General features: G+C 59.8%; 57 protein-coding genes (2 of these 57 only partly in view). 33 read left to right on the top strand and 24 right to left on the bottom strand.

The window, feature by feature from the left end; all coding sequences use genetic code 11:
• The 16 genes from ACN0SO_RS04460 to ACN0SO_RS04385 form a co-directional block, all read left to right on the top strand.
• Positions 1–334, top strand: the final stretch of a protein-coding gene (locus tag ACN0SO_RS04460) for an ABC transporter substrate-binding protein (RefSeq protein WP_417674922.1). It extends 830 nt beyond the left edge of the window; 334 of the gene's 1,164 nt are visible here — the last part of the coding sequence; its start codon lies off the left edge, out of view; the stop codon is at positions 332–334.
• Positions 335–406: 72 nt separating this feature from the next.
• Positions 407–1,279, top strand: coding sequence for a branched-chain amino acid ABC transporter permease (locus ACN0SO_RS04455; protein ID WP_417674920.1), 873 nt, complete (start codon positions 407–409; stop codon positions 1,277–1,279).
• A 3-nt stretch (positions 1,280–1,282) separates the two neighbouring features.
• Positions 1,283–2,245, top strand: a complete 963-nt coding sequence (locus ACN0SO_RS04450; RefSeq protein ID WP_417674918.1) for a branched-chain amino acid ABC transporter permease — start codon at positions 1,283–1,285, stop codon at positions 2,243–2,245.
• Positions 2,238–2,984 (top strand): ABC transporter ATP-binding protein, encoded by a 747-nt coding sequence (locus ACN0SO_RS04445; protein WP_417674916.1) that lies wholly within the window; start codon positions 2,238–2,240, stop codon positions 2,982–2,984. Before ACN0SO_RS04450 ends, ACN0SO_RS04445 begins: the two co-directional genes overlap by 8 nt.
• Positions 2,977–3,678, top strand: a complete 702-nt coding sequence (locus tag ACN0SO_RS04440) for an ABC transporter ATP-binding protein (RefSeq protein ID WP_417674914.1) — start codon at positions 2,977–2,979, stop codon at positions 3,676–3,678. The genes ACN0SO_RS04445 and ACN0SO_RS04440 overlap by 8 nt, the downstream gene beginning before the upstream one ends.
• Positions 3,679–3,796: 118 nt before the next feature.
• Positions 3,797–4,264, top strand: coding sequence for a DUF4863 family protein (locus ACN0SO_RS04435; protein ID WP_417674912.1), 468 nt, complete (start codon positions 3,797–3,799; stop codon positions 4,262–4,264).
• Positions 4,265–4,351: 87 nt separating this feature from the next.
• On the top strand, positions 4,352–5,902 hold the full coding sequence (locus tag ACN0SO_RS04430; RefSeq protein WP_417674910.1) for a benzoate-CoA ligase family protein: 1,551 nt from the start codon (positions 4,352–4,354) through the stop codon (positions 5,900–5,902).
• Positions 5,895–6,722, top strand: a complete 828-nt coding sequence (locus ACN0SO_RS04425; RefSeq protein ID WP_417674908.1) for an alpha/beta fold hydrolase — start codon at positions 5,895–5,897, stop codon at positions 6,720–6,722. The genes ACN0SO_RS04430 and ACN0SO_RS04425 overlap by 8 nt, the downstream gene beginning before the upstream one ends.
• On the top strand, positions 6,719–8,275 hold the full coding sequence (locus ACN0SO_RS04420; RefSeq protein ID WP_417674906.1) for a 3,4-dehydroadipyl-CoA semialdehyde dehydrogenase: 1,557 nt from the start codon (positions 6,719–6,721) through the stop codon (positions 8,273–8,275). The genes ACN0SO_RS04425 and ACN0SO_RS04420 overlap by 4 nt, the downstream gene beginning before the upstream one ends.
• Before the next feature lie 27 nt (positions 8,276–8,302).
• Complete coding sequence (locus tag ACN0SO_RS04415) at positions 8,303–8,758, top strand: DUF309 domain-containing protein (protein WP_417674904.1); 456 nt, start codon at positions 8,303–8,305, stop codon at positions 8,756–8,758.
• Between the two features lie 145 nt (positions 8,759–8,903).
• Positions 8,904–10,568, top strand: a complete 1,665-nt coding sequence (boxC, locus tag ACN0SO_RS04410) for a 2,3-epoxybenzoyl-CoA dihydrolase (RefSeq protein WP_417674902.1) — start codon at positions 8,904–8,906, stop codon at positions 10,566–10,568.
• Between the two features lie 36 nt (positions 10,569–10,604).
• Positions 10,605–12,056 (top strand): benzoyl-CoA 2,3-epoxidase subunit BoxB, encoded by a 1,452-nt coding sequence (boxB, locus tag ACN0SO_RS04405; protein ID WP_417674900.1) that lies wholly within the window; start codon positions 10,605–10,607, stop codon positions 12,054–12,056.
• Positions 12,057–12,133: 77 nt separating this feature from the next.
• The gene (gene boxA, locus ACN0SO_RS04400) at positions 12,134–13,330 is read left to right on the top strand and encodes a benzoyl-CoA 2,3-epoxidase subunit BoxA (protein ID WP_417674898.1); all 1,197 of its coding nucleotides are present in this window, start codon (positions 12,134–12,136) and stop codon (positions 13,328–13,330) included.
• A complete protein-coding gene (locus ACN0SO_RS04395; protein WP_417674896.1) occupies positions 13,330–13,773 on the top strand; it encodes an acyl-CoA thioesterase in 444 nt (147 codons plus the stop codon). The genes boxA and ACN0SO_RS04395 overlap by 1 nt, the downstream gene beginning before the upstream one ends.
• A 108-nt stretch (positions 13,774–13,881) precedes the next feature.
• Entirely contained in the window at positions 13,882–14,796 is a 915-nt protein-coding gene (locus tag ACN0SO_RS04390; RefSeq protein WP_417674894.1) for a helix-turn-helix transcriptional regulator, read from the top strand.
• Between the two features lie 138 nt (positions 14,797–14,934).
• Complete coding sequence (locus tag ACN0SO_RS04385) at positions 14,935–16,995, top strand: 3-hydroxyacyl-CoA dehydrogenase NAD-binding domain-containing protein (protein WP_417674892.1); 2,061 nt, start codon at positions 14,935–14,937, stop codon at positions 16,993–16,995.
• Between the two features lie 70 nt (positions 16,996–17,065).
• Here ACN0SO_RS04385 and ACN0SO_RS04380 read toward each other — a convergent pair whose 3' ends face one another.
• Positions 17,066–18,199, bottom strand: a complete 1,134-nt coding sequence (locus tag ACN0SO_RS04380; RefSeq protein ID WP_417674890.1) for an isopenicillin N synthase family dioxygenase — start codon at positions 18,197–18,199, stop codon at positions 17,066–17,068.
• Between the two features lie 396 nt (positions 18,200–18,595).
• Here ACN0SO_RS04380 and ACN0SO_RS04375 point away from each other — a divergent pair, with 396 nt between their 5' ends.
• The 6 genes from ACN0SO_RS04375 (at position 18,596) to ACN0SO_RS04350 (ending at position 24,208) form a co-directional block, all read left to right on the top strand.
• Complete coding sequence (locus ACN0SO_RS04375; protein ID WP_417674888.1) at positions 18,596–19,708, top strand: ABC transporter substrate-binding protein; 1,113 nt, start codon at positions 18,596–18,598, stop codon at positions 19,706–19,708.
• Between the two features lie 88 nt (positions 19,709–19,796).
• Positions 19,797–20,933, top strand: coding sequence for an ABC transporter ATP-binding protein (locus ACN0SO_RS04370; protein WP_417674886.1), 1,137 nt, complete (start codon positions 19,797–19,799; stop codon positions 20,931–20,933).
• Positions 20,930–21,940 (top strand): ABC transporter permease, encoded by a 1,011-nt coding sequence (locus tag ACN0SO_RS04365; protein WP_417674884.1) that lies wholly within the window; start codon positions 20,930–20,932, stop codon positions 21,938–21,940. The genes ACN0SO_RS04370 and ACN0SO_RS04365 overlap by 4 nt, the downstream gene beginning before the upstream one ends.
• Positions 21,937–22,746, top strand: coding sequence for an ABC transporter permease (locus ACN0SO_RS04360; protein WP_417674882.1), 810 nt, complete (start codon positions 21,937–21,939; stop codon positions 22,744–22,746). The genes ACN0SO_RS04365 and ACN0SO_RS04360 overlap by 4 nt, the downstream gene beginning before the upstream one ends.
• Before the next feature lie 20 nt (positions 22,747–22,766).
• Positions 22,767–23,384: a cysteine hydrolase family protein gene (locus ACN0SO_RS04355; RefSeq protein ID WP_417674880.1), complete on the top strand. Its 618-nt coding sequence runs from the start codon at positions 22,767–22,769 to the stop codon at positions 23,382–23,384.
• Positions 23,381–24,208 (top strand): hypothetical protein, encoded by an 828-nt coding sequence (locus ACN0SO_RS04350; protein ID WP_417674878.1) that lies wholly within the window; start codon positions 23,381–23,383, stop codon positions 24,206–24,208. The genes ACN0SO_RS04355 and ACN0SO_RS04350 overlap by 4 nt, the downstream gene beginning before the upstream one ends.
• Here ACN0SO_RS04350 and ACN0SO_RS04345 read toward each other — a convergent pair.
• From ACN0SO_RS04345 to ACN0SO_RS04335, 3 genes are all read right to left on the bottom strand, one after another.
• The gene (locus ACN0SO_RS04345) at positions 24,205–24,999 is read right to left on the bottom strand and encodes an MBL fold metallo-hydrolase (protein ID WP_417674876.1); all 795 of its coding nucleotides are present in this window, start codon (positions 24,997–24,999) and stop codon (positions 24,205–24,207) included. The two genes, ACN0SO_RS04350 and ACN0SO_RS04345, sit on opposite strands and share 4 nt — an antisense overlap.
• Before the next feature lie 362 nt (positions 25,000–25,361).
• A complete protein-coding gene (locus tag ACN0SO_RS04340) occupies positions 25,362–26,807 on the bottom strand; it encodes an amidohydrolase family protein (protein WP_417674874.1) in 1,446 nt (481 codons plus the stop codon).
• A 37-nt stretch (positions 26,808–26,844) separates the two neighbouring features.
• Complete coding sequence (locus ACN0SO_RS04335; protein ID WP_417674872.1) at positions 26,845–27,741, bottom strand: polysaccharide deacetylase family protein; 897 nt, start codon at positions 27,739–27,741, stop codon at positions 26,845–26,847.
• A 309-nt stretch (positions 27,742–28,050) separates the two neighbouring features.
• Here ACN0SO_RS04335 and ACN0SO_RS04330 point away from each other — a divergent pair, with 309 nt between their 5' ends.
• Together ACN0SO_RS04330 and ACN0SO_RS04325 are read left to right on the top strand one after the other, a co-directional pair.
• Positions 28,051–29,160: a glycosyltransferase family 4 protein gene (locus tag ACN0SO_RS04330; RefSeq protein ID WP_417674870.1), complete on the top strand. Its 1,110-nt coding sequence runs from the start codon at positions 28,051–28,053 to the stop codon at positions 29,158–29,160.
• The gene (locus tag ACN0SO_RS04325; protein ID WP_417674868.1) at positions 29,157–30,104 is read left to right on the top strand and encodes a glycosyltransferase family 2 protein; all 948 of its coding nucleotides are present in this window, start codon (positions 29,157–29,159) and stop codon (positions 30,102–30,104) included. The genes ACN0SO_RS04330 and ACN0SO_RS04325 overlap by 4 nt, the downstream gene beginning before the upstream one ends.
• Here the strand turns inward: ACN0SO_RS04325 and ACN0SO_RS04320 are convergent.
• Positions 30,080–30,367: a hypothetical protein gene (locus ACN0SO_RS04320; protein WP_417674866.1), complete on the bottom strand. Its 288-nt coding sequence runs from the start codon at positions 30,365–30,367 to the stop codon at positions 30,080–30,082. The genes ACN0SO_RS04325 and ACN0SO_RS04320 overlap by 25 nt on opposite strands.
• On the opposite strand from ACN0SO_RS04320, the gene ACN0SO_RS04315 reads away from it, so the two are divergent.
• Positions 30,344–31,156, top strand: coding sequence for a glycosyltransferase (locus ACN0SO_RS04315; RefSeq protein ID WP_417674864.1), 813 nt, complete (start codon positions 30,344–30,346; stop codon positions 31,154–31,156). The genes ACN0SO_RS04320 and ACN0SO_RS04315 overlap by 24 nt on opposite strands.
• Positions 31,157–31,169: 13 nt before the next feature.
• Here the strand turns inward: ACN0SO_RS04315 and ACN0SO_RS04310 are convergent, their stop codons facing one another.
• From ACN0SO_RS04310 to ACN0SO_RS04300, 3 genes are all read right to left on the bottom strand, one after another.
• A complete protein-coding gene (locus ACN0SO_RS04310; protein WP_417674862.1) occupies positions 31,170–31,868 on the bottom strand; it encodes an FkbM family methyltransferase in 699 nt (232 codons plus the stop codon).
• 51 nt (positions 31,869–31,919) lie between these two features.
• Complete coding sequence (locus tag ACN0SO_RS04305) at positions 31,920–32,807, bottom strand: hypothetical protein (RefSeq protein ID WP_417674860.1); 888 nt, start codon at positions 32,805–32,807, stop codon at positions 31,920–31,922.
• A 96-nt stretch (positions 32,808–32,903) separates the two neighbouring features.
• Positions 32,904–33,647, bottom strand: a complete 744-nt coding sequence (locus ACN0SO_RS04300; protein WP_417674859.1) for a sulfotransferase family 2 domain-containing protein — start codon at positions 33,645–33,647, stop codon at positions 32,904–32,906.
• A gap of 290 nt (positions 33,648–33,937) precedes the next feature.
• Between ACN0SO_RS04300 and ACN0SO_RS04295 the strand changes: the two genes are divergently transcribed.
• Positions 33,938–35,182: an MFS transporter gene (locus ACN0SO_RS04295; RefSeq protein ID WP_417674857.1), complete on the top strand. Its 1,245-nt coding sequence runs from the start codon at positions 33,938–33,940 to the stop codon at positions 35,180–35,182.
• A gap of 6 nt (positions 35,183–35,188) precedes the next feature.
• Here ACN0SO_RS04295 and ACN0SO_RS04290 read toward each other — a convergent pair whose 3' ends face one another.
• The 5 genes from ACN0SO_RS04290 to ACN0SO_RS04270 all read right to left on the bottom strand — a co-directional run bounded on the left by ACN0SO_RS04290 (position 35,189) and on the right by ACN0SO_RS04270 (position 39,315).
• A complete protein-coding gene (locus ACN0SO_RS04290; protein WP_417674855.1) occupies positions 35,189–36,277 on the bottom strand; it encodes a TonB family protein in 1,089 nt (362 codons plus the stop codon).
• Positions 36,274–36,672, bottom strand: coding sequence for an ExbD/TolR family protein (locus tag ACN0SO_RS04285; RefSeq protein ID WP_417674853.1), 399 nt, complete (start codon positions 36,670–36,672; stop codon positions 36,274–36,276). The genes ACN0SO_RS04290 and ACN0SO_RS04285 overlap by 4 nt, the downstream gene beginning before the upstream one ends.
• A gap of 8 nt (positions 36,673–36,680) precedes the next feature.
• The gene (locus ACN0SO_RS04280; protein ID WP_417674851.1) at positions 36,681–37,061 is read right to left on the bottom strand and encodes an ExbD/TolR family protein; all 381 of its coding nucleotides are present in this window, start codon (positions 37,059–37,061) and stop codon (positions 36,681–36,683) included.
• Positions 37,051–37,653 carry a MotA/TolQ/ExbB proton channel family protein gene (locus ACN0SO_RS04275; RefSeq protein WP_417674849.1) on the bottom strand — a complete coding sequence of 201 codons (603 nt, stop codon included), beginning with the start codon at positions 37,651–37,653 and terminating at the stop codon, positions 37,051–37,053. The genes ACN0SO_RS04280 and ACN0SO_RS04275 overlap by 11 nt, the downstream gene beginning before the upstream one ends.
• A 438-nt stretch (positions 37,654–38,091) precedes the next feature.
• Positions 38,092–39,315, bottom strand: a complete 1,224-nt coding sequence (locus tag ACN0SO_RS04270; protein WP_417674847.1) for a LysR substrate-binding domain-containing protein — start codon at positions 39,313–39,315, stop codon at positions 38,092–38,094.
• 108 nt (positions 39,316–39,423) lie between these two features.
• Between ACN0SO_RS04270 and ACN0SO_RS04265 the strand changes: the two genes are divergently transcribed.
• Positions 39,424–40,797 (top strand): aminomethyl transferase family protein, encoded by a 1,374-nt coding sequence (locus ACN0SO_RS04265; RefSeq protein WP_417674845.1) that lies wholly within the window; start codon positions 39,424–39,426, stop codon positions 40,795–40,797.
• A gap of 72 nt (positions 40,798–40,869) precedes the next feature.
• Here ACN0SO_RS04265 and ACN0SO_RS04260 read toward each other — a convergent pair whose 3' ends face one another.
• The gene (locus ACN0SO_RS04260) at positions 40,870–41,499 is read right to left on the bottom strand and encodes a glutathione S-transferase family protein (protein WP_417674843.1); all 630 of its coding nucleotides are present in this window, start codon (positions 41,497–41,499) and stop codon (positions 40,870–40,872) included.
• Between the two features lie 401 nt (positions 41,500–41,900).
• Between ACN0SO_RS04260 and ACN0SO_RS04255 the strand changes: the two genes are divergently transcribed.
• The 6 genes from ACN0SO_RS04255 (at position 41,901) to ACN0SO_RS04230 (ending at position 47,765) form a co-directional block, all read left to right on the top strand.
• Positions 41,901–43,100 carry a substrate-binding domain-containing protein gene (locus ACN0SO_RS04255; RefSeq protein WP_417674841.1) on the top strand — a complete coding sequence of 400 codons (1,200 nt, stop codon included), beginning with the start codon at positions 41,901–41,903 and terminating at the stop codon, positions 43,098–43,100.
• 238 nt (positions 43,101–43,338) lie between these two features.
• On the top strand, positions 43,339–44,109 hold the full coding sequence (locus ACN0SO_RS04250) for an ABC transporter ATP-binding protein (RefSeq protein ID WP_417674839.1): 771 nt from the start codon (positions 43,339–43,341) through the stop codon (positions 44,107–44,109).
• A complete protein-coding gene (locus tag ACN0SO_RS04245) occupies positions 44,109–44,834 on the top strand; it encodes an ABC transporter ATP-binding protein (protein WP_417674837.1) in 726 nt (241 codons plus the stop codon). Before ACN0SO_RS04250 ends, ACN0SO_RS04245 begins: the two co-directional genes overlap by 1 nt.
• Complete coding sequence (locus tag ACN0SO_RS04240; protein WP_417674835.1) at positions 44,831–45,859, top strand: branched-chain amino acid ABC transporter permease; 1,029 nt, start codon at positions 44,831–44,833, stop codon at positions 45,857–45,859. The genes ACN0SO_RS04245 and ACN0SO_RS04240 overlap by 4 nt, the downstream gene beginning before the upstream one ends.
• An 11-nt stretch (positions 45,860–45,870) precedes the next feature.
• A complete protein-coding gene (locus ACN0SO_RS04235; protein ID WP_417674833.1) occupies positions 45,871–46,932 on the top strand; it encodes a branched-chain amino acid ABC transporter permease in 1,062 nt (353 codons plus the stop codon).
• Complete coding sequence (locus ACN0SO_RS04230) at positions 46,929–47,765, top strand: alpha/beta fold hydrolase (protein ID WP_417674831.1); 837 nt, start codon at positions 46,929–46,931, stop codon at positions 47,763–47,765. Before ACN0SO_RS04235 ends, ACN0SO_RS04230 begins: the two co-directional genes overlap by 4 nt.
• A gap of 3 nt (positions 47,766–47,768) precedes the next feature.
• Here the strand turns inward: ACN0SO_RS04230 and ACN0SO_RS04225 are convergent, their stop codons facing one another.
• From ACN0SO_RS04225 to ACN0SO_RS04180, 10 genes are all read right to left on the bottom strand, one after another.
• Positions 47,769–48,140 carry a phosphate acetyltransferase gene (locus tag ACN0SO_RS04225; protein ID WP_417674829.1) on the bottom strand — a complete coding sequence of 124 codons (372 nt, stop codon included), beginning with the start codon at positions 48,138–48,140 and terminating at the stop codon, positions 47,769–47,771.
• Entirely contained in the window at positions 48,137–48,520 is a 384-nt protein-coding gene (locus ACN0SO_RS04220) for a MaoC/PaaZ C-terminal domain-containing protein (protein ID WP_417674827.1), read from the bottom strand. The genes ACN0SO_RS04225 and ACN0SO_RS04220 overlap by 4 nt, the downstream gene beginning before the upstream one ends.
• A complete protein-coding gene (locus ACN0SO_RS04215; protein ID WP_417674825.1) occupies positions 48,517–50,049 on the bottom strand; it encodes an AMP-binding protein in 1,533 nt (510 codons plus the stop codon). The genes ACN0SO_RS04220 and ACN0SO_RS04215 overlap by 4 nt, the downstream gene beginning before the upstream one ends.
• 41 nt (positions 50,050–50,090) lie before the next feature.
• Positions 50,091–50,864, bottom strand: coding sequence for an enoyl-CoA hydratase/isomerase family protein (locus tag ACN0SO_RS04210; RefSeq protein WP_417674823.1), 774 nt, complete (start codon positions 50,862–50,864; stop codon positions 50,091–50,093).
• Between the two features lie 6 nt (positions 50,865–50,870).
• Positions 50,871–51,503 (bottom strand): TetR/AcrR family transcriptional regulator, encoded by a 633-nt coding sequence (locus ACN0SO_RS04205; protein WP_417674821.1) that lies wholly within the window; start codon positions 51,501–51,503, stop codon positions 50,871–50,873.
• Between the two features lie 162 nt (positions 51,504–51,665).
• Positions 51,666–52,472, bottom strand: coding sequence for a glutathione S-transferase family protein (locus tag ACN0SO_RS04200; RefSeq protein ID WP_417674819.1), 807 nt, complete (start codon positions 52,470–52,472; stop codon positions 51,666–51,668).
• Positions 52,473–52,599: 127 nt separating this feature from the next.
• A complete protein-coding gene (locus ACN0SO_RS04195) occupies positions 52,600–53,154 on the bottom strand; it encodes a YbhB/YbcL family Raf kinase inhibitor-like protein (RefSeq protein WP_417674817.1) in 555 nt (184 codons plus the stop codon).
• A 13-nt stretch (positions 53,155–53,167) separates the two neighbouring features.
• Positions 53,168–54,121 carry an alpha/beta hydrolase gene (locus ACN0SO_RS04190; protein ID WP_417674815.1) on the bottom strand — a complete coding sequence of 318 codons (954 nt, stop codon included), beginning with the start codon at positions 54,119–54,121 and terminating at the stop codon, positions 53,168–53,170.
• A 55-nt stretch (positions 54,122–54,176) separates the two neighbouring features.
• Positions 54,177–55,145 (bottom strand): amidohydrolase family protein, encoded by a 969-nt coding sequence (locus ACN0SO_RS04185; RefSeq protein WP_417674813.1) that lies wholly within the window; start codon positions 55,143–55,145, stop codon positions 54,177–54,179.
• Positions 55,146–55,157: 12 nt separating this feature from the next.
• A protein-coding gene (locus ACN0SO_RS04180; RefSeq protein ID WP_417674811.1) for a M24 family metallopeptidase crosses the window boundary here: on the bottom strand, positions 55,158–55,980 show its 3' portion. 371 nt of this gene lie beyond the right edge of the window; the window shows 823 of its 1,194 coding nt (coding positions 372–1,194); the start codon falls outside the window, past its right edge; its stop codon occupies positions 55,158–55,160.

Here is a 55,980-nt window from a genome sequence, read left to right as displayed (position 1 = left end):
CAACACGCCGGAAAACAAGGCCTTCGTTAAAGCCTTCAAGGCCAAGTTCGACCGTGCGCCGTCCGAATATGCCGTTCAGGGCTATGACGCCGGCCGCGTGCTTGTCGAAGCGGTCAATGCGGGGGCAACCGACCGGGAATCGATCACGGAACAACTGTCCAAGGTGTCCTATTCCGGTCCGCGCGGTCCGCTGACCATCGATCCGGCCACCAACAACGTCGTACAGAACATCTACGTCTATGAGACCGTCGCCGACGGCGATGGTCTGACGCAGAAGATGATCGGCACCATCGGTCTGGTTCGCGACCCGGCCAACGGCTGCACGCTGAAGTAAAATAAAAATACGCCCGGCGCGGGTCAGCCGCGCCGGGCTCTGGCAATAAGATATTCGGTGGGAGGGGCGACTATGGTCGCGGATGCCGACTTCTGGCTGACGCAGTTCCTCAATGGAATGCAGCTTTCCATGCTGCTGTTTCTGCTTTCGATCGGTCTGACGATCATTTTCGGTCTCATGCATTTCGTCAATCTCGCCCATGGCGCGCTTTATATGGTCGGCGCCTATGTGGGAGTCAGTGCGGCAGCCTCTCTTGGCAACTTCTGGCTTGCGCTGATCGCGGCACCTCTGGCCGTCACGCTTGTCGGGATCGTTCTTTATGTTGCCGTCATTCGCCGCATGCGCAGGGCAGGTCCGATGAACCAGGTTCTGGTGACCTTCGGCCTGATCTTCGTGCTGGTCGATCTGGTGCGCATCCGGTGGGGTGACATCGCCCTCGGCATGGAACAGCCTGCAATCCTGTCCGGTCCTGCCGAGATTTTCGGGGTCACTTACCCGGCTTACCGTCTGTTCATCATCGCAGTCGGCCTCGTCGTCCTGGTTGCGCTCAGCCTGGTGCTGTCGCGCACCCAGATCGGGGCCATGGTCCGTGCCGGCGTGGAGAACGATGCGATGGCTTCCTGCCTGGGGATCAATGTCGAACGGCTGTTCTTCGTGGTCTTCTGTGTCGGCTGTGCGCTGGCGGGGCTTGCGGGTGCGGTCGCGGCGCCGGTTTTCTCGGCAACGCCGTCCATGGCGACGGACATTCTCATTCCGACGCTGATCGTGGTGGTCATCGGCGGGCTTGGAAGCCTGGGTGGCGCCATCGTCGGATCGCTGATCATCGGCTTTATTCAGACCTTCGGCGCGGTGGTGCTGCCGGGATTTGCGTCCGTGCTCGTCTACGTGCTGCTCGCGATCGTCCTAATCGCCAAGCCGGCCGGCTTGTTGCCGGCCAGGAGCTAGCGCATGTTTTATCAGACGCCTCTCAAGTCGGTCACGGTGATCGTGATCCTTGCCGCGCTGGCTTTGTACGCGATCCTCGGTGGTTATTTCGCGGGTGAAATCGTCGTGGAAATCGCCGTTCTTGCGATCCTTGCCATCAGCCTGGACTTCGTTGCCGGCTACGGCGGTATGATTTCGCTCTGTCACGGAGCGGTCGCCGGGATCGGCGCCTACACCTTTGCGGGCCTTACGGCGCTTATGGGTTTAGACGGCTTTACCGCGACGATCGCCGCGCTTGCCGTTGCGATGGCATTCGGCCTTCTGGTCGGTGCCGTGACCGCCAATATCTCTGGTATCTTCTTCATCATGGCGACGCTCGCCTTTGGCCAGATGGCCTATGTGGTCGTCTTCGAGTGGAAAGCGCTTGGCGGTGACGACGGACTGTCGGGGGTCTCGCGCTACGACCTGTCCGCGATCGGTCTCAACATGAACGATTCCATTCAGTTTGCACTGTTCTGCCTGCTGCTGGTCCTGATTGCCTATGCGGCGGCCGCCTATGTTCTGCGGAGCAGCTTTGGTCGTACTTTGATCGGTATTCATTCCAACGAGGACAGGATGCGGGCCCTCGGTCTCAGTGTCTGGAAACACAAGGCGGTCGCATTTTCCTTTTCCTCGCTCCTGGCCGGTGCGGCTGGTGTTCTGGCGGCCCAGCATACGATGTTTGTCTCGCCGGAGCTGCTGGTTTGGACCGTGTCGGGTGAAGTTCTGATCATTGTCATTCTTGGTGGGTTGGGGACGCTTGCAGGTCCGATTGCGGGTGCAGCGCTGCTGGTATTCCTGAAGCATCAGGTGAGCGAATACACCGAGCATTGGCACCTGGTGATCGGGCTGTTCCTGATCGCGGCCGTCATGGCCGGAGGGCGCGGTGTCTACGGTCAGGTCGAGCATGTTCTTCGGCGGAAGTCCCGGAGGAACGCAAATGCTTGAGGTCCGCGATCTGAGCAAGAACTTCGGCGGCTTGCGCGTTTCGCGCAACATCCACATGCGTCTCGAAAAGGGGGAGCGGCGGGTGGTTCTCGGACCCAACGGCGCGGGAAAGACCACCTTGTTCAACCTTCTTGCCGGCACTCTGCAGCCGACGTCGGGCGAAATCCTGCTCGATGGCGCGCGCATCACCAACCTCAATGTTGAGCAGCGGGCCCGGCGTGGTCTGTCGCGCAGCTACCAGAAGAACAATCTGTTCGAAGGGCTGACCGTCGGCGAGAACCTTGCGCTTGCTGCTGCAACGGCGGAAGGGCGGACCTTTTCCTGTTTCTCCCGTGTCCATGAGAGCCAGGCCATTCGGGAGACGGTTGAGGAAGTCGCCGAAATGGTCGGCCTCAGCGACCGGCTCGAGCTCGGTGTCGCGCATGCCTCTTACGGCAATCGGCGGCAATTGGAGGTCGGGCTGGCACTCGCGACGAGGCCGAAGCTCCTTTTGATGGACGAGCCGACATCCGGCGTCGGCCCGGGCATGATCGATGCCTTTCACAAACTGATCGCCACGCTGCCGCGGGAACTTACGATCGTCATCATCGAGCATGATCTCGACCTCGGTTTCGATGTGGCCGACAAGATCACCGTCCTGAATTACGGCGAAGTGGTTTTCGAAGGAACGCCCGAAGAAACAAAGGGAAGCGACGTGGTCAGGGAAATCTATCTCGGCGATTGGCAGGGCGATGCTTGAGGTTCGCGATCTTCATGCCGGTTACGGCGAGACCCGTGTCATTCACGGCGTCGATCTGTCCGTCGACGAAGGCCGTTTTCATGCCGTTCTCGGGCGGAACGGCGTCGGCAAGACGACGACCCTGAAAACCATCGTCGGCCTGCTGCCGGCTTTCAGCGGCGAGGTCCTGTTTGACGGCGCGTCTGTTTCCCGGTGCAGGCCGTTCGATATCGCCCGTATGGGCATCGCCTATGTTCCCGAAACACGGGATGTATTCGGGTCCCTGTCGGTTCTGGAGAACCTGAAGCTCGCCGCCCGGCTTTCGGCCGGAACGGACTGCAAGTGGACGGTGGAACGAGTCTTCGATTTCTTTCCCAACCTGGCCAGCCGGCGCGACAATGGCGGCAATCAGCTGTCCGGCGGTGAGCAGCAGATGCTTGCCATCGGCCGCGCGCTGGTCATGAACCCGAAACTGCTCATCCTGGATGAACCGACCGAGGGGCTCGCACCCATCGTCGTCCGGCAGATCTTCGACAAGCTGAAGGAGTTGAAGGGGGAGGGCATGACCATGCTGCTGGTCGAGCAGAATTTCCACTTCGCCACCCGGCTTGCCGATACCGCCAGTGTTTTCGGGCGCGGACAGTGCGTGTGGACAGGAACGTGCGAAGCCCTGCGCGCGGATGATGACCTGCATCGGCAATGGCTTGGTGTGTGACGAAAGTCGTCTTTTAAAGTATGTAATATATTGCCTGTTTTGAGTGAAATGTGTATTATTATGCACAAATCGCTTGAGGCCGTTTGGAGCGTGTTTTGAGCGGATAAAGGAGGACCGAATGTCAAAGCAGCAGTTTCTGGAGACCGTATCAACGATTGCCGATCGCATTGGCGACAAACCGCTCGATGACGCACTGGCAGCCTATCTCAATTCCGAGTTTCCGGTCGGCGGAGAGACCTTCTCCGCGCTGAAATCGCTATGCGCGGAAGGCGAGGCGGAGGGTTGGCTGATGGCTCGCGAGGCTGGCGGCATCAAGTTCGGACGGGCGGTGAAGCCCGGCACGGAAGCCCGGAATTTCAGCGTGGACGTGGTGCGGATGAAGGACGTCAAGGGGCCGCATCATGTCCATACGACGGGTGAAATTGGTGCTGTGATGCCGATTTCCGGCGCGCCGAAGTTCGATGATTTCCCCGAGGGCTGGTACGTCTACGGACCGGGGTCCGATCACCATCCCACCGTCACGGGAGGCGACGCCTATGTCCTCTACCTGCTCCCGGACGGCGCAATCGAGTTTACCGGCCGCTAGGCGATTGAAGTTTGCCCGCGCCTCAATCGACGTGCGGGCACGATAGTGCATCAGCGCGCAGGAGGAGACGCGCGCGAGGGAGGACCCATGACGACCACGAACGAGAATGCCGCAGTCTATTTTGTGGACCGGCATGCCGACGAGGATTACAGCGACAAGCCGGCCTTCATCGAAAGCGAAACCGGTGTGAATATCAGCTATGCGGACCTGGCGCACGAGACCGGCCGGATGGCAGACCTCTATGAGCGCCACGGCATTCGCCGCGAAGAGCGCGTGGCAATGCTGGTCCTCGACTGTATCGCCTTTCCGGTCATTTTCTGGGGCAGCCTGAAGGCCGGCGTCGTCCCCGTGCCGCTGAACACCCTACTCGGGTCGGACGTTTACGAGACGATCCTGAAGGACAGCCGGGCGCGGGCGCTGTTCGTGTCTGCGCAGCTGTTGCCGGTCATCGAGCCGGTTCTGGCGAATTGTCCGAGTCTGGAACGAGTGTTTGTCATCGGCGGAGCGGAAGCCGGTGACCATCTGTCCTTTCGCGAGGAACTCGCAGCCAGTTCATTCCGGGAGCCGATCGACGTCTCGTCGGATGAATGCGCGTTCTGGCTCTATTCCTCCGGTTCGACCGGCCAGCCCAAGGGGGTACGCCACGTTCACGGCAATCTGAAATTCACTTCAGACACCTACGGTGCCCAGGTGCTTGGCATCGTGCATGACGACATCGTCTATTCTGTCGCCAAGCTGTTCTTCGCTTATGGTCTCGGCAATGCGATGACGTTTCCCATGTCCGTGGGCGCGACAACGGTGCTGCTCGATGCGCGACCGACGCCGGACTCGGTCTGCAAGGTTCTCGATACCTATCAGCCCACCGTGTTCTGCGGCGTTCCCACGCTTTACGCGGCGCTGCTGGCCCATATCGACAGCGGCCAGGGAAGCATTTCGGCGCCGTTGCGCCGGTGCATTTCCGCGGGCGAGGCGCTGCCGGAGAAGGTCGGGTCCCGTTGGCGCGAGCTGACGGGTTGTGACATTCTCGATGGCGTAGGCTCCACCGAAATGCTGCATATCTTCCTGTCCAATCGGCCGGGTGATGTCGTCTACGGAACGTCCGGCGTGGCCGTTCCGGGATATGACATCCGGGTCGTCGACGAAAACGGCGAGGACGTCGGTACCGGTGGGATCGGTGAGTTGCTGGTCAAGGGGGCGTCTTCGGCATCTGACTACTGGAACCAGCGGGACAAGAGCCGGTCGACCTTCGAAGGTGCCTGGACCCGCACCGGGGACAAGTACGAGGTGACCGAGAGCGGGCGCCTGGTCTACTGCGGTCGGACCGACGACATGTTCAAGGTCAGCGGCATCTGGGTTGCGCCGTTCGAAATCGAGCAGGCGCTCGTCTCCCATCCGGCGGTACTGGAAGCGGCCGTCGTGGCGGCGAGAGACGATGAGGGACTGGAAAAGCCCAAAGCCTTTGTCGTCCTGAAAAACGGATTCGCTGGCGATCATCTGCCCGAAGAGCTCAAGGAAATCGTCAAGGAACACATCGGCAAGTGGAAGTATCCCCGCTGGGTTGAGGTGGTTCCGGATTTGCCGAAGACCGCGACGGGGAAGATCCAGCGCTTCAAGCTGAGGGACGATTATCATGCCTGAATTCGAATGGCGGGACGGCGTTCCAACCACCATCACGGTCAACGGAAAAACGCTGGAAGCCATAAGCTATGGTCCGTCGCCGGACCGGGCGCCGACGATTGTCCTGCTGCATGAAGGGCTCGGTTGCGTGGCTCTGTGGCGGGACTTCCCGAAGAAGCTGGCGGAAGCAACCGGCTTCGGCGTCTTCGCTTGGTCGCGTAGCGGCCACGGCCAATCCGATCCGGTCGACCTGCCTCGGCCGCTCGACTACATGACCCGCGAGGCCGTGGATGTCCTGCCGGTCGTGCTCGACACCATTGGCTTCAAACACGGCATCCTTGTCGGCCACAGCGATGGCGCGTCGATCGCGGCGATCTATGCGGGCAGCGTGGAGGATCACCGCGTCCGTGGGCTGGTGCTGATGGCGCCGCATTTCTTCACGGAGGAAGGCGGCCTGAAATCCATCGCCGAGGCGAAAACGGCTTATGAGACGGGTGATCTCCGCTCCAGGCTCGCCAAATACCACAAGGACGTCGACAACGCGTTCCGCGGCTGGAACGACGCCTGGCTCGATCCGGGGTTCAAGTCCTGGAACATTGCCGAGGCAATCGATTATCTGCGTATCCCGGTGCTCGCCATTCAGGGCGCCGACGATCAATACGGCACGCTTGCGCAGATTACGGAAATCGAGAACCGGATCTATTCGCCGGTCGATGTGGAAATCCTCGCGGATTGCAAGCATTCGCCTTTCCTCGAACAGTCAGAAAAAACCCTGGCGGCGATCTGCGAATTCTGCGCGCGCCTGGAACGGATCGAAACCGCGGAGGTTGAAATCGCATGAAGCTCGAGAGTCTGATTTCTGGGAAATGGACCGCTGGTGCTGCAGACGGCCGTTCGCTGGTCAATCCGGCCACCGGCGAGACGGTTGCGCACGCGGATGCGAGCGGACTGGATTTGTCAGGCGCGATGGCCTTCGCCAGGGATAAGGGCGGTGCCGCTCTGCGGACAATGAGTTTTGCCGAACGCGGCGCCTTGCTCAAGGCTGTGGCCGATGTGCTGACAGAGAACCGCGCCAAGTACGAAGACATTGCCCGCATCAACAGCGGCAACACCAAGGTCGACGCGTCGATCGATATCGATGGCGGCATCGGGACGCTGAAATACTATTCCCGCCTCGGCAAATCCCTCGGCGAAGCGACGACGGTTCTCGAGGCCGGTCAGGATCAGCTGGCCAAGGAGCCGGTGTTCTTCTCCCGGCATCTGTGGACCTCGCGGCCGGGTGTCGCCTTGCAGATCAATGCGTTCAATTTTCCGTCCTGGGGCATGTGGGAAAAGATCGCAGCGGCGACCATTGCCGGCGTGCCGAGCATGGCCAAGCCCGCAACGGCGACCGCCTGGCTGTCCCACGAAATGATGCGTGATGTTGATGCGGCCAATGTGGTGCCTGCAGGTGTGTTCAATCTGGTGTGTGGCAATGGCGAAGGCCTGCTGGATGCTCTCGGGCCGATGGACTCCGTCGCCTTCACCGGTTCTGCCGATACCGGGCTCACGATCCGCTCGCATCCGGTCGTTCTCCGCAGCGGCGCACGGGTGACGATCGAGGCGGACAGCGTCAATGCGACGATCCTCGGGCCGGATGTAGCGCCGGGCGATGCGCTGTTTGATCTTGCTGTCCGCGAGGTCGGCAAGGCGCTGTCGGTGAAGGCCGGACAGCTCTGCACCAATATCCGGCGCATCCTTGTTCCTAAAAACCATCTCGATGCCTTTACCGAGGCGGTTGTTGCGACCGTCTCCCGCTTTCCGGTCGGAGATCCGGTTGACGAGGCGGTGCGTGTCGGTCCGCTGGTCAACAAGCGGCAACAGCAGGACGCGCTCGACGGGATTGCCCGGCTGGGACGCGAAGCGCGTGTCCTGACCGGCGGTGCCGCGCCCGCAGAGTTGGACGGGGCAGGGGCCTTTGTGGCGCCGACACTGCTTGCCTGCTCAGATCCTCACAATGCGGAGCTTGTGCATGCGGTTGAGGTCTTCGGTCCTTGCGCGACGGTCATGCCCTATGACGGGATTGCGGACGCGATGAAGATCGCGGCGATGGGCGGTGGTTCACTGGCCATGAGCCTGTTTTCCAACGATGCGGATGCAAGGCTTCAGACAGCGGGAACGCTCGGTCCCTGGCACGGTCGGATCCTGATGGTGGACGAGGAAACCGGACGCAATCATACCGGCCACTCGATCGTCATGCCGCAATGTGTGCACGGCGGGCCCGGACGGGCCGGTGGCGGCGAGGAGCTGGGTGGTTTGCGTGGGCTGCGGCTGCACATGCAGCGCAGCGCGATCCAGGGCTCGCCATCCGCCTTTGCCGGCCTTGCGGAGCGTGCCGCGGAAGCGGCGCTGTGATCGGCCATGGCGGCGGAGGCGTTTCCCATGCCGGATTACCGGCACATTCCAGGCCGGAACGATCGGCCGGCCGATGGGACCTTCGACGCGGTCAAGGCGCGTGCGCCTGCAGTGACGTCTTCGGCAACGGCTGCGGAGAACATGGCATGGCGTTACGGGGTCCGGCTTTTGAACGAAGGCTACTTCTGGGAAGCGCATGAGGTGCTGGAGCAGGTCTGGCTCAATGCGCCGCCCAACAGCCGGGAAAGGCGCCTTGTTCAGGCGGTCATCCAGCTGGCCAATGGCTGGCTGAAGGAGGAAATGGGACAGCCCCGTGCACGGCTTCGGATAGCGGAACTGTGCCGCGTGGCGTTCGAAGAGGCTTTTCCGGAAGGTCGGGGCACCGGCCTGATGGGGCTGGAGAAAGACGGTGCGCTACGGGCTGCCGCGAATCTTGCGAACGGCAATGCGTCTGTCTTCCTTGAAATCGAATATGAATTATAATGCAGATTGCGTGAATTTTCGAATGAAAGAAATAAGTTATTGAATATTAAGGCATAATATGTGCGTTAAAATTCCTATTATAGCGTTGCCTTTCAAAAGAAGCGCATTATAATGCATATTGCTTGGACGGAGCGGGAGTGAACAAGTGACCAAACGTATCGATTTTCAAACAGACCCTTCGCGTTACCGGCACTGGCGTGTCGAGTACGACGGTCCGGTGGCAACGCTTTACATGGACGTCGATGAAAAGGGTGGATTGTTCGACGGCTATGAGTTGAAGCTCAACTCGTATGATTTGGGCGTCGATATCGAACTGGCCGACGTCGTTCAGCGCATGCGTTTCGAGCATCCGGAAGTCGCTTCCGTGGTGCTCCGCTCGGGCAAGCCCAATGTCTTCTGTGCCGGCGCGAACATTCGCATGCTCGGCGGCGCCGCTCATGCACATAAGGTCAACTTCTGCAAGTTCACCAATGAGACCCGCAACACCTTCGAGGCGGCGGGTGCCGAATCCGGCCAGCACTATATAGCCGCAGTCAAGGGCGCTTGCGCCGGCGGTGGCTACGAGTTGGCTCTGGCCTGCGACCGCATCATCATGACTGACGACGGTTCCACGACCGTCGCACTGCCGGAGGTTCCGCTTCTGGCCGTGCTGCCGGGCACTGGCGGCCTGACCCGGGTCACCGACAAGCGCAAGGTGCGCCGGGACCTGGCCGACGTGTTCTGTTCCACAGAGGAAGGCGTGAAGGGTCGTCGTGCGGTCGACTGGCGTCTGGTGGACGAAGTGGTGCCGAACTCCAAGTTCGACGAGAAGGTTACGGAGCGGGCAAAGGAAATTGCCGCCGACGAGACCCGGAACAAAGGCGCCAAAGGGATCGAGCTGACCCCGCTGGACCGGCGGTTCGAGGACGACGGTTCGGTCATCTATTCTCTGGTCGAGGTTCAGGTCGAACGGGCCAAAGGCATTGCCACGATCATGATCACCGGACCGGACGGGGATGCTCCGGCGTCCATCGACGAACTGCATCGGCAGGGCGCGTCCGCCTGGATCCTCCGCCTGGCGCGGGAACTGGACGACGCCCTTCTGCATCTGCGTCTCAACGAGCTTGAGATCGGCGTTGTCGTCTTCAAATCCCTGGGCGACCCGGAAAAGGTCGTGGCGCACGAGAAGTTCCTGCTCGACAACAGGGGAAGCGACTGGCTGTCCCGCGAAATCCTGCTCTACTGGAAACGCGTGCTGAAACGCATCGACCTGACGTCGCGTTCGCTCGTGGCGATGATCGAAAACGGTTCCTGCTTTGCCGGGTTCCTCGCCGAAATCCTGTTTGCCTGCGACCGCAGCTACATGATGGAAGGTGATTTCGAGGGCGACAATCGTCCCGTTGCCACCATCACGCTGACGGACGGCAATTTCGGCACCTATCCGATGTCCAACGACCTGTCCCGGCTGGAAACCCGGTTCCTTGGTGAGCCGGAGCGCGTCGCGGCGGCACAGGAACATATCGGAGAAGCGTTGGAGGCTTTCGATGCCAACGATCTCGGCCTGGTGACCTTCGCCTTTGACGATGTCGATTGGGAGGACGAAGTCCGCATCTTCCTGGAGGAACGTGCGAGCTTCTCTCCGGATGCGATGACCGGGATGGAAGCCAATCTGCGCTTTGCCGGTCCGGAGACCATGGAAACCCGGATTTTCGGACGCCTGACCGCCTGGCAGAACTGGATTTTCCAGCGTCCGAACGCAGTCGGCGAGAACGGTGCGTTGCAGCGCTACGGCACCGGCGTGCGGGGCGAATACGACATGCGCCGGGTCTGAGCGTCCGGCCGGAGGAATTTCAAGGGAGACACCAAAATGCTTGATCTGATCAATGTCAGTTACGATACGCAGATACCCAACAACGTCGGACTTTCCTCCGACAAGAGGGTGCTGAAGGCTCTGGAAAAATGGCACCCCGGTTACATCAACTGGTGGAACGATCTCATTCCGGAGAACTTCCAGCAGAGCCTCGTTTATCTGCGTACGGCCGTCAGCGTGGACCCCAAGGGCTGGGCGAAGTTCGATTATGTGAAAATGCCGGAATACCGCTGGGGCGTGTTGCTCGCACCGCAGGTCGAGGATCGCCGGATCCCGTGCGGTGAGCACGCCGGCGAACCGGCCTGGCAGGAAGTTCCCGGCGAATACCGCGCCCTGATGCGCCGCCTGATCGTGATCCAGGGCGACACCGAGCCGGCTTCGGTCGAACAGCAGCGTTTCCTCGGGCTGACCGCGCCGTCGCTCTATGACATGCGCAATCTCTTCCAGGTCAACGTGGAAGAAGGCCGGCACCTTTGGGCCATGGTCTATCTGCTGCATAAGTATTTCGGTGCCGACGGCCGTGAAGAAGCGGACGATCTGCTGCGCCGCCAGTCGGGTTCGGAAGAAGCCCCGCGTATGCTGGGGGCCTTCAACGAGGAAACCCCGGACTGGCTGTCCTTCTTCATGTTCACGTACTTTACCGACCGGGACGGCAAGATGCAGCTGGAAAGCCTGGCGCAGTCCGGCTTCGATCCGCTGTCGCGCACCTGCCGGTTCATGCTGACGGAAGAAGCCCATCACATGTTCGTCGGGGAAACCGGCGTCGGGCGCACGATCGAACGCACCTGCCAGGTGATGAATGAGAACGGTATCGACGATCCCTATGACATCGACCGCATTCGTGCGTTCGGCGTCATCGATCTGCCGACGATCCAGAAGAAGTTGAACCTGCATTACACGCTGTCCCTGGACCTCTTCGGCCAGGAAGTGTCCACCAATGCGGCCAATGCCTTCAACGCAGGCATCAAGGGTCGTTACATGGAAAACCGTCTTGACGACGATCACAAGCTGACCGGCGACACCTACAAGGTTCTCGACGTGGATGGCGACAAGATCATCACGCGCGATGTTCCGGCTCTGACGGCGATCAACATGCGCCTGCGTGACGACTACACCCGGGATGCCTCTGGCGGTGTCGGCCGCTGGAACAAGATCATCGAAAAGGCCGGCGTCCAGTTCGAGATGAAGCTGCCGCATGAGTCCTTCAACCGCAAGATCGGCGTTTTTTCCGACAAGCTGTTCGACCCGGAAGGGAAGTTGGTCAGCGGGGCGGAATATGATGAAGGCATGAAAAACTGGCTTCCGACCCATGCGGATGGCGACTTCATCCAGTCGCTGATGAAGCCGGAACGCGAGCCGGGCAAATACGCGAGCTGGATCGCCCCGCCGAAGGTCGGGATTAACAACCAGCCCGGCGATTTCGAATATGTGAAGCTTCACATGGCGTGACGCCGGAAACAGGGGAGCGCGCCCATACCGCGCTCCCCAAACAACAAAGCGCCGCAAAGAGCGCTGCGGGAGGATCGATGAGCCAACCTCAAAAACAGCACCTGATTGACCCGGAAATCTGCATTCGCTGCTACACCTGCGAAATGACCTGTCCGGTCCAGGCGATTGTGCACGACGACAGCAATGTCGTGGTCGATTTCGACAAATGCGACTTCTGCATGGATTGCATTCCGGTATGTCCGACCGGGTCCATCGACGAGTGGCGTGTGGTGGAAACGCCATATTCCGTTGAAGACCAGTTTTCCTGGATGGAATTGCCGGAACAGCAGGACTTCGGCCCGTCGGGCGGAAATGTCGATACCTCCATCGAGGCTTTGGACGAGGAAATGGCGGCGCTGCTTGCCGAAGCCCATTCGGGTGCCGGCGGCAAGTCGAAGGCGCCTCGCTCGGCGTCGAAACCATCGGTCAATCTCTACACGATCGGCAAACCGGCCGAGGCGACGGTTCAGGGCAATTACCGGCTGACCGCCGAAGGCGCGGACAGCGATGTGCGCCATATCATCCTGGATTTCGACGGTCATCCGTTCCCGGTTCTCGAAGGCCAGAGCATCGGCATCATTCCACCGGGAGCCGATGATGCTGGCAAACCCTATCTGCCGCGTCTTTATTCGGTTTCAAGCCCTCGCGACGGCGAGCGGCCGAACTACAACAACCTGTCCCTGACGGTGAAGCGGGAGCCGAACGGCATCTGCTCGAACTATGTCTGCGACCTGAAGGTCGGCGACAAGGTGAAGGTGACAGGTCCCTTCGGCGCCACCTTCCTGATGCCGGACGATCCGGACGCGAAGCTTCTGATGATCTGCACGGGCACCGGATCCGCACCGTTCCGGGCGTTCACCATGCGCCGGCAGCGAAATGCGGCCGGCAGGTCTGCCGGCATGACCCTGGTCTTCGGTGCGCGTACGCCTCAATCGTTGCCGTATTTCGGGCCCCTGAAGAAGGTGCCGGAGACGATCCTGAGGAAACATCTGGTGTTCAGCCGTATCGAGGGCGAGCCGAAGCACTACGTTCAGGACAAGCTGCGGGAAGAGGCTGAGGCCGTTGGCGAGTTCCTGAAAGACCCCAATGCCTACATCTACATCTGCGGACTGCGCTCGATGGAGCAGGGTGTGGAAAGCGCCTTTGCGGATATCTCGCGGGGCATTGGACTGAACTGGGCGGATGTGCGAAACGGGATGCGGGATGAAGGCCGTTATCACGTAGAGACTTATTGATGGATGATATTTCAAACCGCACCGCGCAATCGAAGGTTTTCACGCACGTCATCACGGTGCGATGGGCGGACTGCGATCCGGCAAGGATCGCCTATACCGGACGTCTGCCGAATTTCGCGCTTGAGGCGATCGACGAGTGGTGGGGCGTGCACACCGGGTACGACTGGTTTCACGGCAATGTGGACCGCAATGTCGGCACGCCGTTCGTCCACCTGTCGATGGATTTCCGCAGCCCGGTGACGCCTCGTCATCCGCTTGTTTGCGAAGTGCGCCTCTTGAAACTCGGTGAAAGCTCCATTCGGTTTTCGGTCCGAGGTCTCCAGGACGGGGTCCTCTGCTTCGAAGGCGAGTTCGTCGAAGTTTTTGTGGAGGCCGATGTGCATCGAAAGATACCGGCGCCGGACGACATGCGGGCAAAGTTGGAGGCTCTGGTCGTCGATTAAGTTTGTTTGCCAATATGAGGGGAGAAATTGGGACCGATCCGGAAATATATTGCACACCCGAAATACGGCGACTAGGTTGCCTCTTAAAGAGTGCAATCGGACCCTGTGATGGACGAAATCACGAACTTTCGCGGTGAGGTGGTACCCGACGAGCGGCTGACGCCGCGCGAAGGCGATGTGGATGCTTTCGTCGCCGCGGTCGGTGAACGGGTGCGCAAGGCGCGGGAACGGAAGGGCATTGCCAGGCGGGTTCTGTCGGAGCTCTCAGGGGTCTCCCAGCGGTATCTCGCGCAGCTTGAAAGCGGCGGCGGGAACATTTCGATCGCCCTGCTTTACAAGGTCGCCAATGCGCTCGACCACCGGGTCGAATGGCTTGTGGGCGAGGAAGACCCCTGGAATTCTGAAGCTGCACGGGTTGCCGACTTCTATCGTCAGGCGACGACCGAACAACGGCAGCGGGTCATGCAGATCCTCGACCCGGGCCGGCCGGCGCAGTTGCGGCGCCAGCGGATATGCCTGATCGGGTTGCGCGGTGCGGGAAAATCCACGCTCGGGCGGCTGCTCGGCAAGGAGATGTCGGTCCCCTTCATCGAACTCAATCGCGACATTGAGGAACAGAGCGGCATGCCGGTCAGCGAGCTCATGGCGCTTTACGGTCAGGAAGGCTATCGCCGTCTGGAACGGCAGGCCGTCGAGCGGGTGGTGGCGACTTCGGATGCGGTGGTCCTCGCCGTTGCCGGTGGTATCGTGTCGGAGCCGGAGACCTACGGGTTCCTCTTGCGCAATTTCCACACGATCTGGCTCAAGGCGTCGCCGGAAGAGCACATGAATCGGGTGCGCGGGCAGGGGGATGAGCGTCCGATGGCCGGCAATCCGAAGGCCATGGAAGAGCTGAAATCCATCCTCACGAGCCGCGAGGTGCTTTATGCGAAAGCGGAAAGCATCGTGAATACCAGCGGCAAGAGCGTCGAAGACAGCCTGCAGGACCTTATGACCACGATCCGGGATCTCGGGATCGTCTGAAGCCTTGTTTCCTCCCAGCGGTATTTTCTATAGCTCTCCCGAGCCCTGGGGTGGCATTGGCCTCCCCTTGAATTCAACTGAATACCAACGAACAAACAAACACTTGCACAGCCAGCTGCAATTGAAAGGTAAGCCTAGATGCCGGTAACGATCGAAAGGCGGGGAACCGCCGCTGTCGTTTTGATTGATAATCCTCCCGTCAACGGGATCTCTGCCGAGATCCGCAAGGGACTGCTTGATGCTGTGAACGAACTTGCGGCGGCTGGCGATATCGAGAGGGTAATCGTAACCGGAGCCGGCAAGATCTTCTGTGCGGGCGCAGACACGCGCGAGTTTGATCTGCCGCCGGTCGAGCCGCATCTGCCGGATGTAATCAACGCCATCGAGGCGAGCAGCGTGCCCTGGATTGCGGCCATCAACGGCGCGGCGCTTGGGGGCGGTGCGGAGATTGCACTTGCCTGCAGGTTTCGTATCGCTTCGCGGAAAGCGACCATCGGCTTGCCGGAAGTCACCCTTGGTGTGGTTCCCGGGGCAACCGGTACCCAGCGCCTGCCGCGACTGGTCGGCATGGCGGCGGCGCTTGACATCATCCCGCAGGGGAAGGTGCTGAAGGCCGGACCGGCGCTCGAGATCGGCTTAATCGACAAGATCGAGGACGACCCGGTCGCCGCCGCACTCGATTTGGACGCCGGACTGTTTTCAGATGTTGTTCCGCTGGCCGAACGCCCCGCGCCTCAGGCCGACGAAGCTGCGGTTGAAAAAGCCAGAGTGCAGGCATCGAAACGGATGAAAGGGCAAACAGCGCCTCTGGAAGCCATCGATCTGGTGGCGGCTGCCGCCGATACGCCGTTTGCGGATGCGCTGGTAAGGGAGCGGGAGGCCTTTCTTAGGCTGCGTGCGGGCTCTCAGGCGAAGGCACTGAGACATATCTTTTTCGCCGAGCGAGGAGCAAAGGCACCCGAGCCGATTGCGTCTGCGGAAGCTGTAGACGTCCGGCAGGCCGTTGTCGTCGGCGGCGGCAACATGGGGGCCTCCATTGCCTATGCCCTCGACAGCGCTGGCATCAGCGCAACCATCGTGGAAACAGATGCGGACGGGGCGGATCGGGCTGCCGCAAACGTGGCCCGACTGGCCGACGGAGCCGCGAAACGCGGTCTCCTTACCGCGGAACAGGCCGAAACCTGCAAGGCCCGCATTGCGATCGTGACGGGCTACGTCGATCTCCCGCCGGCGCAATTGGCGATCGAGGCCGCGTTTGAGGACATGGACGTCAAGAAGGCGGTCTTCGCCAATCTGGAAAAGGCATTGCCGGAAGACGCGGTTCTGGCGACCAACACCTCCTATCTGGATGTCAACGAGATCGCGGCAAGTGTGTCGAACCCGGCTCGGGTGGTTGGGCTGCATTTTTTCAGCCCTGCCCACATCATGAAGCTTCTGGAAATCGTGCGAGGAGCGGCAAGCGCGGATACTGCACTTGCCACGGGATTTGCTGTGGCCAAGCGTCTTCGGAAAATCCCCGTCCTGGCCGGTGTCTGCGATGGCTTCATCGGCAACCGCATCCTGGCGCGCTACCGGGAAGCCGCGGACACGGTGATGATGGACGGGTCGAACCCGTGGGATATCGACGAGGCAATGGAGGACTTCGGCTATCCGATGGGCCCCTACGAGGCGCAGGACCTGTCCGGCCTCGACATTGCTTATGCCAACCGAAAGCGCCAGGAAGCGACCCGCGATCCGAACCGGCGTTACATCCCGATTGCGGACCGGATGGTTCATGAGGGCCGGCTCGGACGCAAGACCAGCGTCGGCTGGTACCGGTATCCGGGCGGCGGCGGAAAGGTGATCGATCCGCTGGTGGAAGACCTCGTCCGCGAGGAGGCGCATTTCGCCAAGGTGACAAGGCGCGATTATAGCCACGAGCAAATTCGCACCCGGCTCGTCTGCGCCATGATCAACGAGGCGGCCGACATCCTGGAGGAAGGGATTGCCCAGCGCGCCAGCGACATCGATCTGGTGACGGTGCATGGTTACGGTTTCCCGCGCTGGCGCGGCGGGCTGATGTTCCACGCCGATCAGATCGGCTTGGATAAGGTTCTGGCGAACATCAATGCCTTTGCCGAAGAAGACCCCGTCGCCTGGAAGGCGTCACCGCTGCTTCGCCGTCTGGCGGAAAGCGGCAAGTCTTTCGCCGAGCTCTGAAGAAGAGGGCCGTTGGATCCGGCCTGAAAACGCCGGCCGGATTACATACAACGTCACTTCGCCAGGATGATTATTCAGCCGCCACACCGGTCCGGTCGATCTGCTTCGCCTTGCGCTTGAACGGATTGTCATCAGGAACGTCGTAGTCGAGCTTGATCTTGCCCTTGGCATAGGCGTCCGCCATGTAGCGGAAGGCGTTTACCGTCATGCGCATCAGGTGTTCGCCGGCCTTGATCGGCGGATATTTTTCAATCGTTTCCGGCGTGCGGAACTTCGGCAGCGGTTCGACCACCGCGTCGTAGTCGAGGCCGAAGAACAGCGGCATGGAGTACCTTTCCCGGCCGATGTTGGTCACACGGTGCTGGGTCGATTTATACTGGCCGCCGGACCAGGTCTCGAAAATATCGCCGATGTTGACGATGAAGGTACCGGGCAGGGGCGGGGCCTCCATCCAGTAGTCGTCCGCATTGAGCACCTGGAGACCCGGGCCGCCCTGCAGCAGGATCGTGAAACATTCGAAATCGGAATGCGCTCCGATTCCGACCGTATCCTTGGACGCCGGCATGTCGTTTTCGACGTATTTCAGCAATCGAAGCTGGGACGTCGGATTGTTGATGTACTTGATCAGAGTGCCGGATTCGACGCCAAGCTCGAATTCCAGTGCGCTCAGCATCTTCAGGCCCAAACCGAAGATGGCATCGTAATAACTGGAGATCGTTTCCTTCCAGCCTGGAAGATCCGGCCAGATATTGGGGCCGGTCATACGCCAGCCGGCAAGGTAGTCGGGATGATCGGCGGGCGCCTCGAAGGACATGTCCCAGGCTTCGTTGAAGTTGATCTTTTTCGGAAAATCAGACCCGTTTTCCTCAAACGGTACGTAGCCGCGATGGTGGGTGGTGAAGCCGGACCAGTACTTCATCTTGTAGCTGCGGGTCTGGTCGTGGAACTCGCGCGATGCGGCTAGAGCCGCGTCGATCAGACCCTGATCGACGCCATGATTCCTGATATAGAAAAAGCCGGATGTGCGGGCGGCATCGCCCAGGGCTTTGGCCACTGCGGCCATGTCTTCCTGGGAGCCGGTATGCAGGCCGGACAGATCGATGACCGGCAATTCCACGTTTTCCGCGCTGAGTGCGATTTGATCGTCCGTACCATCGATCGGCGTCGCCGTATCGGTGGCGGCAGTATCCAGAAGATCTCGCATGTTCGTCCCTCGGTCGTGACTTGTGCACGGGTCGGCCCGCGCGAACCCGGACATGCTTTCCGGGTGGTTTTGAATGGAAACGGCACGTTCCGTTATCCGGAGTTCGGGGTGCAGATAGGCTTGTCGTAAAGTAGCGCCTGAGGCGAACTCCATTGAAATACCTAGCATCTGCACTAAAAAGGAGCATGATTAAAATATATACTTCCTGCTGTTATTGAGGGCAGGTGAAAATTGCTCGCGTCAGCGTAAATAGTGCGAAAAAACAGCGTTCTATTAAGAAATCAAAGTTGGCATGCTCGATGCATGCATCTGTTACTCGGTCGTCCGTGCCGTAATGCGCGGCGGCGATAAGGCAGGGGGTCGCCCTTGCAATTACGGGTTCAGGAGAAACTTCCCATGACACAGAAGAAGATCAACGGCCGTTTCGACAGCATGACACGGCGCGACATCCTGCGCGCGGGCGCAGGCGCTGCCGCATTGACGGCCGGAACATCCGTTTTGGGCATGCCTGCCATTGCGCAGGAGCGGTCCATCAAGGTCGGGTCCTACGGCGGCTACTTCGAAGACAGCTTCAAGAAGCACATCTATCCGGTCTTTACCGAAGCGACCGGTATCAAGGTGGAATCCGTCACCCAGCCGAACTCGAGCGACTGGTTGGTGACCATGCAGCAGGCGGCCGCTTCCGGCACGGCGCCGGCGGATCTGTCGCTCTATGGCAAGGACACCATGATCAAAGCGATGCGTATCGGCGGGCTGCTGAAGCCGCTCGATGCGGCCAAGATCCAGAACGCCTCTAACCTGAAGGCCGACTTTCTTTACGAAGGGTCCGATGGCCTCCTGGGCGTGGGCGCCATGGCCTGGTTCACCGCGATGGTGATCAACCCGAAAGAGATCAAGCCGGCACCGACCAGCTGGAAGGAATTCTGGGAAAACCCGGCGCTTGAAGCGTCTCTGGGCCTTTCCAAGCAATATGACGCGCGTTTCCTCGACATCGCTGCGGCAACCTATTTTGACGGGGCCGAAACCCTGATGACGGAAGAAGGCATCACAGCGGTCATCGACAAGATTGCCGAAATCAAGCCGAATGTCGCGCTGTGGTGGACGGCCGAAAGCCAGATGGAACAGGCCATGAAGAACGAAGACGTCATCGGCGGTATGTACTACCTCGACGTCGCCGGACTTATGGCTGCCGACGGTTTCCCGATCGCACCGATCTTCCCGAAGGAAGGAAATCCGATCGGTTACGGCTCCTGGTGCCTGAGCCCGCTATCGGAAAAGTCCGAGGAGGCGGCCGAATTCATCAGCTTCTCCTGCGATCCGGCAACCCAGGCCCTGATGTCTCGCAAGATCGGAACTGCACCCCTCGTGGACAAGAGCCTCACCGACTTGACGGATGAAGAATATGCCGGTGTGTCGGGCGAACCCTACATCACGCCGGCCTATGAGGCCTATCTCGATAAGGAGAGCTTCATCAAGGAGAAGTGGGACGCAATGCTGGCAGGCGCATAAGGGCGCTGCCAACCAAAATATCGGCGGGAGTGTGTCGTTCCTCCCGTCGACCGCCCCTGATTTCCTCTCACAAACCGAAAGGAACGGCATGCCCGGTCTCGTTCTTGCTGGTATCAAGAAAACCTACGGCCAAGTCACAGCGGTCGACAATATCGACCTCACCTTTCCGAAAGGAAAGCTGACGGCGCTTCTCGGGCCGTCCGGTTGTGGCAAGACGACACTCCTCCGCATGATTGCCGGTCTGGAGGACCCGAGCCGCGGAACGATTTCACTCGACGGCAACGACATTACCGAAAAGCCGGCGAACCGGCGCAAGTTTGGCATGGTCTTCCAGTCCTTTGCTCTGTTTCCCCACATGTCGGTCGCCGAAAACGTGGCCTACAGTCTTGCGATTGCGGGCGTAGACAAGGCCACCCGGCGAGCGCGTGCCGAAGAGCTGCTCGATCTGGTCAAGATGGCCGGTTTCGAGGACCGCCGGATCGGACAGCTATCGGGGGGACAGCGCCAGCGTGTGGCGATCGCGCGGGCGCTTGCCCAGAAGCCTGATGTTTTTCTGCTCGACGAACCCATGTCGGCGCTCGATGCTCAGTTGCGTGAAGCCATGCAGGTGGAGCTCAGGCTCCTGCAACAGAAGCTGAATATCACCACGATCGTGGTCACCCACGACCAGCGCGAGGCGATGACCATGGCCGACCAGATCGTGGTTATGAGCAATGGCCGCTACGAACAGATCGGCAGCCCCTCGGAAATCTATCACAAGCCGGCGAGCGCCTTTGTCGCCTCGTTCATCGGCAAGGCAAACTTCCTGAAAGGCAAGGTGCGGGACGGCGGTGTGGATGTCAGTGGTTTCCATTTCAGGCCCGAACCGGCGGCGTCCTACCTCAACGGATCCCCGGTCCAGATCGCCTGCCGGCCGGAAAACGTGTCGCTCTCTTCGGCCGACGAGACGGGCCCGAACCGGCTGGCGGGGACGGTGACGTTCCTGCGCGATATCGGACCGACGCGCGAAGTCTATGTGGAAACACCGGTCGGTACGGTCATATGCGAGATGCCTGCATCGACCGAGACTGTCTTTTCCCAAGGGAAGACGGTTTCAGCCGAGTTCCCGCCGCATGCGCTGCGCCTGTTTCCCGATACGGATGAAGCAGAGGGCGCAAAGAAAGGATCGGATGCCGGAGAAGGCTGCGGTTCGACTGCATCGAACAAGCAGGATGTCGCGGCATGAGCTATCCGGCCGCCTCCTCAGAACTCCAGCTCGACCGAGAGGACGGCAAGGGCGGCTCGGCCTTCGCCACCTACATAAAAGAGCTTGAGCCTTCGAAGATCGTCATGGGCATGATTACGGCGGTTATCCTGTTCGTGTTCGTAGCGCCGTTCTTGCTCGTCATCGTGGTGAGCTTCGGTGAGAAGATCGAAGGTGCCAGTTGGGTCTGGGGGCTCGATTTTAGCAACTACATTCGCGTCTTCGTCGGGGTGGATTGGCCGAACAGCGTCACGCTGCTTTATACTCTCAAGCTTTATTACACACTCGCCTATGCGGTGCTGGGGTCGCTGATTGCCGTCGGCTTCGCTTTTCCCTTCACCTACTTCATGACCCAGGGATCGCGACGCAGCCAGGCGATGTGGTTGGTGTTCGTGCTTGCCAGCCTGTCCATGTCCGAAGTCTTTGTGGTCATGGGCTGGGATATTCTTCTGTCGAACCGCTCCGGTCTTCCCGCACTGTTCAAAGCCGCCGGAATAACGAGCTGGCTAAAGGAAACAGGATGGCTTGCGGTTCTGCGTGACTGGGACCTCGCAAGCCCCCGGAACGTGAAGTTCAAGACCTCGCAGCTCGCCACGGTCCTGACCATGGCCTATCTGGTCTGGCCTTACGCAGTGATCCTTCTGTTCGCCCCACTGTCGCGGATCGACCGGTCGATGATCGAGGCGGCGCGGACCATGGGCGCAGGGTCTATAACGGTGCTGCGAACGATCGTCCTGCCGGCGGTGCGCCTGCCGGTTTTCGGGTCTTTGCTGCTGCTCTTCGTCTATCTGCTCGGCACCTATGTCACGGTGACCTATTTCGCGGAACCCGCTCATCAGACGTTGCCGGTGTCGATCTACGAGTCAATCCGGGGAGCGACCCTGAACGCGCCGTTCGGGGCGGCCCAGGCGGTCATCCTGCTGATTACCGCCGGCATATTCATCGGTTTCAGTCTGATGCTGGCACGATTGGCGGAGCGAAAGGCATGATCAAGGCCGCTTTCAAGCAAGGGTTCATGGTTCTGTGTGCGATTTATGTCGTCCTGCCGATCATGGTGGTCTGCCTGTCGGCTCTGAATGGCGGGCGGTCCATGCTGTTTCCGCCGGAGGATCCGACCCTCGGCCGGTTCGTCGATTTCTTCGTCAACGAGCCCGTGTGGCTGAATTCTCTGGAAAACTCCGTCGTGATCGCGCTTTCGGCAGCGACGCTTGCCATCCTGATCACATGGCCGGTCGCCTATGACCAGTGGAAGAAGGACAGCAAGTTTTCCAGGATCCTGGCCAGCCTGGCGGGCCTGCCGTTCGCGCTGCCGCCGATCGTCTTCGGGGTCGGCCTGAGCTTCCTGTGGACGTTCATCGGCGGACTGGGAAATATGTTTACCGGCATCCTGAGCCATACCGCGCTTTTGGCGGCTCTGCCGCTGGTGACGATATCCATCGGCCTTCAGTCCATTGATCGGGCGCATCTCGACGCGGCTGCGACGATGGGAGCGAGCGAGGGAACGATTCTCCGGACAATTATCCTGCCGCAGACCCTGTCTTATACGCTCTCGGGCTTCTTCTTCGTGGTGGTGCTCAGCTTCCACGAGTTCATCGTGATGTTTTTCGTCTCCGCGTCGTCCTACGCGACCGTGACGCTGCAGATCTTCAATTCGCTGCGCAACGGCTTCACGCCGACCATGGCGGTAGGGGCGATCACGTTCCTGATCGTGTCGCTCATCGTGTTCAGCCTGACGGCCCGTTTCGGCGATTTGCCCCGTTTGATGGGCGCCGATCAGGCGCGCAAGGATCCCTGACATCAAGAAAGGAAAATGACATGGCTGCACAACCGCTTCTCGTCGGAAATCCCGTGCTTCTGGTGATCGATATCCAGAAGAGCGCCTTTCTTGAAAACTATGACGGCGGCATTCCGAAGATGACCGCCTACACCCAGGCGATGCGTCAGGCGCGCAAGGTGATCGACTCTGCCAGGGCAAACGACGTTCCCGTGATCTTCTTTCAGGAAGCCCACCGGCCGAACATGATTGATTTCGGCCGGGAACTGGACGGGACCGAGGACGTACACTGTGTCGAGGGCCGGGAAGGCACCGAGATCGCGGATGATATCGTCGGCCTGCGTCCGGATGATTACGTGATCAAGAAAAGGCGTTATTCCTGCTTCATCGGGACCGATCTCGATATCCTGCTGCGCGGTCTTCGGGCGGATACGCTGGTCATGGTTGGCGGGCTGACCAATGTCTGCGTGCACTACACCTTCGCCGACGGCCACCAGAAGGATTTCTATTGCCGCGTGGTGAAGGACTGTGTCGGCGGCTCGAGCGACGACGCCCATGATGCCGCGCTCAATGCCATGGAATATCTCCAGACCGGTGCGGTGCGCATGAGTGATGAGGTGATCTCCGCGTTTTCAAGCCACAAGGTGGCTGCGGCTTGAGCGCGCTGGCCGACCCACTGACCGGGGACATCACGGATCGGGAGATACTCGGTCTCTGGAAGCGCGCCTATATCAAGGCGCCTGCCGAAAATCCGGCCCATGAGGATCACGAAACCCGGGTCTACTGGTTTCAGGCATCGGAACTTTATGCCGATTTGCGGGTCCCGGCGGAATTCGCGTCGGGCTTCGGCGGTGCCGCGCTCAAGGATCTGGATTGCGATACGCTGTTCCGACTCGGAAAATGCGAAGGCTTCGCCGGTATCTCGACGGTGGAAGACAGCGTCTGCACCTGGCGCCGCTTCATCAATCTGCAAGGACCGGAGGAGGGCAAGGACATCGGCCGTCTAAGCCAAGCGCCGGACGGCATGTACGAACACGGGGTCGAGGCGGATTTCGTCGAACTCTGGCAGAATGATCCGTCAAGGTCGTCGGGAATGCGGGCGGAAATCTATTCCGACGGTGACGGACGGATCGCAATCCTGGTTCATTCCGCTACCCATTTCCTGTTTGCCTGCGACCGCCCCGAACGGACCCGCCGGCTGACGACGTTCCAGGTGGAACTGGCCGACGCCCTGATCTGTCCGAACCCGGCGCCTGACCTGCTGAACAGCCTGTTCGAAGCCGAATACAGTTTCGGCCATCTGCACAGCGGGGCGGCGGTGATCGATCTGTCCACCCTGCCAACCCGCGTCGGGGACTGCCTTTTCGAAGACGTGCCCGTCAACGGTGATCCGTTCCAGACGAACCACCGTTCTTTCGACGGGCTGCCATACCAGCGGCAGTGGTACAAGGTGGCGCGGGATCGTCTGCCGGAGCTTCTCTAGACGCCCCAGATCCGGAAATAATGCTCGACGATCTCGTCGAGCCGCTTCTTGCCGAAGCTCGGATCATGGCCGCCGTGGACGATGGAAACGTCGAGCGCCTTGAGCTTTTTCATGGTGGCGACATACTCCTCCACGCTCATGCCCGGACCGTCATAGATGAGCGGGCCGTCATAGATTGCATCGCCGGCAAACAGGATGCCGGTCTTCTCCTCAAACAGGGCAATGCTGCCGGGCGAATGACCAGGCACATGCAGCACCGTGAACTGGCGGTCGCCGAGGTCGACCGTATCGCCTTCCTCCAGAAGACCGGTCGCCGGGGCGCCTGTCAGGGAATAGGTTTTCGGGTCGTAGCCGGCATAGGGCAAGGCATCGATCAGAAGTGCGTCCAGCGGTGGGTAGCCGGCTTCCTCGAACAGGGCAATCAGCTTGGGATCGATTTCGTCGCGGATGATCGTGTTCATACCCGACGGGGCGGCCATTTCGTCCGCTTCGATCGGATGGACGAGACGGACGTCGAATTCATGCACCCCACCTATGTGGTCGATGTGCGTGTGCGTCGAGACACAGACGATCTCCGCAAACGGTTTTTCCGTCAGCGGTTCCACATAGGGGCGGATTGGCACGATGCCCATGCCGGTGTCGATCATCATGTCCCGGTCGCTGCCGCGCACGAAGAACAGGTTGGCCTGTTCGAGCACATGGACATGGGGCTCCAGAAGCATGTCTGTGGTGTCGTCGACCTTGGTGATCGAAAACCATGTGTCCGCAATCGGGTAGCTCTGGAGATCCATTCTGTTCCGCTTTCTGTTGTTCTCGCATCTTGAGATGCAGTATCCTCGGCGGTTTGAACGCAAGGTGTGTGCCAGATGCGATGACCCTCTACGAAAATTCAAAAAATTTATTTATTCCAGATACTTGCGTCGTTGTTCCGATATCAGATTCAATTCTGTAATGCTGCGTTGGCCGCACCCGTCAGCTCCCTTTGCCGCCTTTTTGATCAGGCTTCAGACCATTGGCCGATAACGGCGCCGCGACCGGCGCCATCGGAGCTGGCAGACAGGACCAAAAGGATCGCGACGCGCTTAATCGAGTTTTCTTGGCCAAAGCGTCGTGAAGATTTGCCATCGGCAGACATCCTCCAGTTCGGGAGCCGTCAGCAACATCCCTTGTAGAAGTCTGCCACGTGCGGTTCGATTGCGGAGAATGCTTTCCGGGCGTCTTCTGTCGTGGGCAGGGCCGCACGATACTGAGCGCGCAACTCGGTCTCGACCGCTTCAAGATCCAGACCGGTGAGTTTGCCGTTCTGTAGAATGGTCCGTCCGCCTGATACCAGTTCGACGATGTGATCCTGGGTTGCGCGGGCAAACAGATACTGGCGCGGATCGACCGGCATCAGGCCGTCCCGGTCGAGGGCTTCCAGGTCGAGGAACATCAGGTCTGCCGGCTGTCCGACTTCGATCGTTCCGCCCTTCGCCAGTCCCATGGCGGCGCGTCCGGTAGAGCAGGCGGCTTTCAGCGCATCGCCAGGGGTCAGGTCCTCGGTAAAACCCCAGCCGGCATTGAGCAGGCGGAACAGGCGCAATTCACGCAAGGCGTCGTCGTCCTCGTCGAAGGCGCAGCCGTCAAGGCCCATGGCAAAGGCAACGCCCGCCTTCTTCATCTCTGCAACAGGGGCGATACCGGAAGCGAGATGCAGATTGGAGGAAGGATTGACGGAAATGCGGGCACCGTGTTCGGCGATCAGGTCCAACTCCTCCGGTCGTGCCCAGACGCAATGGGCCAAAGTGAGACGCGGCGACAGAAGGCCTATGTCGGCAAGGTGGCGTACGATCCCCTGAGGATACGCCTGATCTGCCCAGTGGCGTTGCGGCATCGTCTCAAGCAGGTGCATATGAACGCGCCGATTGTTGCGTTCCGAGGCCTCCGCAATCGCAGTCAGGAAAGCGTCGGTACACCACTGCACGCCGTTGGGGCCGTATTGGACATCGACGCCGGGTATGTCTCCGACAGTGTCAGCGACAGCATCCACCAGGGCGATCTGATCCACTGGTGACTTCGGTGTGCTGAGCCAGGTTTGGCGAACTAGGGATTGGATCTCTTGGGGAAGGCCGCTCAACAGCGGTTCATGATCGCCGTAAACCAACGGATTGCGGTCCCGGATGGCGATGGCCAGACCGATCGCAAGGCCCGCATCGGAAGCTGCCCGGGCGATTTCCTTTGCTTCTTCGGTCAAGGAGGTCAGCCCCATCGGACGGGTCAGGTGCGCCATAGCACCGACACAGCCGCTGCGGACGGATCGGCCAAAGGCGGCTGCCGTTGCCAGATAGGGGTCGACAGATGGCATCGCCGCGAGACTTGGCAGCCATGTTTCAAGCGGTTTCAGGCCGCAGCCGAAGGAAGTCGTCGACAGGGGGCGGGCGTGATTATGGGCATCCGCCAACGCCGGCATGGCAAGCAATCGTGGTCCTGAGGATGGTTCTTCCATCGGACGAATGGCCGAAATGATGCCGTCCTTTACGGTTATTTCCAGCGGTCCGCCCGGCTCATATGCCGGGCCGAGCAAAGCATCGGCGACCTGGAAGACGCGCGTGTCGGTCATTGTGAGAATAGTCCTTTCATCTGTCTCGTCGCGGTGCTTATGGCTGGGCAAGAAAAGCTTGGGAGCTGGGTGGCACAACGGTTTTGAAATGGTCCGCAATTGCGCCTGATGTGGTCCACCAGACGCGCTCGTCGGAAAGCGACTTAATTTTCGCAAGGGCTCGGCGCAGATGCCTTAGCCGGTAGGGCTGGCCAAACAGGTACGGGTGCAATGCGATCCCCATGACCAATGGCTGGTCCTCGGATTGCGCGAGCATTTCCTCGAAATTGTCGACGATCATGTCGGCAAAGGGGGCGGCATCCATCTTGCGGCCGACAATCATCGGGATGTCGTTGAGTTCCTGAGGGTAGGGGACGCTCAGGATCGGGCCGGACCGGGTCTTGAACCAGACGGGCTGGTCGTCATGGCACCAGTCGAGCAGATAGCTGTAGCCGGCCTCTTTCAGGAGATCCGGCGTGACAGGGCTTTGGGAGATCCACGGGCCGAGCCAGCCTTCCGGTCTGCGGCCTTCCGCCTTCTCTATCCGGGCCGTAGCTTCCTCGATGAGGGATCGTTCCTCTTCTTCCGCCAGAATGCCCTGACGCTCGGAATTGGTCCGGCCGTGACTGACGATTTCATCGCCCCGAGCGCGAAACCGTTCGATCAGGCCGGGACAATCGTCATAGAGGTTTGAATTCACCAGCACGCTCAGCGGTAATCCGAAGGCGTCAAAGAGGTCGGCCATGCGAAATGCCCCGACACGGTTGCCATAGTCGCGCCAGGCATAATTCAGGACGTCCGGCTGCGGTCCGCCAGGAGCCAGTTCCGCGCCCAGTCCTTCGCCAAACCGGAAGGTTTCGAGATTCAGGCCGATATAGACAGCCAGCCGCCGCCCGTCGGGCCAGAAGAAATCCGGCCTGTCTGTAATAGGGACGTATGGGTATCGACTATGCATTGTTCAGCCTTTGAGATGTGCAAGCGTATTGCTGCTTTCGGGGCAAGCGCTGTGTTTCAGCCAGTCGCGTGCTCGCTGGACTTTTTATAGCAACAACCGTGCCGGTTAGCCGGGGCAGCAAATCACCTCAGGAATGGATGAAGATTTTACGACGGGACCGGTTAAAAGCCATCATGCACGGTGCGGGTATTGTCGGGGCACCCCGCCGCGCCTATAAGCGTCTTAACAGCTTGGCGGGCATGCCCGGTCATGCGCCCAGGCGTTTAATCGGGGGCTCCCGTCAGCCCGTTCCTGTAAACGGAAATCGACTTGCCGATCGAACCGGTCAACATAGCCATCGTCCTCCCGCGCGGAATGCATTTCGGCTCCGATCGGGCGACTGCCATAGATCTCTGCGTTCGCGATTTCGTTGCCCATTCACGACATCGAAGCTCGACAACGGTCATCGGCGAGGCGTTGGCCAATCCGTTTCCGAACATCTCTTTTCAGGGCGTTTCCAGAGAACCTGGCGATAATCAGCAACGCTTTGTCCGCAAGCTTGCGGAGCGGGTGAAGGGCTTGCAACCGGATCTGGTTGTCGTGCATCAGCACCTGCCATCTGCCTTGACAATTCGAAAGGCTTTCCCCGATCTCCCGGTTTTGCTGCACAAGCACAATACGCCGAAGATCGGCGGCGGCTTTATCCGGAAACGTCTGGACCGATGGCGCTACAATGCGTTCGATCACCTGGTTTTTGTCAGTGATTTCAGCCGCGAAAAATTCCTGGGCAGCCTTCCCGGCCTGACGCCCAAGTCTTCGACCGTCCACAATGGCCTTGATCTGGCATCTTGGACGCCAGCCGAGAAGCGGGTCGATACGGTTCTGTTCGCCGGACGTGCCGTGCCGGATAAAGGCGTGCTTGAGGCCGCGCAGGCAGTGGCGGCCGTTCTTCCGGAGCAGGAGGACTGGCGCACCCGTTTTATCTTGAGCACGCTTGCTACCGACGAGACCTATATCGACAGGATCAAGTCCGCGCTCGCACCGCTCGGTGACCGCGCAGAGGTCTGTTTCGATCAGCCGCATTCGGCTGTTCAAGAAGCATTCGAAACCGCGGCGATCACGCTGGTTCCTTCGCAATTCGAGGAGCCGTTCGGACGTACGGCGATCGAAGCGATGGCCGGCGGATCGGCTCTCATAACGTCCGGAAAGGGCGGTTTGCGCGAAACCACGACCGATGTTGCCTTGTGGGTTGATCCGTCCGACGGGCCCGGTTTTGCGGGAGCCCTTTCTCGGCTTGTGAAGGATGAAACCCTGAGGGGGAAACTGGCCCGGGCGGGCGCGAGACGGGTGCATGAGTGCTTTTCGATACAAGTGCTTTCGGCCCGGCTGGATTCCCTTTATGAAGACGTTCTTTCGCGTCACCGAACGGCAGGACCATGAGAAAGCAGAAGATTGGCGTCATGATCTGCACCGCGCAGAGGCCTCGCATGGTCTCTGAGTGCGTCCGGTCGATTCTGGCCCAGAATGTAAGTGAGGATCAGAGTGTCGAGATCTGCGTCGTCGAAAACGACAGCCAGCAGCTAAGCCGCGAAACCATTGAAAACCTGAACGCCGAAGGCGGTTTTCCGGTGCTTTACTATCAGGAGCCGGTGCGTGGAATTCCAAAGGCCCGGAACAAGACGCTGGAAGTCGCGGTGGAGCGCGGTTACGACTGGATCGCCCTGATCGACGATGACGAAGTCGCAGACCCGCACTGGCTGAGCGAATTGTTGCGTGTGGCGCAGGTCCATTCGGCCGATGTGGTCTCCGGGCCCGTACGCCGCCGCTACGAGGCTCCGCCGCCCAAATGGTGGAAACATCTCAATCCGGCAGCCGAGACCGAAGGTGCGGAACTGAGCGAAGCGCCGACCAACAATACGCTGTTGAGCAGGAAGCTGTTCGCCAAGGATGGTCTGAACCTGCGCTTCCACGACGCCCTGACTTTCGGTTTCGAGGATATTGATTACTTTCAACGGGCACATGACCTCGGATGCCGGATCGTGTGGGCGCCGATGGCCGGCGTCGAAGAGGAAATTCCGGCAAGTCGCATGGAGCCGGAACGACTGATACAGCGGGTGATGACGTCGGCAGCGGCCCATTCCTATGCGACCAAATTGCGCCGGGGCACCGGCAGTGCGGTCATGAAATTCGGTGGCAAGGCCATTCGACGCATTATTGGCGGAGCATTGATCTGTCTGTTTACCGGCGTAGCCAGGATCGCCGGAGCCGGGTCATTCGAGAGCGCCTATTACAAGGGCCGGGTACGTCTGGCGCGCGGGCTTGGGAACCTGCGCGGATTGTTCCAAATGCTGCCCAGCTACTATGATACTGTCGACGGGAACTGATGGAAACCATGCAGCAGTCTTTGAGAGTCGTACACGTCCACTTGGGGATCAAGGGTGGAGCTGAGCGCTTTTTTGTAAGCCTTGTCAATGCATTGGCCGAACGTGGTGTCGAGCAGAAGGCTCTCGTCTTTCCAGATCGCGTATGGAAGAAAGATATCGAGAAGGCCTGCGAGGTGACCGAGATCAAGTTCAGCCGGTCTCATATCGCGCGTTTCTTCATCAATCGCCGGATCGCGAAAATGAACCGGGCTTTTCGGCCCCATGCGATGATGTCCTGGATGCCGCAGGCGACCCGTTGGATACCGAACGACCCGACTATTCTGACCGCGGCCCGGCTCGGCGATTATCCGGAACGGCTGGATTATTTCGCCAATTGCGATGTGCTGGTCTGTAACACGCCGGATATTGCCAGGGCGGCCGGTGATATCGGTTGGGACAGATCCAAAACGCGGGTCATTTCGAATTTCACGGATACCAGACCGGTGACTCCGATTTCCAGGGAGAGCCTGGACACGCCTGACGATGCCCACGTGGTTCTGGGCCTCGGACGCTTCGTCGACCGGAAAGGGTTCGATACTCTCCTGAAGGGTGTCGCCCGGAGTGAAGGGTCCTACCTGTGGCTGATCGGCGAGGGTGAGGAGGAGGACAATCTTCGGCGTTTGGCCGCCGACCTCGGGATCACGGATCGTGTCCGCTTTATCGGTTGGACCATGGATCCCGGACCCTACCTTTCCGCCTGCGATGTGATGGTCATTCCCTCCCGCCACGAGCCGCTCGGCAATGTGGTTCTGGAGGCCTGGGCCGTCGAAAAACCGATCATTTCGACGGCCAGCGAGGGGCCGAGCTGGTTGATCGACGACAACGTCAACGGATTGATCGTGCCCATCGATGACCATGAGGGTGTGGGAAAGGCGATTGATCGTTTGAGGTCCGATGCCGGCCTTGTCTCCAGGCTTGTCGAAAACGCAACCGAAAAGCTGCAGAAAGGCTATTCCCGCGATGCCATCTGCGACGCCTATATCGATCTTTTTTCCGGAAAACGCGCCGGTTAGAGCCGGTTACGTTTCATCGAGCGAACAGATAGCTGATGCTCAGGGTTTTCTTGAGTGAAAATCCCCGACCTTCCAGATAGTCGACGAGGTGCTGAACCTTGTCCGCACCGACCACATGCGCGTGCATTTCCACGATGATCTTGTCGATGGCGGACAGATCGCATGAGGGAAGAAGGTCGACTTCAGCCCCTTCGATATCCATGACGATCACGTTCGGCCTGAACTCTGCAAACACATCGGAGATCGCGTCGCACGGCACGGATGTCTTTTCGCCCAGGCCGCGGTCATAGAGGCTGGATGAGTAGATATTCTCGGCGAAATAGAAGTCGACCGTTCCAGGCGATGTGGTCAGCGCCTTCGACCGAAGGTTTGGTGTCATGCCGTTCAGGGCGAAGTTCTTTTCGATGATCGGGCGCATGTTCGGGTTCGGCTCGTAGGAGAGAACGTTCTCCGCGCCGCAGATCCTGGCACAGGTCAGGCTGACCAGCCCCACACCGGCACCGACTTCGAGTACACGGTCGCCGGGGACGACGATGTCTTTCAGGAGCCGGCGTTCGGGCGCCTCATAGCTTTCCCGATAAAGTGCCTTGCGAATGGTCTTGGTAACGTCACCGAGATCCGTACTGATTTTCAGACCTTCGATCGTAATGACGTCCGGTTTCAGCCGCCGCCGGACTTGTGCACGGAAAAACCGGCCGATTTTTTCCAACATCGGTATCTGCCATTCTCCTGGTTGGGTCTGTTGTCCGATCGCCGGCGATCGTTAGAGCTGCTGATCGAATGTCAGGATATAGAAGGATGCCTCGATCGGATGCAATGGCTTGATCGACTGTCTGTTGCGCTGAAGGTTTTCCACGCAGGTCAGATTCTGGTCGTACAGGTACGGATAACGCTTGCGTTCCGACCGCGAGGCGAACCTCTTTGGCTTGTGACGTTGATGCCAGTACATCTCGCGTGTGGCGGAGTTGCCGAGCGCATAGATCCGGATGTTTGACAGGCCCGGATGATCGAGCAATCGGGTCAGTTCGCCGGGGCCGTAACGGCGGTAGCCGTGATAGCGATGCTCAACGTGGCTTTCCGGTGTCGGTACGCAATGGACGTGCCTGATCGTTTTGGGACTTTTGCTGCGCAGCAGGCCAAAAACTTCCGCGTCATACCGCACATGTTCGAGCACGGATTGGGAGAAGACGCAGGTCGCATCGCCGACGTCGATTTCGTCCACGCCCAGGGTCGCCGTGCCGAATTCGATCTCGTCCGATCGGTACTTCGGCCACTCGGGGCTTTCCTTGATGTCATAGCCCTGATAGTGGCGGAAATTAAGGGCAATCTTGAGATGTTGCGCATAGTTGCCGTTGCCGCAGCCGAGGTCCAGGACGGAAGGCCTCTCGCCGACGATTTCCGGCATCTTGTTGGCAACGAAGTCGTAGCACAGTGCGCGCGTCGGACTGGCGACGCGAATGGGATCTCCGAAATCGGCGATCAGCCGGTCGGCATCCAGATGCGGTTCATAGGCTTCGACAGGGGCGGGGAAGGACTGGAACCTCTGGCGCACGCGTTCGAGCCAGGCGTTGGCCTTGTATCTGGCGCGGTCAACCGCATTGAGTGGAATATCCCCGCATACAGAATTCCAGGAACTGCTTCGTTTCGACATCGGCTTGGTCTGGCCCCGGTCCCTAAATCTTTTTGTTTCGTCAAGTTTCTTTTTAGGGAGGGCAGCGGCTGAATAACAAGACCAATCTGGGGCTGATCACGAATAGAGTGTGTTTCGTGTCGCTCCGGTATCGAAATCGAAGCCGAAGACATCAATATCGCGCGCGTACCAGTCTGCGACGATCTGGATCGTCTGCGGTGTGTAATAGGACCTGTAGTCCTTTTTGGGGCGGTTGGTGATATTCCGCCGCTTCAACGGGTCCGATACCTTGAAATATCGCTGGAATTCATCGTCCAGGTTTTCCAGCCGCAGCAGATCGACGGCAATGTTTCCGGCTTCGTCGATGACATAGTCATGTTGAGGAAACCAGCCCCTGATCGCACGGTGCCAGAAATAGTCCTTCCCGCCCCACTTGTGGCGTTCTTCCAGAAAGGCTTCGAAATCCCGGGCCGAGTAGTCGGCCGGAGATCGTCTGTCGTTCATGGCGTCGACGGAGAAGGTGAAGCGGGAGACGACCCTGGACCAGGGATTGCGGACGATCGCAAAAGGCGTGTTGGCCTTGCGGACACACAGTTTCACATCCCGCAGGCGGGCGTGTTCGAAACCGGGATGATCGCCCGATGCCTGCATCGTCTCAAGAACGGCGGCGCTATAGGCCGGGCTCTTCAGACGTTTGCGCGCAGCAGTCAGAATCCTGTCTTTGAGTTGAGGGGCTTGCCGGATGGACATGCCGCCGTTCTTGGGAATGTGGATAAAGAGGTACTTCGGACGGCGCAGACCTGCCAATGTTGCCGCATACTCCAACTGGTAGCGAATTTCGTAGCGGTCAATCACGTTCACATTCCCTGTCTTGTCTGGGTGCCGGTCCGGCCGAGGAAGCCCGATGTCAAAATACGTGCATTCCATATTCGCGCTTGTTACAGACTGTAGGCCGGCATTCAAGTGAGACTCGCATCTGGACTGTCCTCCCGGCTTCGGTCCGGTGTGTTGTTTTTGGGTTCTGGCAGCCTTCTGTTTTGGACGAATTCCATACCGAAACATGTTTCTTTCGAGGCCGAAATCGTGGGGTCTCCTTTTTCGTGCGAAAAGGAAGGGTAAGTGCTGTGGTTTTTAGAGGGGTCTGATCGATCGTGACTGCGAATTCTCGGAGCCCTGATGCCGATAATCCGTCTTCTGAACCGGAATCGCTTTTTAAAAACCGGAACTTCCTGCTTTTCCTGCTGAGCCGTACCGGGTCGGTTACGGGAACGCAGATCCTTGCCGTGGCGATCGGCTGGCACGTCTATCAGAAGACCGGAGAAGTCCTTTATCTCGGTCTGATCGGCCTGTTCATGTTTCTGCCGGTTCTGTGCCTGTTCCTGGTCGCGGGCTTCGCGGCGGACAGGTTTGACCGGCGCCTCATCGTCGGCATATGCAATTGCGCCAATTTCGTCGCGATGACCGCGATCGGCCTCTATCTGATGACCGGTTCGGATGCCGTCTGGCCGATCTTTGCGCTTCTGGCCCTGAACGGGGCGGCGCAGGCCTTCATTTTTCCCGCCCTTCAGGCAGCGCTTCCGAACATTGTGCCACGGGAAGTGTTCGCAAAAGCGGTCGCGACAAACTCTTCCGTGATGACAATCGGGCAGTTGGGCGGTCCGGCAATCGGCGGGGTTCTCATCGCCCTGATCGACGAGAAGGTCTATTTCGTTGCCGCGGTGCTTTTCCTCATTGCCGCAGCGGCCATGTTTCTTGTCCGGGCGGATCTCAGGATCGCAGGGAAAGAGCCTTTCGGCATCACCATGCTGCTTGGCGGCTTTCGGCATATCTGGAAGACGAAGGTCGTCCTCGGGGCCATTTCCATCGACCTGGCCGCGGTCCTTTTCGGCGGGGTGATGGGTCTGCTTCCGGTTTTTGCCGTGGATATCCTGAAGGTTGGTCCCGAAGCGTTGGGGGTGATGCGGGCAATGCCTGCCATCGGAGCCCTGGTCGTGGCCGTCACATTGGCGAGATGGGGATTGATATGGCGGATCGGTCCGAGTTTTTTCATCTCGTTGACCATCTTCGGCCTCTCCATCCTCGTCCTCAGCCTCTCGACCAACTACTGGCTGTCTGTTACGGCACTGGCGGTTTATGGCGCATCCGACATGGTCAGCGTCTATGTCCGGCAGACACTTGTCCAGATCGAAACGCCCAACGATTTGCGCGGCCGCGTGAGTGCGGTCAATTCGGTCTCGATCAATGCATCCAACCAGATGGGCGATTTCCGGGCCGGAACCATGTCGGCGCTGATGGGAACGCCTGCGGCGGTCGCGGTCGGGGCTTTCGTAACCCTTGGCGTCACGCTGCTCTGGTACAAACTGTTTCCGCAATTGCGCGAGCTGACGAAATTCTGAAGGTGTTTACCGGGAGAAACGGACCGGAACCGTGAAGCTGAGTTTGCTGCCGCGGATGTCATCGGGAACCTTTGGCATGGGCGCGGCGCGGTGCACCATCTCGAGTGCGGCCTGATCCAGGAGCGTATGCCCAGACGAACGTGCAAGACGGACACCGCTGACGGCGCCGCTTCGGGCCACTGTAAAGCTGACGGTCGCCGTTCCCTGTAGACTGTTGCGCCGGGCCTGGGACGGATAGCGTTTGGCGCGGCGCAGTTTGACGAGCACCTTGCCGTTGTAGTTCGAGCGCGCCTTGGTGCCACCGTCCTTGGATTTGCCGTCCTCGCGCCCGTTGGCGTTGGATCTGCCGGCCGCGCTGGTGACCTGCTCGCCGCCCCGGCGGGAGTTACGATTTGCGCCCGATATCTTCTTTTTTTGCGGTTGCTGCTTGGCGATTTTTTTCTCTTTAGGCACCTTCGGCTTAATTGGCGGAGCGGGTGCCCGTGTTGTCGTTTCGAGCGTTTCAGCCTGTTTTGCCTCAACTGGCTTGGCCTCAGGGGAGACCGGTTGCTCGGCCGTTTCCTGTGTAACAGTTTCCGTCTCCGGCACTTCCGCAGGAATCGCAGGGGGCGTTACGGCGGCGACTTCCGTTACTGGTGCGGTTGCAACCGTTTCCTTTTGGGGTTCGACCGGCTTCAGTTCCTCAACCGGGTCTTGCTGGGGCTCTGTTCGGCTTGAATCCGGTGGTGCGGTTTCAGCCGTCACTCGCCTGGTGTCGGTTACACCTCTGGTGACGGGCTGGGTCGTGGCCATTGCCATCTGCGCAGGCTTCTGGACAGCCTGCGTGGTGGTCTGAGGGGCCGGTTCCGGTTGGACCGCGGCTGCTTCAGATGAATTTTCGATCGGTTGGACTTCCTTGGGCGAAGCCTCGACGGCGTCCGGAGCGCCATCGGTGCCGGCTATCAGATCTTCCAGGGAACCGATCACGGAGACCGCGCCGCCCTCGGAGGCGGCGATCTCCACCCGATCGGTATCGGGGGCGAAATAGGCCGAGATTGCCGCGTGGGATGCCACCGACAGGAAAATACCTGCCGCCACAAGACGTGAGAATTTCACTGGGCGCTCTTTCTGGTGATCAGAACCATGTTTGTGCCACCCGCCTTGGACAAGGCTGAAAGGACGTCTTCGAGCTTGTCGGCCGGAAGGTCTCCGTCCGCAGCCACCTTCAGCGGACCGTCCCCGGCATCAGCGGTCCTGTTGGCTTCCAGCCAGGCTTCGACCGAGATTTCTGTGTCTTGGGCGTGGGTATGGCCGTCGCGATCGATGATGAGGGCACCTGTGGAGCGGATGCTTTCGTCCTCGGTAATGTCGACTGGCGGCTCCATACGGCGCGCATCGTCACGAGCGATCGAGCCTGCGAAGAGGAAAAAGATCAGCATCAGGAAGACCACATTGATCAGCGGAATGGTGTTTTCCGGCGGTGTTCTGCGGACGGGACGCTTCAGACGCATGGGATTTCCTACTTTCCGGTCACAATCACGGTGTTGAGACCTTCCCGACGGGCCGCGGACATGACATCGACGACGTCCTGGACCCTTGCGTCCGGTCCTGACCAGATGGCCAGCAACGGCTTCTCGCCAGCGGCCAGAGACGAAAACAGCCGCGGCAGGTTTTCCGGTTCGGCGGACTGGCCATTGAGATCCATCCTGCTGCTGTCGTGAATGCGGAAATAGGCCGGCTTGATGTCGGCGCCGCCGCCTTCGCCTCCATTTGCGACCGGCATGGCCTGATAGCGCGTAAAGCTGGACGTCAGCATGAAAAACAGCAGAAGCAGGAAGATGACATCGATCAGCGACGTCAGACCGACCGGCTTTCTCCGGGAGGGTTTGCTAAGTCGCATACCTCGGCTCCGCAAGCTGGGCATCCAGGGCAACGACACGGGCCTTTCCGCGGTCCGCTGCGGCTCCGGTAAAGAAGGCGGTGACCGTGGCTTCCATTTCCGCCTGTTCCGCCTCGATCCTGCCGTCGAACCAGCCGACGATCGCCGAGGCGGGAATGGCGATGGTCAGGCCGACGGCGGTCGTCAGCAGCGCGACCCAGATGCCGCCCGCAAGCACCGAAGGATCGACGGCGGCTCCTGCGCCCTGCATGGCCTGAAAGGCTTCGATCATACCAAGCACGGTTCCAAGCAACCCGATCAGAGGTGCGGTCTGGGCGATCATGTCCAGGGGCCTGAGCCAGGCACGTAGCGTATTGATGCGTGCATTGCAGACGCGCTCGATATCTTCCTTCAGGTGGGCGCTATCGGTGCTGGCGTGAAGCCTGCGGCGCATGAGCTTCTGCAGGATGTCGCTCAGGACGCTCCTGCTGGCTGAAACCTGTTTCAGGGCTTCCGGATGTGCTCCGTCCAGCCACAGGTCGAGCGCCTTGCGCGAAGGACCATGGCGGCCGACGCCCAACAGCTGGAACTGCAGCAGTTTTGCAATGATCAAGGCAAACGCCACCACTGACAAAATCAGGAGGAGGGCCACAACAGGGCCGCCTGAACGTACCAGATCCGCCAGAGGCAACACAAAGGCGGGCAGATCATTTAGAGAAGATGAAAACATCGCAATTTCCATTAGATGGATCGGAGTTTAAAGGTATCGGATGAACTCAGGTCGCGTTTGCGACATGCCATTGGGCTTACCTCGACTGCCGGACCTTCCGACCCTCCAGGGGGGCTGAATGGAAGAATGAGGTACGTGGGTGCGGCCGTTTGCCAGTCTTGGGAATGTCATGCCGGTCCCTGACGGACAGGGGCGCATTCAACCTGAATTGTCTGGCTACTAAACATGAGTATTGGCTTCAGGTATTGTTGCTCAAGCGGTGAGGTTTGGCAAGAAGGAATTAACGGCCAGATGGGCCGGACGCATTTGGTCGTTGGTTTCCTACCGGGACGCGACCGGATTGCGGGGCATTGGGCCGAGGAGGGTGCGCAGCAGCTTCTCAAAACACTGCAGCACTTCGCTCGAGCCTCCGGCCTTTCGATATGTGATGCCGACGGGGGTGAGCGCGTCCGGCAGGTTGACATCCAGCTTTTTCAGGCCATCCGGCAGTGTCTTCAGCTGTTGTTCGCCGTAACACAGAAGGGCGATGGAATTGCTGTTGACGATCATTTTCTCCGCATTGGTGAAGGAATGGATCTCGCAGGTCTGGGTGGGAGGCACCGCGCCCACGCTTCGAAAAAGGGCCTCGAAATACTTCCGTATCGGTGTTCCGTGCTGGGCCACGATCCAGCTTTCGTCGCGCAGGTCGGCAATCGACAGGTTCTTTCGATGGCAGGGATGGTTGCTCCTTGCCACCAGCGTGAATGTCTCCTCATAGAGATAGGTTTCCTGCAGGTCCGGATAGGGCGCGGGATTTCGCAGGACGCCGACCATACAGTCCAGCTCGCCGCGCCGCAGGGCTTCCGCGAGCATTGTATAGCTGCCGGGGACAGCAATGAGGCGGAGGTCCGGGTTGCTCTTCGTCAACTCACCGAAGGCCCTGGCGATGAGATCCTGTCCGGAAAAGGGCAGCATTCCCACAGAAAGCCGACCGATCAAACCGGTCCTTGGCCGATTCACCAGGCTTTCAATGGCGGTCAGTTCCCGTTCCAGTGCGTCGTGAAGTTCCTTCAGACGGCGGGCCTGCGCCGTCGCCTCCAGTCCGGTTCGCTTGCGTTCGAACAGATTCTGTTTCGAATATTCCGTTGCCGCCCCGATGGCGCGGCTGACGGCGGGTTGGGTGATGCCAAGATGTGCGGCGGCCGCGGAAGCGGTGCCGAATGTCCTGACCGAGGCCACCGCATCGAGATGATGAGACCGCAGGAAGGTAACGAGCCGGGGCCGGACGCCGCTGATGGCCTCGATATCGTCTTCGGCCGATTGAATCAGCTTCAGGGCATTGGAGCAGTGGCGCAGCACGTTTTCTCCAAGTGCGGTCGGTTCGGTTCCGCCCCAGCCTCTTTGAAACAAGGGCGCGCCGAGCAGGTTTTCCGCCGAAGCTACTGTCCGTGAGATCGCTGGTTGTGTTGTGGCCAGCCGGTCCGCCGCCTGCGCGAAACCGCGGACCGAGGCGACCGCGTCGATTGCGCGTATGTGCTTGAGCGTCAGCCGTTTATCGCGCTGCATATCCGATATTACCAAAATGAAGACGATTATTCGAAATGAGCATAAGATAGAACCGGAACGGGATGCTAGTCGTGGAGAGGAGAATGACCAAGGGAGGACCGCCAGATAATGGCCGACAAATCGCTGGAAGATAAAATCAAACGGATCGGTAATCCGTCCCGCATGCTGCAGAATGCGCAGGAAGGCGCCTATGCGTTTCCGATCGCGCCGCAGTACACCAATTGGATCGAAGAGGTGCGGTCCTGGCGCAACGGCGTGGTTCTGCTGAACCAGTCCTATCATATGACCGACCTTTACGTGCGCGGTCCAGATGCGCTCAAGCTTCTGTCCTATGTAGGGGTGAACAGCTTTGCGAAGTTCGGACGCAACAAGGCCAAGCAGCTCGTTTGCGTGAACCCGGACGGATATGTGATCGGCGACGGCATTCTTTTCGGTCTGGAGGATGACGAGTATCTCTATATCGGTCGTCCGCCGCTCGCGAACTGGATCGCGTATCAGGCGGAAATCGGCGATTTCGACGTCACCACTGAATTCGATATTCGCAGCCTGGAAAACCCGGACAAGCCGCGCAAACTCTACCGCTACGAAATTCAGGGTCCGCTGGCGCTCGATCTCCTCAACGAGGTCAATGAAGGCGGTCCGCTGACCACCAAGTTTTTCAACATGGGCGAAATCACCATTGCCGGCTGCAAGGCAAGGACGCTCTGCCACGGCATGGGCGGCGCCCAGGGGCTGGAAATCTGGGGTCCCTATGAGGAAGGTCAGAAGGTCTACGATCGGCTGCTTGAAGTCGGCAAGAAATACGGTCTGCTCAGGGCCGGATCGCGCGCCTATTCAACCTCGGCGATGGAATCCGGCTGGATTCCGTCTCCTCTGCCGGCGATCTATACGGGCGAAGCCATGAAAGGCTACCGCGAGTGGCTGCCGGCGACCAGCTTCGAGGCGGTCTGTTCGGTGGGCGGAAGTTTCCAGCCGGACAATGTGGAAGAATTCTACCTGACGCCCTGGGATCTCGATTATGGCCGTGTGGTCAAATTCGATCACGATTTCATCGGTCGCGAAGCTCTTGAGAAGATGGCCCGTGAGGAGCATCGGACGAAGGTGACGCTGGTCTGGAACAAGGATGACGTCCTGAAGATCTTTGCCGGAATGATGGACGAGTTTCCGGCACCCAAGCTGATGGAATTGCCGACCGGCAACTATGCGGCCCACCCATACGATCAGGTTCTGCTCGATGGCGAGATGGTCGGCATTTCGACCTATCCGGTCTATTCGGCAAACGAACGGGCCTGGATCTCGCTTGCAATGGTGCGCGCCGACCTCGCGGAGCAGGGAACGAAGCTCGACATTCTCTGGGGCGAGGCGAACGGCGGTACCGATAAGCCTCATGTGGAAGAACACAGGCAGATCGAGATCGGCGCGGAGGTTCATCCGTGGCCGATCCACGAGGCTTCGCGCGTCGGATACCGGGCCCAGAAGTAACCGCGGTCGAAAGCACTGGACGTTGCGCCTGCCGGAGAGGAAACTCTCCGGCGGTTTTTATTTGTGATCCATTCAGGGCATGGGAATAGGGGTGGTCGCTTTGGGCACGTCGTATCCGGCCTGCACCGCGGGCCGGGCCGCGATCCGCTGGTACCAGGCTTTCACGTTCGGAAAGTCGTTCAGATCGATTTTCTGCCACTCGAAGCGGGAGATCCAGGGCCAGCAGGCCATGTCGGCAATGGAATAATCGTCGACGATGTAGTCGCGGCCTTCCAGGCGCTGCTCGAGAACACCGTAGAGGCGTTTGGCTTCAGCGGCGTAGCGTTCCTCGGCATATTCGGCCTTGCCCGGATTGAAATGGCAAAAGTGGTGGGCCTGGCCGAGCATCGGGCCGAGGCCGCCCATCTGCCACATCAGCCATTCAAGGGTGCGGAACCGCTGCTCTCCGTCGCGGGCGAGGAATTTTCCATATTTGTCGGCGAGATAGGTCAGGATCGCGCCGGATTCCATGAGCTTCAACCCGTTGTCCCGGTCGACGATAGCCGGAATCTTGTTGTTCGGACTGATGTCCAGAAACTCCGCCTTGTTCTGATCGCCTTCCATGATGTTGATCGGGTGACTGGTGTAGTCGACGCCGAGCTCCTCCAGAAGTATGGAAACCTTTCGCCCGTTCGGTGTGGTCCAGGTGTAAAGATCGATCATGCGGATGGGCTCCCCGGTTTGATGTGTCCGTCTGCGCTCATGAAAAGCTTGTCCTTGCCATGATTTAGTTTTCCTGCGCGCTCCGCAATGGTCAGGTTGGGGTTTTGGATCTTTCAGCACCAAATTTCGTACGATATGCCATGGGCACGACCATGTGAACCGCGGCACTGAGCCGGTTTCCCAGAACAATCGCTGGACCACACAGAATGAGGTGCCAGCGAAAGCATCTTCTGCGAAGGACCGGAAATATCCTCCATGTGGCGTTCCTGCGTCGATTGACATGAATACTGATTCATGTTTCATATAATTCGCATGTGCCGGCTGGTCTTCTCGTTCCTGGAGGGGGATTGGAGAGACGCTGAGATAGCCTTCAGCCGGGCTGACACGGGAGGAATTTCAGTATGACGTTCGATTACAAACGGCTAACCGGGACCGTATTCGCAGGCCTGCTGGCTCTGTCCGCCGGGGCAGGGGGCGCGCAGGCCGATGACATCAAGATTGCCCATGTCTACGGCAAGACCGGGCCTTACGAGGCCTATGCCAAACAGTCCCATGTCGGGCTGATGATGGGTCTTGAGTACGCCACCGACGGTACCATGGAAGTCAATGGCAACAAGCTGGTGGTCATCGAGAAGGACACCCAGCTCAAGCCGGATATCGGCAAGGCTGCGCTGGCTGAAGCCTTTGGCGATGACGAGGCGGATATCGCCGTCGGACCGGTCTCCTCCGGTGTCGCTCTGGCGATGCTTCCGGTGGCCGAAGAATACGAGAAGGTGCTGATTGTCGAGCCGGCGGTTGCCGACAGCATCACCGGCGAGAACTGGAACCGCTATATCTTCCGCACGGGCCGCAACTCGTCCCAGGATGCGATTGCGAACGCAGTCGCCCTCGGCGGGGAAAACGTGACAATTGCCACGCTTGCCCAGGACTATGCCTTCGGCCGCGACGGCGTGGCGGCCTTCAAGGAAGCGTTGGCCGGGACCGGTGCCAAGCTGGTGTTCGAGGAATACGCTCCCACCGACACCAAAGACTTTACCGCCAGCGCGCAGCGGGTCTTCGATGCGCTCAAGGACGAACCGGGCCGCAAGTTTCTGTTCGTGATCTGGGCCGGCGGCGGTAATCCGATCGGCAAGATCAAGGCCATGGATCCGGACCGCTACGGTGTCGAGATCGCCACGGGCGGCAATATCCTGGCGGCCATGAAGGCCTTCAAGGAACTGCCGGGCATGGAAGGTGCGACCTACTACTACTACGACATTCCGAAGAACCCGGTGAACGACTGGCTCGTTGCCGAACACCAGAAGCGCTACGATGCGCCGCCGGATTTCTTCACCGCGGGTGGCATGTCTGCGGGTATCGCGATTGTCGATGCGCTGAAGAAGGCCGGTTCCACCGATACCGAAGCGCTGATCGCTGCTATGGAAGGCATGGAATTCGAGACGCCGAAGGGCAAGATGATGTTCCGCAAGGAAGATCACCAGGCGCTGCAGTCCATGTATCACTTCAAGATCAAGGTGGACCCGAATGTCGAATGGGGCATTCCGGAACTTGTGCGTGAGCTCAAGATCGAAGACATGAACATCCCCATTCGCAACCAGTAAGATCAGCGTTCGGGGGAAGATCATCCAACCCTTTCCCCGAGCGCCCATCCCTTGAGACCGGCAACGATTTCCGCTTCCTGGTGATGCGGCATAAACGGAACGGCATAAGGGAGCGTATTCGGCTTTATCCAACCACGAATGCGTTTCCGAAAACCGGTTCAGCCTGATGTCTCTAGGGATGGGCCCTTATTGAGCCCCATCGGCCACGACCTATCACAACAAGCAACAGGCCGGACTCGTGACCAGCGAACATCCCATTCTCGAAACGCGCGATCTGACCATCCGTTTCGGCGGTCATGTCGCCGTCGATCATGTCAGTTGCGCGTTTCAGCGCGGCACGCTGACCGCCATTGTCGGTCCGAACGGCGCCGGCAAGACAACCTATTTCAACCTGATTTCCGGCCAGTTGAAGGCTACCGCCGGCAAGGTCATCCTGAATGGCGCGGATATCACCCGGGTATCGGTTCCCGAACGGACCGACCGCGGGATCGGCCGGGCGTTTCAGTTGACCAATCTGTTTCCATCCCTGACCGTTCGGGAAAACGTCCGCCTCGTGGCCCAGGCGAAAGCCGGCCAGGGCTTCGACATGATGTCGATCGCGGAAAGCCATGTGGAGCTGATCGAGCGGGCCGAGCATGTGCTGGCGGAGGTCAAGCTGATCGATGTGGCCGATCAGGTCGTGGCGGTGCTGCCCCATGGCGACCAGAGGAAACTGGAGGTGGCGATGATGATCGCCCTCGGTCCCCAGGTTCTCATGTTCGACGAGCCGACCGCCGGCATGAGCGTCGACGAAGTACCGGTGATCCTGGATCTGATCAAGACGCTGAAGCAGGACATGGATCGCACCATTCTGCTGGTGGAACACAAGATGGACGTGATCCGCTCGCTCGCCGACCGGATCATCGTTCTGCACAACGGAGCGTTGGTGGCCGACGGCGAACCGGCCGAAGTGATCGCCATGCCGATCGTGCAGGAAGCCTATCTCGGCAAGGCACCGGAGGCCGCATGATGTCCGAACCGCTTCTCCAGCTCTCAGGCGTGCATACGCATATCGGCCCCTATCATATTCTGCAGGGGGTGGATCTGACCGTTCCCAAGGGCGGGGTTTCCGTTCTGCTCGGCCGCAATGGCGCCGGCAAGACGACCACATTGCGCACGATCATGGGACTGTGGACCGCAAGCAGCGGATCGATCACCTTTGAGGGCAAGGACATCACCCGGCTGGAAACGCCTTCGATCTCCCGGGCCGGTATCGCATTCGTTCCGGAAAACATGGGGATCTTCACGGAACTGACCGTGGCGGAGAACATGACCCTGGCTGCAACCAGGGGACCGATCGATCCGAAAAGGCTTGCCTGGATCCAGGAGCTGTTCCCGCCGATCGGCACCTTCTGGAATGCGTCCGCAGGCAATCTGTCCGGCGGTCAGAAACAGATGCTCGCGGTCTCGCGGGCGATCGTAGAGCCGCGTGTCCTGATCCTCATCGATGAACCGACCAAGGGTCTCGCGCCGGCGATCATCAACGCGATGACCGACGCACTGAAGGAACTGAAAGAAACGGAGACGACCATCCTTTTGGTCGAACAGAATTTCTCCATGGCGTCGAGCGTCGGCGACACGGTTGCCGTCATGGACGACGGCAGGATCATTCACGACGGGGACATGGCGGAAATGGTTGCCGACAAGGATCTGCAAGAACGGCTCATGGGTCTGAGCCTGGAGGCGCATCAATGAGCGACGCAGCGATCAAGCCGCGCATCGAGAAGGCGCCTCTTGGCGAGCGCGTGATCGAAAAGCTTCCCGTCATGCTGGTTCCCGCGCTTGCGCTGCTGGGGCTGATTGCGGTCGGCAATCCGGCGACCTGGCTGACGCTGACCGTCGCCGGCCTCGCCATGGGGCTGATGATCTTCATCATGGCCTCGGGTCTGACGGTGGTCTTCGGGCTGATGGACGTGATCAATTTCGGCCACGGCGCCTTCATCTCGGTTGGCGCTTTTGTCGGCTTTACCGTCCTGATCTGGCTGGGGGGGTGGACGTCTGCGCCGAGCGTCTTCCTCAATCTGTCTGCCGTTTTCATCGCAATCCTGGTGGCAATGCTTGCGACCGCGGTCATGGGCTATGCGTTCGAGCGGGTGATCGTCATGCCGGTCTATGGCGAACACCTGAAACAGATCCTGGTGACCATGGGTGGTCTCATCGTCGCGCAGCAACTGATCTATGTCTTTTGGGGTCCGGACGAGATGCATGTGGCGCGGCCGGAAAGCCTGCAGGGCTCGTTCGTCATCGGAGAAGCGGCGGTCGAAAAATACCGGCTGGTGGCCGTCGGGATCGGCCTCGTCCTGTTTCTCGCCATGCGCTACGTGCTGAAATCCACCAAGATCGGCCTGCTGGTGCGCGCCGGCGTCGAAAACGGCGAGATGGTCGAGGCGCTCGGCTACCGGATCCGGCGCCTGTTCCTGATGGTCTTCATGGCCGGGTCCGCGCTTGCCGGCCTCGGCGGTGTGATGTGGGGCCTCTACCAGGAGACGATTACGGCCCACATGGGGCAGGAAATCATGGTGCTGGTGTTCATCGTCGTGATCATCGGCGGGCTCGGGTCCGTCGAAGGCTGTTTCATAGGTGCGCTGCTGGTCGGCCTGTTGTCGAACTACACCGCCTTCCTTGCGCCCAAGGTCGCGCTGGTTTCGACCATCGGCCTGATGGTGGTCATCCTGATGTGGCGGCCCCAGGGGCTTTACCCCGTCGTCAAGGCGAAGTGAGGAGATCGCCCATGCTCACGAGATTGCTCTCCGGCGACAGACCGCGAAGCCGGGTCCTGACGCTCCTGCTTCTGGCGATCGTCATTTCGCTCGCCTTTGCGCCCTTCCTGTTTCCGGGTACAAAATCCCTGGAGACAGCGGCGCGGATATGCATCTTCATCGCGCTGGTCGCGAGCTACGATCTGCTGCTCGGGTATGCGGGGATCGTGTCCTTCGCCCATACGATGTTTTTCGGCATCGGTGCCTACGGAACGGCGCTGGCCTTGTCGGTAACCGGGCCGAGTTTCATGTCGATCCTGTGGGGTACGGCCGCGGGTGCCGTCGTCGCCGCGATCTTTGCCTTGGCAATCGGTCTGTTTTCGTTGCGCGTCAAGGCGATCTTCTTCGCCATGGTGACGCTTGCGGTCGCCAGCGCCTTCGCGGTCCTGGTCTCGCAGATGTCCTGGCTGACCGGTGGCGAGGACGGTCTCAACTACAAGATCCCGCGTGTCCTGACGCCGGCCTTCAAGCCGATGAAAGCCAAGATCTTCGATGTCCGGATCGACGGGAAGCTGCTCGCATATTATCTGATCTTCTTTGCCTCGGCCTGCCTGTTCCTGGTGATGCTGCGCATCGTCAATTCTCCGTTCGGACGGACCCTGCAGGCGGTTCGGGACAATGCGTTCCGGGCGGAGGCCATCGGCTACCGGGTCGTCTGGTACCGGACGACGGCGACGGTGCTCTCGGCAGTCATCGCCGCCCTTGCGGGATCGCTGCTGGCCATCTGGCTGCGTTACACCGGGCCTGCGACCACGCTGTCCATGGAGATCATGATCGATATCCTGCTGATGGTGGTGATCGGCGGTATGGGCACGCTTTATGGCGCGGTGTTGGGCGCTACGATCTTCATTCTGGCGCAGACTTATCTCCAGGAACTGATGGGCGTTGCCTCCGACGCGACCAGCTTCATTCCCTTCGTGTCCGACCTGATTGCCGCGGATCGCTGGTTGCTGTGGCTCGGCGTGCTCTTCATCCTGTCGGTCTATTTCTTCCCGACGGGAATTGTCGGCCGGCTGCGGGCTTCGCGCGGATGAGTGAAACGGGTCTCCATGTCCGGGTAGACGAGGGGAGTGGTCCACCGCTTGTCCTTCTGCACGGCTGGTCGTGCCATGGCGGATTCTTCGATCCTCAGATAAAGGCCTTGTCGGACAAGGTCCGCTTGCTGGTGCCGGATCTGCCCGGTCACGGGGAAACCGGCTCGCGGCTGCCACTGACGATCGAAGCGGCCGCCGACGCCGTGTCGGAGCTGATTACAAACCGAAACCTGTCCGCGGTCACCTTGTGCGGCTGGTCCATGGGCGCCCATGTCGCCTATTCTTACGCCGAGCGTCACGGCACCGATGGCCTTCGGCAGATCGTTGCCATCGACATGTCGCCCAAGGTGCTGAATGCGCCGGACTGGCCGAACGGCTCTCTCGGAGGCCTTGATGCCGGGCGTAATGTCCATGTTCTGGAAGCCATGGTGCCTGACTGGCCGAAGCTCGCGCCCAGGGTCGCGGAGCGTATCTTTGCCCGAGAGCTGGTACCGGATCCGGAGCTTCTGGCCTTTGCCAGGCAGGAAATCGGAAAGGCCGATCCGAACCTGCTCAGGCCCATGTGGGCATCTCTGACCGCACAGGATTTCCGGTCGTTTCTGGCTCGGCTCGATATCCCGCTTTATCTGGCATTCGGGGCAAGGAGCGCGCTCTATGGGGCAGGGGTGCATGACTGGCATGCAGCCCATGTACCAGACGTCAGTTTGCGCGTTTTCGACCAGTCGGGGCATTGTCCCCATCTGGAAGAGGCCGTCGCCTTCAATACCTGGCTGACAGGTTTACTGGGCAAAGCCGGACAAGATGGCGAATTCGCAGCACCCTTCCGAACTTGAGTCTTACGCCTTGCCGACGTCCTCCACGTAGACGAGCGCGCGGCCTTCGCAGACGCGGGTGCCGTTTTCGGTCACGCAGACGGTCTCCAGATCGACGAGATGCTTTTCCGGACGCAGCCGTGTGATGGTCACAGACGCGGTCAGGGCCTCGCCGAGGGGCGCGTCCGCGAGAAAGCGCATGTCCTGTTTCAGGTAGTTGGTACCTGGGCCGGGGAGCTTCACCCCGAGCAGATAGGAAAACAGCGCGCCGATCAGCGGCCCGGGCACCGTTTGCGGCACGTCGCCATCCAACCCTGCCTGACGGGCGAAATCGGTCATGTCCGTACCGGTATAAGTCCGGGTGACCTTCTTGGTTTGTCCAACTTCGAAATTCATTGAACGTCTCCGGAGATAAGGCATTCGCCCGAGAGGGTCACGAGTCCATTCGCTTTGCGGCTCACCTCGACCTGAATTCTGTTCGGATCGTCCGAGGAGGGGCAGAGACGGAACAGCAGTTCCTCATCGGCGTATGACGGATTGGGAAACATCAGCGATTGCATGGTGTGGTGCGCGCCGGGCCAGTGCTTGCGCAGGAGGCCGTAGACGCGGGAATAGAGCAGCATGCCGTGGGAGACCGTGCGGCCGAATCGGGTGCTTGCCGAAAAGGCCGGGTCGACGTGGATCGGGTTGTCGTCACCGGAAAGCCGGGCGAAATCGTCGAAATCCTGCTGGGTCGGGACCCAGTGCTCCTCGATTGCTGGATGGGGTGCGTTCAACGGACGGTCTCCGGTTCTTTGTCGAGGGTTTCCTTGAGGATGTTCTTGCGGACCTTGCCGGCGGCAGTACGCGGCAGGTCATTCGCCACCTGGAAACTTTTCGGGATCTTGTAGGGGGCGAGCCGCTCGCGACACCAGGCCGTCAGGCCTGCGGTGTCGATGGTTGTGCCCGGACGTTGGACCAGGAAGGCGGCGCCGACCTCACCCCATTTTTCGTCTTCGACCCCAATGACGACGGCCTCGAGGATCGCCGGATGGGTGGTCAGGACCTTCTCCACCTCGGCGGGATAGACGTTTTCTCCACCGGAAATGTACATGTCCTTGATGCGGTCGACGATGTAGTAGTAGCCGTCTTCGTCGCGGCGGGCGACGTCGCCCGACTTGAGCCAGCCGTCCCCGGTGAAGGCGGCTTCAGTTGCTTCCGGATTGTCCATATAGCCCGGGGTGATACCAGGTCCTCGCAGCTGCAACTCGCCTTCGCCCGCGCCCTCCACAATCTTGCCATTTGCATCTTCAAGCCGGACTTCGGACAGGATCTGTGCCTTACCGACGGAGCCGATCTTGTCCGCCGCATTTTCCGGATCCATCAGGAAGACGGTCGGACCCGTCTCGGTCATGCCCATGCCATTGCAGATGGTTGCGCCACGATCCAGGAAATCGGTCAGCAGGTGGGCCGGGACCGGCGCGCCGCCGCAGCCGAGGGATTTCAGCCTCGAGAAATCGACGTCGTCGATGCGCGGGTGCAGTGCGAGCGCCTGATAGATCGCGGGAACGGCGAAAAAGGATGTGAGTTCGCCCTTCGCCAGGAGATCGACAACCGCATCGGCATCGAACTTGGACAAGACGTAGGACAGACCGCCAAGCAGGAAGAGGGGCAGGGTGGGCAGGTTGATGCCGGCGGTATGGAAGAGCGGCAGATAATTGACGCATCGGTCGGCGCCGGAGAGGCCGGTTGCCTGGGAGTAGTTGATCGTGTTCGCCCAGGCCATGCCTGCGGTCTGGATGACCGCCTTGGGCATGCCGGTGGTACCGGAGGTGAACAACAGATACCACGGCGCGCTTGCGGCGATGCGGCCATCGCCAACCGGATCGGGCGATGCTCCGATAATCAACGAGTCCAGACCGTCGGCTTCCTTCGACCCAAATGCGTAACGCGGAAGATTGAGGGTATTTGCCAGGTTCAGAGCGGTTTCGCGAAACTCGTCGTCATGAATGATCAGCTTGGCCTTGGAAAGCGCAAGGATCGGTTCCAGTTCCGCTTCCGGCTGACGCCAGTTCAAGGGGACAAGAATGATCCCGGTCTTCTGGGCGGCAAACAGGAGGACGAAGAAGTCGGCCCTGTTAAGGCATAGGACAGCGATCCGGTCGCCGTTCTGCGCGCCCAAGGACAGGAGCGCGTTGGCGGTGCGGTTGGCGCGATCGTTGACGTCTGAAAATGTGAACTTCGCCCCCGTGTCATGGTCGACGAAGGCGGTTTTATCCGGCGACAATTCGGCTCTTTTTGCCGCCATGTCCGTAAGCCATTCCATCATGTCCTCCCAACACGGTTTTGGAGCGGCAGCTCGTTTTCTTAAGGTGTTCCGGTAAAGCGTTTCATGCCCTCAAGGGTATCGGGAGCGATGACGCGCTCCAGAAACCAGCGTTTTTCCTGATCCAGCCGTTTGCGAACGGCCGCAATGCGGGTTTTGTCCCAGACGTTCGCCCGCGTGGCCTTGAGGGTGTTTGCGTTCATGCCGGCGATGGACGCTGACCAGGCGTCGATCTGGCGCTCGAGACCGCTTTCTGAAACGACCGCATTGGCAAGACCAAGGCGCAGGGCATCGTCGGCTGTCAGCCGGGTATTCAGGTATTGAAGCTCCAATGCCTTGGCCGTGCCGATCCGCTCCGGCAAGAGCGCGGTCCAGCCACCGTCCGGGCCGAAACCGACCACACCGTAATAAGGCTGCAGAAAAGCGCTTTCGCTCATGGCAACGAGATCCGCCGCGAGAACAAGGCCGAGTGAGCCGCCGGTGACCGGTCCGTTGACGGCGGCAAGGACAGGCGCGGGAAAATCCAGAAGGTCGATTATCGCGTCATTAAGCGCACCGACGATACGGTCCGAATAGGCAAGCAGCTCGTCCGGGTTTTCCGCATGCGCCATGAAACCGCCGATGTCGCCGCCGGTTGAAAAACTCCGGCCCTCGGCGGACAGCACCAGGGCGTCCGGACTGACGCCACGCGCAAGTTCCAGACAGCTGCGCAGGTCGTCCAGGAGCCCAGGTACCAGCGCGTTGTGCCGCTCCGGACGGTTCAGCCGGATGCTGGCGATGTTCCGGTCATGGGAAAACTTTACGAGCGAAGACATGGGCAATTACGGCTTCAGACCGTTGACGATCAGGTCGTGGGCGGTTTCGACGACGTCTTCTACCGGGGTCTTGTCTCCCCAGATGACCGCCCGTTCGCCGAGCGAGCGGGAAATGCCCATTAGTGCCCATGCCCGGGTATCGGCATCGCCTGGTTTGATCTGGCCGGCCTTGACGGCCGATTCGAGTCCGTTTCGATAGCCTTCGGCGAAGGTATGGTAATAGGCGTGATAAGCTTCCGGGTCGACGAAGAGCGCCTCCTGGATGATCCGGTAGAGATCCGGGTGGGCGCGGATGAACTCCAGGAAGGCGGTCAGGCCGGCCTTTTCCGCATCTAACCGGTTTTCGATATTCTGGGTCGCCTCGCTGAGCGCGCGCCGGACCAGCCGCCCCATTTCAAGAACCAGCTCGGAAAAGACTTCGTCCTTGCTCTTGAAATAGATGTAGAATGTGCCCTGGGCGACGCCGGCCTCCCGGGTGATGAGGCCGATGGATGCTTCGTTGAACCCACGCTCGCCGATGACACGTTCGGCAGCGGACAGGATCGCCTTTCGTGTCGCTTCGCCACGGGCGGTCTTCGGCTGGATCTGTCCGTTCGACTGGTCGGTCCCGGTGCTTGTTTTTCGCGCTGTTTTTGCCAAGGCCTGACTCCGGACATGCGTCTAAATGAAACATGAATCAGTATTCATATTCAGGCCGAGGATGCAAGCACTCCTTTTGTTGCAGCGCGTTAGCGGTTCGATGCTCGGGGGGAGCCGCGCCACCAATCCAGGGGCTATGAGTGGGTGCTTAGGTTGGTCCTATCATGAGCCGTTTCGAATATCGGACCAGGTCCGGGCAATGGCCGGCCAGAACGTTACCGCGGTCTGATACATTTTTTCGGCAGCGGACGGATCGACAAAGGACGCGATCGCAGTCTTGTAGCTGTCTCTCATTTTGGAGCGCTCCAGCCAATCAGCGACTTCGGGGAACTCGTCTTCCCACAATCCACTCATCGCAAGGCGATCGAGCCGGTCGATATAGGCGAGAAGTGCAATATCGGCGAGGCCGTAGTCTGGGCCACTGACCCAGTGGTACTGCGCCAGCATGGCCGCCATGTCTGCAAGTGCGGACCTCATTTCCCTCAAGGCCGCTTCGACGTGGAGGGAATCGACGCCGTTCTCCAGAAGATCGCGCCGCTTCTCCCTTGAGATCGGGTTCGGCATTTGCCTGAGCATGGCTTCAAGCTGTTCCGGCGTCTTGCCGGCCATCTGCCTGGCGCGCAGAACGGTTGCGAAACTCAGGGAATTGATGGCGCCGTGGATGGCGAGACACCGGAGCAGCCAGAGCTTTGTTTTGGCCTTCAATTCCGGATCTCGTGGCATCAGTTTGCCGGCGTTATAGGTTTCGTCCAGGTATTCGAGGATCAAGCTCGATTCAATCACCACCGTTCCGTCGTCGACCAGAGTCGGGACGACCGCGTTGGGATTGAGTTTCAGATAATCGGGATCGAACTGGTCCCCGGTCATCAGATCGAGCAGGTGGCCTTCGTATTCGAGCCCGATCTCAGCAAGGCTGAGACGTGCCTTCTGGGAACAGACGCTGGTGGCGCCGTGATAGAGGGTCAGCATGGGTCCGATCCCCGGATTTCAGAGGTAGTGACAGGATTGTACCTGTGTGAAAGGCCGCAGCAATTAAGTGCCCGCTGCGGCCATGCGGGGGTTTTTCGTCAGGTTTGATCGCTGCTGCAACGAAGGATCAACGGCGGGCGTATCTGCCGACGATGCTGGTCGCGCCCAAGGTATGGCCGTCGACTTTCTGCTTCAGTGTCGGCCAATCCATCCCTGCTTCCAGGGCGCCGGGTTCCAGATCCAGTGCCAGCAGCATGAATTCATAATGGTGCGGAACATCACCGACATCCGGGCACGGCCCAAAATAGGCGGTCTTGCCGATCGAATTCTTGCCGCCGGTCGACCCTTCCGGAACAGAGTTTTCAGCGAGCCCTGTCGCGTCACCTGGAATGTTGTAATGCAGCCAGTGGATGACGCCCTGTCCATGACGGCCAACGTCATCCATGGTTACGATCGCGAAGCTCTTGGTTCCGACCGGTGCATTGGTCCAGTTCATCGCGGGCTGGATGTTTTCACCATCGCAATTTCGCGGGCCGCCTTTCGCTGCATGGCGGCTGTCGATGATCTGGCCGTCTGAAAAGGTTTTCGATGTAACTTCAAAGCCTGCGCCGGCGTGCGCGGCCAGCGGAAATCCGACCGTAAATCCGATCCCGAGCACCAGTTTCCGAATATTCATTTTCATCTTTTCCTCCCTCTTATTTTCCCATGCCGAGGCTTTGGTATTTGATGAATTCCAGCATGTCCGGCCCGAGCGTTTCGTCGCCGGTGCCTATGTGCTCGACGATGGAAATGTGATTGTGTCCGACGGCGGTGGACAGGACGGGGAGGTGTCCGTCACGCTCGAACAGGGCCTGGACAAGCTGACCGGCCTGGGACTGCACCAACGGGATATCGTATTGGGAGACGGCCACCATGATGGGCACGGTCCGGCCGTAAAGTTTGTTGATGTAGGACCGTTCCGCGAACGTGGACTTATCGGTGCCGTAGTAGAGAGCATCGCGCTGCGGGTCGATTTCGTGATCGGTCAGGTTGGCCGTCGGCGGGGAAATCAGGATGAGCCCGATCAGGCCGTCGTTTTCGATCTGGTAGCTTTCGTACAGAGCATATGCTGCCACGTGTGCAGAACCGGCTGAGTTTCCGGCAAGAACCACATTGGCGGGATCGCCGCCGTGAATGGCCGCGTTGTCCCTGACCCAGGACATGACGTTTGCAACGTCTTCGGGTCCCGATGGCCATTGGCTGTCGGGGGCGAAGCGGTAGTTGATTACGATCGTGACCACCCCATGCTTTGCGAAATAGGTGCCGATATTGGCGGCACCGGCCTTGTCGCCGCGTACGAAACCGCCGCCATGGGCGAAAATCATGATTGGTTGACTGCCGTTCGCATCCTCCGGCCTGTAGACATCAAGCACGTTTCGTTCTGCCGGGCCGTATGTCTGATCGGCCACTTTTTCGATGCCGCCGGTTTTCGTCTGCGCGTGGAGGGGCCCGTAGATCTTCATGGTCGCGCCGACGGTTTCCCGCGTCAGCTGGTTGCCGAGGTCATGGAGGTTTTTGGCGATATCCGGCGTTTCCACCACCTGGGCAGAAGCCACATGGGTCGTTGCCAGAATGGCCAGCGCGGCCAGAGGCGTGAGATAGCGTTTCATCTTGCGTTCCCTCCCTTTTGCCCGGCGGAAGAAATGCCCGCCGGTCCTTTGACGCTTAGAGACGCAGGAGCGCCTTTGCGTTCTGATGGCAGACCTTCGCGCGTTCCTCGTCGCTCAAGGGCGCAGCGTCGATCCACCTGCCTGCCTCCTCCGGCCGTTCGAACGGATAGTCGACCGAGAACATCACGCGATCGACGCCCATGGCATCAATGGCGCAGCGCAGCGGTTCATCGGAACAGACGCCTGCGGTGGTGCACCAGATGTTGCGGTGAAAATAGTCCGAGGGCCTCATCTCGAGCCGCTTGCTTCCCCGGTTACTGATCTCCCAGCGGCTGTCGAACCGCCAGAGCTGGTAGGGCAGGGTCTCGCCCATGTGGCCGAGGATCAGCTTGGCCTTCGGGAACCGGTCAAAAACGCCACCGAAGACCAGACGCAGGGCATGGTTGCCGGTCTCCACCGTCCAGGACCAGACCGGCCCAAACAGTTCGGAATGGCCGTGGTACATATAGGGCACGTCCGGCGGATTATAGGGGTGGATATAAACCGGTGCTTCCAGGTCGGAAGCCCTTTCCCAGAAGACGGAAAAGCGGTCGTCGTCCAGATAGGCGCCGTTGGTCTGACCGTTGATCATCACGCCGGAAAAACCGAGTTCCCTGACGGAGCGTTCCAGCTCGTCTGCTGCTGCATTCGGGTCCTGCATGGCCAGATGGGCGAAGCCGCCGTAGCGGGTCGGGTTCTTCGCGATTTCGGCGGCAAGGAAATCGTTGCATTCACGCGCCTTGCGGATGGCAACTGCTGTGTCGGTTTCGGCCTGCACGCCGGGGCCGGACAGGGACAGGACGGCTTTTTCGACGCCGATACTGTCCATGTTGGCAATCCGCATCTCGCCGAAATCCTGCAAGGCGTTCAATGCTTTGCCAAAAAGTTCCGGACTGATGTTGATCGACGTCTTGTTGAAATAGTCGATGAAACCGGGCGCCATGAAATGTTCTTCAAGCGCGATCTTTGCAACAGGGTTCGTCACGGAACGTTTCCTCTAGTCGATTTCGAAAAGTTTCTTTTCGGTCTTGTGCAGACAGGCGCCCGGACCGTCCGAGCCGATCATGTAGTTGTCGCAGATCACCGCGAAGACGGTGCCGTCGTCGTAGCCGGGGTGAACCGCAAGACACATGTTTTCGGCGAGGGCCATGGTTTCGTCGCGCCGGATCAGCGGCCGCTCGACCATGTCGACGCCCTGGCCGTGGGCATAAAGCCGGCGTTCGACCGGCAGGCCTCGCGCGGCCATCCAGTCATCGTGCTTGGCGGCGACTTCCGCAGCCGGGACACCCGGTTTCAGCAGGGAGAGATTGTAATCCTGCGATTCCCTGACCGTGGCAAAGGCGTCTTTCAGCGCCTGGGTTGCCTTACCCAGTACCATGGTGCGGGCGATCTCGACATACATGCCGCCGGGACCGTTGACCTCGATCAGCATGGAGAAATGCTCGCCCTTTTGGATGGTCCGGCCCTGCAATTGCCGGGGCGCAAAGCGCGATGGAGACCCAAGGGGCGCGGAAGTGCCGAGGAAAATGCCCTGATCGCTGCCGAGGCGATGGGCTTCGGCCTGGGCGAAACTGGCGAGATCAACGTCCCTGAGGCCGGGCTTGATGTAGCCGCAGACGGCGGCAAAGACCTTGTCCTGCAGGTCTGCGACTTCGCGGATAAGGGCGATTTCCTCCGGGCTCTTGATTGCCTTGATCGTGTCAACCAGGTCTGTCGCGTCGGTGACTTCGACGGAGGATCCAAGTTGATCCTTGACCGCGGAGACAAGTGCGAAGGGAAGGGCGCCTGGTGTGAGGAGGCCGATTTTCTTCGGTGCGGTC

Origin of the sequence: Roseibium sp. (assembly GCF_048260565.1) — a bacterium.
GTDB lineage: Bacteria > Pseudomonadota > Alphaproteobacteria > Rhizobiales > Stappiaceae > Roseibium.
The sequence above is the reverse complement of the archived record's forward strand: the minus strand, read 5'-3'. Positions and strand labels throughout refer to the sequence as shown.

What these genes read in the sequence shown, in the direction of transcription:
- ACN0SO_RS04260 (WP_417674843.1), bottom strand. Translation starts at nt 41,499, where the DNA reads ATGATCGATCTTTACACCTGGACCACACCGAACGGGCGAAAGGTTTCC.
- ACN0SO_RS04320 (WP_417674866.1), bottom strand. Translation starts at nt 30,367, where the DNA reads ATGGGGCCGAAAAGCCCGGTTCATTTTCGCGATCCGGCGATTGATGAA.
- ACN0SO_RS04280 (WP_417674851.1), bottom strand. Translation starts at nt 37,061, where the DNA reads ATGCGACTTAGCAAACCCTCCCGGAGAAAGCCGGTCGGTCTGACGTCG.
- ACN0SO_RS04230 (WP_417674831.1), top strand. Translation starts at nt 46,929, where the DNA reads ATGAGTGAAACGGGTCTCCATGTCCGGGTAGACGAGGGGAGTGGTCCA.
- ACN0SO_RS04395 (WP_417674896.1), top strand. Translation starts at nt 13,330, where the DNA reads ATGGATGATATTTCAAACCGCACCGCGCAATCGAAGGTTTTCACGCAC.
- ACN0SO_RS04445 (WP_417674916.1), top strand. Translation starts at nt 2,238, where the DNA reads ATGCTTGAGGTCCGCGATCTGAGCAAGAACTTCGGCGGCTTGCGCGTT.
- ACN0SO_RS04215 (WP_417674825.1), bottom strand. Translation starts at nt 50,049, where the DNA reads ATGGAATGGCTTACGGACATGGCGGCAAAAAGAGCCGAATTGTCGCCG.
- ACN0SO_RS04305 (WP_417674860.1), bottom strand. Translation starts at nt 32,807, where the DNA reads ATGTCGAAACGAAGCAGTTCCTGGAATTCTGTATGCGGGGATATTCCA.
- ACN0SO_RS04310 (WP_417674862.1), bottom strand. Translation starts at nt 31,868, where the DNA reads ATGTTGGAAAAAATCGGCCGGTTTTTCCGTGCACAAGTCCGGCGGCGG.
- ACN0SO_RS04425 (WP_417674908.1), top strand. Translation starts at nt 5,895, where the DNA reads ATGCCTGAATTCGAATGGCGGGACGGCGTTCCAACCACCATCACGGTC.
- boxA (WP_417674898.1), top strand. Translation starts at nt 12,134, where the DNA reads ATGAGCCAACCTCAAAAACAGCACCTGATTGACCCGGAAATCTGCATT.
- ACN0SO_RS04440 (WP_417674914.1), top strand. Translation starts at nt 2,977, where the DNA reads ATGCTTGAGGTTCGCGATCTTCATGCCGGTTACGGCGAGACCCGTGTC.
- ACN0SO_RS04285 (WP_417674853.1), bottom strand. Translation starts at nt 36,672, where the DNA reads ATGCGTCTGAAGCGTCCCGTCCGCAGAACACCGCCGGAAAACACCATT.
- ACN0SO_RS04455 (WP_417674920.1), top strand. Translation starts at nt 407, where the DNA reads ATGGTCGCGGATGCCGACTTCTGGCTGACGCAGTTCCTCAATGGAATG.
- ACN0SO_RS04265 (WP_417674845.1), top strand. Translation starts at nt 39,424, where the DNA reads ATGGCCGACAAATCGCTGGAAGATAAAATCAAACGGATCGGTAATCCG.
- ACN0SO_RS04385 (WP_417674892.1), top strand. Translation starts at nt 14,935, where the DNA reads ATGCCGGTAACGATCGAAAGGCGGGGAACCGCCGCTGTCGTTTTGATT.
- ACN0SO_RS04255 (WP_417674841.1), top strand. Translation starts at nt 41,901, where the DNA reads ATGACGTTCGATTACAAACGGCTAACCGGGACCGTATTCGCAGGCCTG.
- ACN0SO_RS04240 (WP_417674835.1), top strand. Translation starts at nt 44,831, where the DNA reads ATGAGCGACGCAGCGATCAAGCCGCGCATCGAGAAGGCGCCTCTTGGC.
- ACN0SO_RS04430 (WP_417674910.1), top strand. Translation starts at nt 4,352, where the DNA reads ATGACGACCACGAACGAGAATGCCGCAGTCTATTTTGTGGACCGGCAT.
- ACN0SO_RS04355 (WP_417674880.1), top strand. Translation starts at nt 22,767, where the DNA reads ATGGCTGCACAACCGCTTCTCGTCGGAAATCCCGTGCTTCTGGTGATC.
- ACN0SO_RS04325 (WP_417674868.1), top strand. Translation starts at nt 29,157, where the DNA reads ATGAGAAAGCAGAAGATTGGCGTCATGATCTGCACCGCGCAGAGGCCT.
- ACN0SO_RS04200 (WP_417674819.1), bottom strand. Translation starts at nt 52,472, where the DNA reads ATGCTGACCCTCTATCACGGCGCCACCAGCGTCTGTTCCCAGAAGGCA.
- ACN0SO_RS04450 (WP_417674918.1), top strand. Translation starts at nt 1,283, where the DNA reads ATGTTTTATCAGACGCCTCTCAAGTCGGTCACGGTGATCGTGATCCTT.
- ACN0SO_RS04315 (WP_417674864.1), top strand. Translation starts at nt 30,344, where the DNA reads ATGAACCGGGCTTTTCGGCCCCATGCGATGATGTCCTGGATGCCGCAG.
- ACN0SO_RS04225 (WP_417674829.1), bottom strand. Translation starts at nt 48,140, where the DNA reads ATGAATTTCGAAGTTGGACAAACCAAGAAGGTCACCCGGACTTATACC.
- boxB (WP_417674900.1), top strand. Translation starts at nt 10,605, where the DNA reads ATGCTTGATCTGATCAATGTCAGTTACGATACGCAGATACCCAACAAC.
- ACN0SO_RS04235 (WP_417674833.1), top strand. Translation starts at nt 45,871, where the DNA reads ATGCTCACGAGATTGCTCTCCGGCGACAGACCGCGAAGCCGGGTCCTG.
- ACN0SO_RS04210 (WP_417674823.1), bottom strand. Translation starts at nt 50,864, where the DNA reads ATGTCTTCGCTCGTAAAGTTTTCCCATGACCGGAACATCGCCAGCATC.
- ACN0SO_RS04190 (WP_417674815.1), bottom strand. Translation starts at nt 54,121, where the DNA reads ATGAAACGCTATCTCACGCCTCTGGCCGCGCTGGCCATTCTGGCAACG.
- ACN0SO_RS04195 (WP_417674817.1), bottom strand. Translation starts at nt 53,154, where the DNA reads ATGAAAATGAATATTCGGAAACTGGTGCTCGGGATCGGATTTACGGTC.
- ACN0SO_RS04420 (WP_417674906.1), top strand. Translation starts at nt 6,719, where the DNA reads ATGAAGCTCGAGAGTCTGATTTCTGGGAAATGGACCGCTGGTGCTGCA.
- ACN0SO_RS04365 (WP_417674884.1), top strand. Translation starts at nt 20,930, where the DNA reads ATGAGCTATCCGGCCGCCTCCTCAGAACTCCAGCTCGACCGAGAGGAC.
- ACN0SO_RS04370 (WP_417674886.1), top strand. Translation starts at nt 19,797, where the DNA reads ATGCCCGGTCTCGTTCTTGCTGGTATCAAGAAAACCTACGGCCAAGTC.
- ACN0SO_RS04345 (WP_417674876.1), bottom strand. Translation starts at nt 24,999, where the DNA reads ATGGATCTCCAGAGCTACCCGATTGCGGACACATGGTTTTCGATCACC.
- ACN0SO_RS04380 (WP_417674890.1), bottom strand. Translation starts at nt 18,199, where the DNA reads ATGCGAGATCTTCTGGATACTGCCGCCACCGATACGGCGACGCCGATC.
- ACN0SO_RS04375 (WP_417674888.1), top strand. Translation starts at nt 18,596, where the DNA reads ATGACACAGAAGAAGATCAACGGCCGTTTCGACAGCATGACACGGCGC.
- ACN0SO_RS04335 (WP_417674872.1), bottom strand. Translation starts at nt 27,741, where the DNA reads ATGCATAGTCGATACCCATACGTCCCTATTACAGACAGGCCGGATTTC.
- ACN0SO_RS04435 (WP_417674912.1), top strand. Translation starts at nt 3,797, where the DNA reads ATGTCAAAGCAGCAGTTTCTGGAGACCGTATCAACGATTGCCGATCGC.
- ACN0SO_RS04390 (WP_417674894.1), top strand. Translation starts at nt 13,882, where the DNA reads ATGGACGAAATCACGAACTTTCGCGGTGAGGTGGTACCCGACGAGCGG.
- ACN0SO_RS04360 (WP_417674882.1), top strand. Translation starts at nt 21,937, where the DNA reads ATGATCAAGGCCGCTTTCAAGCAAGGGTTCATGGTTCTGTGTGCGATT.
- ACN0SO_RS04270 (WP_417674847.1), bottom strand. Translation starts at nt 39,315, where the DNA reads ATGCAGCGCGATAAACGGCTGACGCTCAAGCACATACGCGCAATCGAC.
- ACN0SO_RS04245 (WP_417674837.1), top strand. Translation starts at nt 44,109, where the DNA reads ATGTCCGAACCGCTTCTCCAGCTCTCAGGCGTGCATACGCATATCGGC.
- ACN0SO_RS04340 (WP_417674874.1), bottom strand. Translation starts at nt 26,807, where the DNA reads ATGACCGACACGCGCGTCTTCCAGGTCGCCGATGCTTTGCTCGGCCCG.
- ACN0SO_RS04415 (WP_417674904.1), top strand. Translation starts at nt 8,303, where the DNA reads ATGCCGGATTACCGGCACATTCCAGGCCGGAACGATCGGCCGGCCGAT.